This is a genomic window from Streptomyces sp. NPDC048442 (genome assembly GCF_040651475.1).
Classification (GTDB): domain Bacteria; phylum Actinomycetota; class Actinomycetes; order Streptomycetales; family Streptomycetaceae; genus Streptomyces.
In genome coordinates this window covers 57,326-113,228 of the sequence record NZ_JBEZKB010000009.1, presented here as the reverse complement: position 1 = coordinate 113,228, position 55,903 = coordinate 57,326, and the positions used below count along the sequence as shown (strand labels likewise).

57 protein-coding genes and 1 tRNA gene (2 of these 58 cut by a window edge) are annotated in these 55,903 nt (G+C 70.6%); 26 read left to right on the top strand and 32 right to left on the bottom strand.

Annotated elements, in window-relative coordinates; genetic code table 11:
• A protein-coding gene (locus AB0D18_RS16370) for a hypothetical protein (RefSeq protein ID WP_362417858.1) crosses the window boundary here: on the bottom strand, positions 1-129 show its start. Its footprint begins 747 nt before the window's first position; only the first 129 of its 876 coding nucleotides appear in the window; it begins with the start codon at positions 127-129; its stop codon lies beyond the left edge, outside the window.
• Between the two features lie 192 nt (positions 130-321).
• Between AB0D18_RS16370 and AB0D18_RS16365 the strand changes: the two genes are divergently transcribed.
• Positions 322-822: an FBP domain-containing protein gene (locus AB0D18_RS16365; RefSeq protein WP_362417855.1), complete on the top strand. Its 501-nt coding sequence runs from the start codon at positions 322-324 to the stop codon at positions 820-822.
• Between the two features lie 26 nt (positions 823-848).
• Here AB0D18_RS16365 and AB0D18_RS16360 read toward each other — a convergent pair whose 3' ends face one another.
• The 3 genes from AB0D18_RS16360 to AB0D18_RS16350 all read right to left on the bottom strand — a co-directional run bounded on the left by AB0D18_RS16360 (position 849) and on the right by AB0D18_RS16350 (position 4,596).
• Positions 849-1,751 (bottom strand): 4-(cytidine 5'-diphospho)-2-C-methyl-D-erythritol kinase, encoded by a 903-nt coding sequence (locus AB0D18_RS16360; RefSeq protein ID WP_362417852.1) that lies wholly within the window; start codon positions 1,749-1,751, stop codon positions 849-851.
• Positions 1,748-2,635 (bottom strand): 16S rRNA (adenine(1518)-N(6)/adenine(1519)-N(6))-dimethyltransferase RsmA, encoded by an 888-nt coding sequence (rsmA, locus tag AB0D18_RS16355; protein WP_362417849.1) that lies wholly within the window; start codon positions 2,633-2,635, stop codon positions 1,748-1,750. The genes AB0D18_RS16360 and rsmA overlap by 4 nt, the downstream gene beginning before the upstream one ends.
• Before the next feature lie 200 nt (positions 2,636-2,835).
• Entirely contained in the window at positions 2,836-4,596 is a 1,761-nt protein-coding gene (locus tag AB0D18_RS16350) for a phospholipid carrier-dependent glycosyltransferase (protein WP_362417847.1), read from the bottom strand.
• Positions 4,597-4,657: 61 nt separating this feature from the next.
• On the opposite strand from AB0D18_RS16350, the gene rsmI reads away from it, so the two are divergent.
• From rsmI to AB0D18_RS16315, 7 genes are all read left to right on the top strand, one after another.
• A complete protein-coding gene (gene rsmI / locus AB0D18_RS16345; RefSeq protein WP_362417844.1) occupies positions 4,658-5,599 on the top strand; it encodes a 16S rRNA (cytidine(1402)-2'-O)-methyltransferase in 942 nt (313 codons plus the stop codon).
• A 250-nt stretch (positions 5,600-5,849) separates the two neighbouring features.
• Entirely contained in the window at positions 5,850-6,173 is a 324-nt protein-coding gene (locus tag AB0D18_RS16340; protein ID WP_362418235.1) for a hypothetical protein, read from the top strand.
• Positions 6,174-6,235: 62 nt separating this feature from the next.
• Positions 6,236-7,114 carry a TatD family hydrolase gene (locus tag AB0D18_RS16335; RefSeq protein WP_362417841.1) on the top strand — a complete coding sequence of 293 codons (879 nt, stop codon included), beginning with the start codon at positions 6,236-6,238 and terminating at the stop codon, positions 7,112-7,114.
• Positions 7,115-7,420: 306 nt separating this feature from the next.
• Complete coding sequence (locus tag AB0D18_RS16330; protein ID WP_362418232.1) at positions 7,421-8,836, top strand: ubiquitin-like domain-containing protein; 1,416 nt, start codon at positions 7,421-7,423, stop codon at positions 8,834-8,836.
• A 150-nt stretch (positions 8,837-8,986) separates the two neighbouring features.
• Complete coding sequence (locus AB0D18_RS16325) at positions 8,987-10,633, top strand: penicillin-binding transpeptidase domain-containing protein (protein WP_362417838.1); 1,647 nt, start codon at positions 8,987-8,989, stop codon at positions 10,631-10,633.
• Positions 10,634-10,716: 83 nt separating this feature from the next.
• Positions 10,717-11,244 carry a YbaK/EbsC family protein gene (locus tag AB0D18_RS16320; RefSeq protein WP_362417835.1) on the top strand — a complete coding sequence of 176 codons (528 nt, stop codon included), beginning with the start codon at positions 10,717-10,719 and terminating at the stop codon, positions 11,242-11,244.
• 84 nt (positions 11,245-11,328) lie between these two features.
• Positions 11,329-12,180 (top strand): DMT family transporter, encoded by an 852-nt coding sequence (locus AB0D18_RS16315; protein ID WP_362417832.1) that lies wholly within the window; start codon positions 11,329-11,331, stop codon positions 12,178-12,180.
• 26 nt (positions 12,181-12,206) lie between these two features.
• Here AB0D18_RS16315 and AB0D18_RS16310 read toward each other — a convergent pair whose 3' ends face one another.
• Positions 12,207-12,896 carry a molybdopterin-dependent oxidoreductase gene (locus AB0D18_RS16310; protein ID WP_362417829.1) on the bottom strand — a complete coding sequence of 230 codons (690 nt, stop codon included), beginning with the start codon at positions 12,894-12,896 and terminating at the stop codon, positions 12,207-12,209.
• 223 nt (positions 12,897-13,119) lie between these two features.
• On the opposite strand from AB0D18_RS16310, the gene AB0D18_RS16305 reads away from it, so the two are divergent.
• Together AB0D18_RS16305 and AB0D18_RS16300 are read left to right on the top strand one after the other, a co-directional pair.
• The gene (locus AB0D18_RS16305) at positions 13,120-13,686 is read left to right on the top strand and encodes a sigma-70 family RNA polymerase sigma factor (protein ID WP_362417826.1); all 567 of its coding nucleotides are present in this window, start codon (positions 13,120-13,122) and stop codon (positions 13,684-13,686) included.
• Complete coding sequence (locus AB0D18_RS16300) at positions 13,683-14,726, top strand: CU044_5270 family protein (protein WP_362417823.1); 1,044 nt, start codon at positions 13,683-13,685, stop codon at positions 14,724-14,726. Before AB0D18_RS16305 ends, AB0D18_RS16300 begins: the two co-directional genes overlap by 4 nt.
• Here the strand turns inward: AB0D18_RS16300 and AB0D18_RS16295 are convergent.
• From AB0D18_RS16295 to AB0D18_RS16280, 4 genes are all read right to left on the bottom strand, one after another.
• Complete coding sequence (locus tag AB0D18_RS16295; protein WP_362417820.1) at positions 14,689-15,063, bottom strand: hypothetical protein; 375 nt, start codon at positions 15,061-15,063, stop codon at positions 14,689-14,691. The two genes, AB0D18_RS16300 and AB0D18_RS16295, sit on opposite strands and share 38 nt — an antisense overlap.
• A gap of 26 nt (positions 15,064-15,089) precedes the next feature.
• Entirely contained in the window at positions 15,090-16,118 is a 1,029-nt protein-coding gene (locus AB0D18_RS16290; RefSeq protein WP_362417817.1) for a S66 peptidase family protein, read from the bottom strand.
• A gap of 162 nt (positions 16,119-16,280) precedes the next feature.
• The gene (locus AB0D18_RS16285) at positions 16,281-16,703 is read right to left on the bottom strand and encodes a peptidase inhibitor family I36 protein (protein ID WP_362417814.1); all 423 of its coding nucleotides are present in this window, start codon (positions 16,701-16,703) and stop codon (positions 16,281-16,283) included.
• Positions 16,704-16,813: 110 nt separating this feature from the next.
• Complete coding sequence (locus AB0D18_RS16280) at positions 16,814-17,848, bottom strand: helix-turn-helix domain-containing protein (RefSeq protein WP_362417811.1); 1,035 nt, start codon at positions 17,846-17,848, stop codon at positions 16,814-16,816.
• A 41-nt stretch (positions 17,849-17,889) separates the two neighbouring features.
• Between AB0D18_RS16280 and AB0D18_RS16275 the strand changes: the two genes are divergently transcribed.
• Positions 17,890-18,144: a hypothetical protein gene (locus AB0D18_RS16275; protein WP_362417808.1), complete on the top strand. Its 255-nt coding sequence runs from the start codon at positions 17,890-17,892 to the stop codon at positions 18,142-18,144.
• Between the two features lie 22 nt (positions 18,145-18,166).
• Here the strand turns inward: AB0D18_RS16275 and AB0D18_RS16270 are convergent, their stop codons facing one another.
• Both AB0D18_RS16270 and AB0D18_RS16265 read right to left on the bottom strand, forming a co-directional pair.
• The gene (locus AB0D18_RS16270) at positions 18,167-18,793 is read right to left on the bottom strand and encodes a peptidase inhibitor family I36 protein (RefSeq protein WP_362417805.1); all 627 of its coding nucleotides are present in this window, start codon (positions 18,791-18,793) and stop codon (positions 18,167-18,169) included.
• 145 nt (positions 18,794-18,938) lie between these two features.
• Positions 18,939-19,349: a PPOX class F420-dependent oxidoreductase gene (locus AB0D18_RS16265; RefSeq protein ID WP_362417802.1), complete on the bottom strand. Its 411-nt coding sequence runs from the start codon at positions 19,347-19,349 to the stop codon at positions 18,939-18,941.
• Between the two features lie 123 nt (positions 19,350-19,472).
• On the opposite strand from AB0D18_RS16265, the gene AB0D18_RS16260 reads away from it, so the two are divergent.
• A complete protein-coding gene (locus AB0D18_RS16260; RefSeq protein ID WP_362417800.1) occupies positions 19,473-19,946 on the top strand; it encodes a hypothetical protein in 474 nt (157 codons plus the stop codon).
• A gap of 145 nt (positions 19,947-20,091) precedes the next feature.
• Complete coding sequence (locus tag AB0D18_RS16255; RefSeq protein ID WP_362418229.1) at positions 20,092-20,991, top strand: serine hydrolase; 900 nt, start codon at positions 20,092-20,094, stop codon at positions 20,989-20,991.
• A gap of 152 nt (positions 20,992-21,143) precedes the next feature.
• Here the strand turns inward: AB0D18_RS16255 and AB0D18_RS16250 are convergent, their stop codons facing one another.
• From AB0D18_RS16250 to AB0D18_RS16235, 4 genes are all read right to left on the bottom strand, one after another.
• Complete coding sequence (locus tag AB0D18_RS16250; RefSeq protein ID WP_362417797.1) at positions 21,144-22,304, bottom strand: serine hydrolase domain-containing protein; 1,161 nt, start codon at positions 22,302-22,304, stop codon at positions 21,144-21,146.
• Positions 22,305-22,488: 184 nt separating this feature from the next.
• On the bottom strand, positions 22,489-23,265 hold the full coding sequence (locus AB0D18_RS16245) for an ABC transporter ATP-binding protein (protein WP_362417794.1): 777 nt from the start codon (positions 23,263-23,265) through the stop codon (positions 22,489-22,491).
• Positions 23,250-24,014, bottom strand: coding sequence for a cobalt ECF transporter T component CbiQ (cbiQ, locus tag AB0D18_RS16240; RefSeq protein WP_362417791.1), 765 nt, complete (start codon positions 24,012-24,014; stop codon positions 23,250-23,252). The genes AB0D18_RS16245 and cbiQ overlap by 16 nt, the downstream gene beginning before the upstream one ends.
• A gap of 1 nt (position 24,015) precedes the next feature.
• Positions 24,016-25,152, bottom strand: coding sequence for an energy-coupling factor ABC transporter permease (locus tag AB0D18_RS16235; RefSeq protein WP_362417788.1), 1,137 nt, complete (start codon positions 25,150-25,152; stop codon positions 24,016-24,018).
• Between the two features lie 261 nt (positions 25,153-25,413).
• Between AB0D18_RS16235 and AB0D18_RS16230 the strand changes: the two genes are divergently transcribed.
• Together AB0D18_RS16230 and AB0D18_RS16225 are read left to right on the top strand one after the other, a co-directional pair.
• Positions 25,414-25,743 carry an SsgA family sporulation/cell division regulator gene (locus AB0D18_RS16230; protein WP_362418226.1) on the top strand — a complete coding sequence of 110 codons (330 nt, stop codon included), beginning with the start codon at positions 25,414-25,416 and terminating at the stop codon, positions 25,741-25,743.
• 128 nt (positions 25,744-25,871) lie between these two features.
• A complete protein-coding gene (locus AB0D18_RS16225) occupies positions 25,872-29,174 on the top strand; it encodes a S41 family peptidase (protein WP_362417785.1) in 3,303 nt (1,100 codons plus the stop codon).
• Positions 29,175-29,310: 136 nt separating this feature from the next.
• Here AB0D18_RS16225 and AB0D18_RS16220 read toward each other — a convergent pair whose 3' ends face one another.
• From AB0D18_RS16220 to AB0D18_RS16210, 3 genes are read right to left on the bottom strand one after another with little or no spacing between them, the layout of a single operon-like run.
• Positions 29,311-30,180 carry an SDR family oxidoreductase gene (locus AB0D18_RS16220; protein WP_362417782.1) on the bottom strand — a complete coding sequence of 290 codons (870 nt, stop codon included), beginning with the start codon at positions 30,178-30,180 and terminating at the stop codon, positions 29,311-29,313.
• Positions 30,177-31,094: an alpha/beta hydrolase gene (locus AB0D18_RS16215; protein WP_362417779.1), complete on the bottom strand. Its 918-nt coding sequence runs from the start codon at positions 31,092-31,094 to the stop codon at positions 30,177-30,179. Before AB0D18_RS16215 ends, AB0D18_RS16220 begins: the two co-directional genes overlap by 4 nt.
• Complete coding sequence (locus tag AB0D18_RS16210; RefSeq protein WP_362417777.1) at positions 31,091-32,608, bottom strand: NAD(P)/FAD-dependent oxidoreductase; 1,518 nt, start codon at positions 32,606-32,608, stop codon at positions 31,091-31,093. The genes AB0D18_RS16215 and AB0D18_RS16210 overlap by 4 nt, the downstream gene beginning before the upstream one ends.
• 186 nt (positions 32,609-32,794) lie before the next feature.
• On the opposite strand from AB0D18_RS16210, the gene AB0D18_RS16205 reads away from it, so the two are divergent.
• Complete coding sequence (locus AB0D18_RS16205; protein ID WP_362418223.1) at positions 32,795-33,415, top strand: MerR family transcriptional regulator; 621 nt, start codon at positions 32,795-32,797, stop codon at positions 33,413-33,415.
• 137 nt (positions 33,416-33,552) lie between these two features.
• On the opposite strand, the gene AB0D18_RS16200 is transcribed toward AB0D18_RS16205, so the two are convergent.
• A complete protein-coding gene (locus tag AB0D18_RS16200; protein ID WP_362417774.1) occupies positions 33,553-34,350 on the bottom strand; it encodes an exodeoxyribonuclease III in 798 nt (265 codons plus the stop codon).
• A gap of 66 nt (positions 34,351-34,416) precedes the next feature.
• Between AB0D18_RS16200 and AB0D18_RS16195 the strand changes: the two genes are divergently transcribed.
• On the top strand, positions 34,417-34,893 hold the full coding sequence (locus tag AB0D18_RS16195) for a GNAT family N-acetyltransferase (RefSeq protein WP_362417771.1): 477 nt from the start codon (positions 34,417-34,419) through the stop codon (positions 34,891-34,893).
• A 62-nt stretch (positions 34,894-34,955) separates the two neighbouring features.
• On the opposite strand, the gene AB0D18_RS16190 is transcribed toward AB0D18_RS16195, so the two are convergent.
• Positions 34,956-35,594: a PadR family transcriptional regulator gene (locus AB0D18_RS16190; protein ID WP_362417768.1), complete on the bottom strand. Its 639-nt coding sequence runs from the start codon at positions 35,592-35,594 to the stop codon at positions 34,956-34,958.
• Between the two features lie 128 nt (positions 35,595-35,722).
• On the opposite strand from AB0D18_RS16190, the gene AB0D18_RS16185 reads away from it, so the two are divergent.
• Positions 35,723-36,661 (top strand): ATP-binding cassette domain-containing protein, encoded by a 939-nt coding sequence (locus AB0D18_RS16185; RefSeq protein ID WP_362417765.1) that lies wholly within the window; start codon positions 35,723-35,725, stop codon positions 36,659-36,661.
• Positions 36,662-36,762: 101 nt separating this feature from the next.
• Entirely contained in the window at positions 36,763-37,509 is a 747-nt protein-coding gene (locus AB0D18_RS16180) for an ABC transporter permease (protein ID WP_362418220.1), read from the top strand.
• Positions 37,510-37,818: 309 nt separating this feature from the next.
• Here AB0D18_RS16180 and AB0D18_RS16175 read toward each other — a convergent pair.
• The 7 genes from AB0D18_RS16175 to galU form a co-directional block, all read right to left on the bottom strand.
• Positions 37,819-37,892: transfer RNA gene (locus tag AB0D18_RS16175), tRNA-Ala, on the bottom strand.
• A gap of 111 nt (positions 37,893-38,003) precedes the next feature.
• Positions 38,004-39,386, bottom strand: coding sequence for a gephyrin-like molybdotransferase receptor GlpR (gene glpR, locus AB0D18_RS16170; RefSeq protein WP_362417762.1), 1,383 nt, complete (start codon positions 39,384-39,386; stop codon positions 38,004-38,006).
• Between the two features lie 184 nt (positions 39,387-39,570).
• The gene (locus AB0D18_RS16165; RefSeq protein WP_362417759.1) at positions 39,571-40,173 is read right to left on the bottom strand and encodes a GNAT family protein; all 603 of its coding nucleotides are present in this window, start codon (positions 40,171-40,173) and stop codon (positions 39,571-39,573) included.
• Positions 40,174-40,190: 17 nt separating this feature from the next.
• Positions 40,191-40,784 carry a MogA/MoaB family molybdenum cofactor biosynthesis protein gene (locus AB0D18_RS16160; RefSeq protein WP_362418217.1) on the bottom strand — a complete coding sequence of 198 codons (594 nt, stop codon included), beginning with the start codon at positions 40,782-40,784 and terminating at the stop codon, positions 40,191-40,193.
• 434 nt (positions 40,785-41,218) lie between these two features.
• A complete protein-coding gene (gene moaC, locus AB0D18_RS16155; RefSeq protein WP_362417757.1) occupies positions 41,219-41,704 on the bottom strand; it encodes a cyclic pyranopterin monophosphate synthase MoaC in 486 nt (161 codons plus the stop codon).
• A 153-nt stretch (positions 41,705-41,857) separates the two neighbouring features.
• Positions 41,858-43,213, bottom strand: a complete 1,356-nt coding sequence (glp, locus tag AB0D18_RS16150) for a gephyrin-like molybdotransferase Glp (RefSeq protein ID WP_362417754.1) — start codon at positions 43,211-43,213, stop codon at positions 41,858-41,860.
• Positions 43,214-43,216: 3 nt separating this feature from the next.
• Positions 43,217-44,119: a UTP--glucose-1-phosphate uridylyltransferase GalU gene (gene galU / locus AB0D18_RS16145; protein ID WP_362417751.1), complete on the bottom strand. Its 903-nt coding sequence runs from the start codon at positions 44,117-44,119 to the stop codon at positions 43,217-43,219.
• Between the two features lie 103 nt (positions 44,120-44,222).
• Here galU and AB0D18_RS16140 point away from each other — a divergent pair, with 103 nt between their 5' ends.
• Positions 44,223-44,843, top strand: a complete 621-nt coding sequence (locus tag AB0D18_RS16140; protein WP_362418214.1) for a 5-formyltetrahydrofolate cyclo-ligase — start codon at positions 44,223-44,225, stop codon at positions 44,841-44,843.
• Positions 44,844-44,867: 24 nt separating this feature from the next.
• Here AB0D18_RS16140 and AB0D18_RS16135 read toward each other — a convergent pair whose 3' ends face one another.
• Positions 44,868-47,738: a penicillin acylase family protein gene (locus AB0D18_RS16135; protein WP_362417748.1), complete on the bottom strand. Its 2,871-nt coding sequence runs from the start codon at positions 47,736-47,738 to the stop codon at positions 44,868-44,870.
• Positions 47,739-47,913: 175 nt separating this feature from the next.
• Between AB0D18_RS16135 and AB0D18_RS16130 the strand changes: the two genes are divergently transcribed.
• From AB0D18_RS16130 to mscL, 6 genes are all read left to right on the top strand, one after another.
• Positions 47,914-49,524 (top strand): potassium/proton antiporter, encoded by a 1,611-nt coding sequence (locus tag AB0D18_RS16130; RefSeq protein ID WP_362418211.1) that lies wholly within the window; start codon positions 47,914-47,916, stop codon positions 49,522-49,524.
• Positions 49,525-49,730: 206 nt separating this feature from the next.
• The gene (locus AB0D18_RS16125) at positions 49,731-51,035 is read left to right on the top strand and encodes an MFS transporter (protein ID WP_362417746.1); all 1,305 of its coding nucleotides are present in this window, start codon (positions 49,731-49,733) and stop codon (positions 51,033-51,035) included.
• A gap of 66 nt (positions 51,036-51,101) precedes the next feature.
• Positions 51,102-51,476, top strand: a complete 375-nt coding sequence (locus tag AB0D18_RS16120) for an FmdB family zinc ribbon protein (protein ID WP_362417743.1) — start codon at positions 51,102-51,104, stop codon at positions 51,474-51,476.
• Positions 51,477-51,597: 121 nt separating this feature from the next.
• Positions 51,598-52,452 (top strand): S-methyl-5'-thioadenosine phosphorylase, encoded by an 855-nt coding sequence (locus AB0D18_RS16115; protein WP_362417741.1) that lies wholly within the window; start codon positions 51,598-51,600, stop codon positions 52,450-52,452.
• A gap of 195 nt (positions 52,453-52,647) precedes the next feature.
• Positions 52,648-53,145 (top strand): RcpC/CpaB family pilus assembly protein, encoded by a 498-nt coding sequence (locus AB0D18_RS16110; protein WP_362417738.1) that lies wholly within the window; start codon positions 52,648-52,650, stop codon positions 53,143-53,145.
• Between the two features lie 138 nt (positions 53,146-53,283).
• Positions 53,284-53,751, top strand: coding sequence for a large conductance mechanosensitive channel protein MscL (mscL, locus tag AB0D18_RS16105; protein WP_362417735.1), 468 nt, complete (start codon positions 53,284-53,286; stop codon positions 53,749-53,751).
• 58 nt (positions 53,752-53,809) lie between these two features.
• Here the strand turns inward: mscL and AB0D18_RS16100 are convergent, their stop codons facing one another.
• Entirely contained in the window at positions 53,810-54,031 is a 222-nt protein-coding gene (locus AB0D18_RS16100) for a hypothetical protein (protein ID WP_362417732.1), read from the bottom strand.
• Between the two features lie 40 nt (positions 54,032-54,071).
• On the bottom strand, positions 54,072-55,499 hold the full coding sequence (locus AB0D18_RS16095) for an MFS transporter (protein ID WP_362417730.1): 1,428 nt from the start codon (positions 55,497-55,499) through the stop codon (positions 54,072-54,074).
• A 5-nt stretch (positions 55,500-55,504) separates the two neighbouring features.
• Complete coding sequence (locus AB0D18_RS16090; protein WP_362417727.1) at positions 55,505-55,903, bottom strand: hypothetical protein; 399 nt, start codon at positions 55,901-55,903, stop codon at positions 55,505-55,507.
• Positions 55,900-55,903: the final stretch of a Rieske (2Fe-2S) protein gene (locus tag AB0D18_RS16085; protein ID WP_362417724.1), read on the bottom strand. Its footprint extends 743 nt past the window's final position; the window shows 4 of its 747 coding nt (coding positions 744-747); its start codon lies off the right edge, out of view; its stop codon occupies positions 55,900-55,902. Before AB0D18_RS16085 ends, AB0D18_RS16090 begins: the two co-directional genes overlap by 4 nt.

Genomic DNA, 55,903 nt, shown 5'->3' with positions numbered 1-55,903 from the left:
GGTGTCGAGCGCGAAGGCGACGTCGCTGCCCAGGGCGAGCAGCAGGGCGGTGGCCGCGGCAGCGGTGGATATTCGGGAAACGGATGCGGATGTGGATCTGGATGCGGATGCGGATGCGGATGCGTGCATGACGTCCTGCCTCAGGTCGGCGGTACCTCTGGTACGAGATCCAGCAGATCGCCGACGCGGGGGTTCGGCCCGCCGGGAGGACCGCGATACGGCCGTACGGGTGGGTGCCGTGCCGCCCGAAGGGACACGAGCTTCCGCCTATGCCATTTAATCTTTTGCCTAAAGGTACTAGGCAGACTTACCGTCGACCTCATGAGGGAAGCCACCGAAAACGACATCAGGTCGTCGTTCATCAACTGCTCGAAGGGCGAGGCCAAGCGTCTCCCCATGCCCCGTGACCTGGCCGAACGCCCGTGGGCCGATCTGGACTTCATGGGCTGGCGGGATCTGTCGGCGCCGGACCGCAGCTATCTGGTGACGGAGGACCCGGCGGACGGCCGCCTGTTCGGCGTGACCTTCCGCTTCCCGTCCCGTCAGCGCGGCTTCCTGCACCGCAGCATGTGCGCGATCTGCATGACGACGCACTCCGGCAGCGGGGTGTCCCTGATGACCGCGCCCAAGGCGGGCCCGGCGGGCCGCCAGGGGAACTCGGTCGGCATCTACATCTGCACCGACATGGCCTGTTCGCTGTACGTGCGCGGGAAGAAGGCGGCGCAGCCGGGCGGCCGGTTCGAGGAGTCGCTGACCGTCGACGAGCAGATCGACCGCACCCGCACCAACCTCTTCGCCTTCCTGGCGAAGCTGACCGACTGACCCGCCTCCGACCGGCCGACCAACCTCTAAAGGACGGTCGCTCCCGGTGCCGGTGACACCGCCGGGCGGGCCGCCACGCAGGTCCCGGACGCCAGCAGCGCGTCCGCGACCCGCTTCGCGGCTTCCGCGTCCTTGACCAGGTAGGCCGTCGTCGGGCCCGAGCCGGAGACCAGTGCGGCCAGGGCTCCCGCGTCCGTGCCCACCGCCAGGGTGGCAGCGAGGGAGGGGCGCAGCGAGAGCGCGGCGGCCTGGAGGTCGTTGGTCAGGGCCGCCGCGAGGGCGGTCGCGTCTCCGGTACGGAGCGCGGCGAGGAGGTTCTCGGAGGCTTCGGGCTCCGGGACCTCCGCGCCGGCCGTGAGCCGGTCGAACTCTCCGTAGACGGCCGGCGTCGACAGCCCGCCGTCCGCGACCGCGAAGACCCAGTGGAACCCGCCGCCGACGGCCAGCGGCGTGAGCTGCTCGCCCCGCCCGACCCCGAGGGCCGCCCCGCCCACCAGGGAGAAGGGCACATCGCTCCCCAACTCCGCGCAGATCGCCAGGAGTTGATCGGTCGATGTCTTCGTCCCCCACAACTCGTCGCACGCCAGCAGCGCACCGGCCGCGTCCGCGCTGCCGCCCGCCATGCCGCCCGCGACGGGGATGTCCTTGGCGATGTGCAGATGGACGTCGGGGGCCAGGCCGTGGAGCTCGGCGAGGGCGATCGCGGCGCGCGCCGCCAGGTTCGTACGGTCCAGGGGCACACGGTCCGCGCCCGGTCCCGTGCAGGTGATGCGGAGCTCAGGGGCGGGGGTGGCCGTCACCTCGTCGTACAGGCCGACGGCGAGAAACACATTGGCGAGGGGGTGGAAGCCGTCGGGGCGTACCCCGCCCACCGCGAGCTGAACGTTGACCTTGGCGGGGACGCGGACGGTCACCGGGGTGGCGCTCATGCCGTGGCCTCGGCGCTCGCCTTGGCTTCCGCGATCCTCGCGAACTCCTCCACCGTCAGGGCCTCGCCGCGCGCCTGCGGGGAGATCCCGGCGGCGACGAGTGCGGCCTCGGCCGCCGGGGCGGAGCCCGCCCAGCCTGCGAGCGCGGCGCGCAGCGTCTTGCGGCGCTGGGCGAAGGCGGCGTCGACGACCGCGAAGACTTCCCGCCGGGTGGCGGTGGTCTCGACCGGCTTCTCCCGGCGCACGAGGGACACGAGCCCCGAGTCGACGTTCGGCGCGGGCCAGAAGACATTGCGGCCGATGGAACCGGCGCGCTTGACGTCCGCGTACCAGTTGGCCTTGACCGAAGGCACTCCGTACACCTTGTTGCCGGGCTTCGCGGCGAGCCGGTCGGCGACCTCCGCCTGGACCATGACGAGGGTGCGCTCGATGGTCGGGAAGTGCTCCAGCATGTGCAGGAGTACGGGGACGGCGACGTTGTACGGAAGATTCGCGACCAGCGCGGTCGGCTCCGCGGGGAGCTCCTCGACCAGCATCGCGTCCGAGTGCACGAGGTCGAACCGGTCGGCCTTGCCCGGCATCCGCGCCTGCACGGTGGCCGGAAGCGCCGCCGCGAGCACGTCGTCGATCTCGACGGCGACGACGCGGTCCGCGGTGTCGAGCAGGGCGAGCGTCAGCGAACCGAGGCCGGGCCCGACCTCCACCACGACGTCGTCGGGGCGCACCTGGGCCGTGCGCACGATGCGGCGGACGGTGTTGGCGTCGATGACGAAGTTCTGACCGCGCTGCTTGGTCGGACGTACGCCGAGGGCGGCGGCCAGCTCCCGGATGTCGGCGGGACCGAGAAGGGAGTCGGAGGCGGAGGAGGGCTCAGGGGTACTCACCGCTCAAGCGTACGGGGTCCTCTCAGCCCGCTGGGTGCGGTGCGGGTGAGTGGGCCGCTTCGCGGATTCGGCCCCTCCCCACCCTTCCCGAAACTGCTCGCCGCAGGCGGTTCATGGCTGGCGCCGGTGGGGGCGGGGGTCCCGGGCTGCGCCCGGTGCACGGCTGCGCCGCGCGTCCTCAAACGCCGGACGGGCTGGAGTCAGATCCACGTGTCCAGCCACATCCGATGCCGCCACTCCCCGATCGGCATCGTCGTCCCCGTGTAGATCGGCCAGAAGTAGATGAAGTTCCAGACGATCAGCAGCACCAGCACCCCCGCCCCGATCGCCCCCACCGCCCTGCGCCTCTCGTCCGACCCCGGTGGGCCGAGGATCGCGCCGGCCATCATCGCGACCGCCAGGCACAGGAACGGCACGAAGACGACCGCGTAGAAGTAGAAGATCGTCCGTTCCTGGTAGAGGAACCACGGCAGCCATCCCGCCACCACGCCCGCCAGAATCGCCCCCGCCCGCCAGTCCCTGCGGAAGAACCAGCGCCACAGCACGTACAGCAGGGCGAACGCCGCCGCCCACCACAGCAGCGGTGTGCCCAGTGCCAGCACCTCGCTCGCGCACTTCTCCTTCTCACTCGAAGGGCAGCCGCCGATGCCCGGCTTCGGGGACTCGTAGTAGTACGAGACGGGACGGCCGAGGACGATCCACGACCACGGGTTCGACTGGTAGGTGTGCCCGGAGGTCAGCCCGATGTGGAACGAGTAGACCTCGCTCTCGTAGTGCCACAGGCTGCGCAGCCACTCCGGCACCCACGTCATGTCGAACTGGGGCAGCGAAATGCCCCCCACGCGGTCCGGCGAGAGCCCCGCCCGCCCCTTCGCCCAGTCGCGGAAGTACCCCTTGTCGGTGAGCAGCCAGCCGGTCCAGGAGACGACGTAGGTGCCGATCGCGACGGGGACGGTGGACACGAAGGCCGGCAGCACATCGCGCTTCAGCACCGCCAGGTACGGCCGCTTCGCACCGGCAGTGCGCCTGGCGGCCACGTCCCAGAAGACGGTCAGCAGGCCGAAGACGACCAGTGTGTAGAGGCCGCTCCACTTGGTGGCGAAGGCCAGCCCGAGGCAGAGCCCGGCGGCCAGCCGCCACGGCCGCCACCCCAGCCGCAGTCCTTCCGCGGTCTTCGCGTCCGGCCGCAGCAACCCGTCCTCGTCCACAGGCAGCGCGTCGGCGAGTGTGCGGCGCGCCCGGTCCCGGTCGACGACCAGACATCCGAAGGCCGCGAGCACGAAGAACATCAGCACCTGGTCGAGCAGCGCCGTCCTGCTCATCACGAAGTGCAGGCCGTCCACGGTGAGCAGCAGCCCGGCCAGGCAGCCGAGGAAGGTGGAGCGGAACATCCGCCGCCCGATGCGGCACAGCAGCAGCACCGAGAGCGTGCCGAGCACGGCCACCGTGAAGCGCCAGCCGAACGGCGAGAAGTCGAAGAGCTGCTCGCCCCAGCCGATCAGCCACTTCCCGGCCGGCGGGTGCACGACGTACCCGGGGTCGGTGGGGATCGGGACGGAGCCCGGGTCCGCCAGGATGCTCCTGTCGACGTCCTTGGGCCAGCTGCCCTCGTAGCCCTGGTTGACCAGCGCCCACGCGTCCTTCGCGTAGTACGTCTCGTCGAATATGACCGCGTCGGGCTTGCCCAGGTTCCAGAACCGGATGAGCCCCGCGACCAGCGTGACGAGGAGCGGCCCGCCCCAGGGGGCGAGCCGCATCAGGCGGTCGGCACCGGCCGGGGAGATCCGCAGCAGGGACCACAGATACGGTCCGGGCGGGCGTACGTACGGGGGCACGAGGCGTTCCCGCAGCCCGACCGTGCGGCGGGGCGCATAGCCGAATCTGCGCAGCCGCTGCTGCCAGGTGGGCGGTTCCTCTTCGGGGGCCCGTCCGTGCTGGGCGTGGGGCGCAGTACTCGTCACCGCGCCATCGTAGGGAACGCGGCTGTGCGCGTCGCCCGGCCACCCTGGGAGGATGGGCCGTGTGACTGGATCGACTGCACCCGCATCTGCCTCTGCCGCTTCCACCGCCGCACCCGGCGCCGGGGTCCTCGTCCTCGCCGGGACGCCCATCGGGGACGTCTCCGACGCCCCGCCGCGCCTGGCGAAGGAGCTGGAGACGGCGGACGTGATCGCCGCCGAGGACACCCGTCGGCTGCGCCGTCTGACACAGGCGCTCGGGGTGCACACGTCGGGGCGTGTCGTGTCGTACTTCGAGGGCAACGAGTCCGCGCGCACGCCCGAGCTGGTCGAGGCGCTGGAGGGCGGGGCGCGGGTGCTGCTGGTGACGGACGCCGGCATGCCGTCCGTCTCCGACCCCGGATACCGGCTGGTCGCCGCGGCCGTCGAGAAGAACCTCAGGGTGACGGCCGTACCGGGCCCGTCCGCGGTCCTCACCGCGCTCGCGCTGTCCGGGCTGCCCGTCGACCGGTTCTGCTTCGAGGGGTTCCTGCCGCGCAAGGCGGGCGAGCGCCTCGGCAAGCTGCGCGAGGTCGCCGATGAGCGCCGCACCCTCGTCTACTTCGAGGCTCCGCACCGGCTGGACGACACCCTCGCCGCGATGGCCGAGGTGTTCGGCGACGAGCGGCGGGCCGCCGTCTGCCGCGAACTGACGAAGACGTACGAGGAGGTCAAGCGCGGTCCGCTGAAGGCGCTTGCCGAGTGGGCCGCCGAGGGCGTACGGGGTGAGATCACGGTCGTCGTCGAGGGTGCGCCCCAGGCCGGTCCCGCCGAGCTGGACGCCGACGAGCTGGTGCGCAGGGTGCAGGTGCGCGAGGAGGCGGGCGAGCGCCGCAAGGAGGCGATCGCCGCTGTCGCGCTCGACGCGGGGCTTCCCAAGCGGGAGGTGTTCGATGCTGTGGTGGCGGCAAAGAATGCGGCTCGGACGGGGGCCGCGAAGGGCGGCGAAGGTAAAGGAGTGTCTTGAAATGCAAAGCGAATCCCGTGCATAAGCCAGCTTTCTCAGGCACTCGTCAAATACTCCCCACGTTTTGACAGCTCTGTCGCATTTCGGCCGGATCAGGCGTCCACTGGATGGTGAGTGGAAAGGAGCTGGCATGAGCGAGATCGCGCAGAGCACAGCCGGCAGCATCACCGCACTGGGCACGGCACGGACCACGGCAGAGACGCAGGCGACGGCACAGGCCACAGCACAGGAGGCGTACGCCTTCGCGTGCATGAAATGCGGCCACGGCTGGGAGCAGGCGTACGAGATAGAGCACCACACCGACGGCTCCGGTCACCCCTTCGTCGTGTACCGCGCGGACGGCCAGCGCGTCCCGTCCCCCCTGTCCCGCCCCTCCTGCCTCAATTGCGGCGGCACCGTCGTCCGCATCATGCGTTCCGGCCAGGTGTCGTCCATCCAGGAGCTCCAGCAGCGCGCCGCGGAGACGGCCCCCCTGGCCGGTCCGCCGCTCGCCGAGTCGGACGCCGACGTTCCGCAGCCGCGCGAACCGCACCACTGGCACCTGTCCGACCTGCTGCACCCTTTCCGGAAGTGATCCGGCTGTTCCGCGAGTAATCCGCTGGGGGCCGGGCCTGCGGCTTTCGTAGGATCGACCGCATGAGCCCGAGCCCCGACAAGAACGCCGCGCCGCCCGCACCCGAACCCCTCCGGGTGCCGGTGGCCGACTCGCACACCCACCTGGACATGCAGGACACCACCGTCGAGCAGGCCCTCGCCACGGCCGCCTCGGTCGGGGTGACGACCCTGGTGCAGGTGGGCTGTGATGTGAAGGGCTCCCGGTGGGCGGCCGAGACCGCGGCCGCCCACGAGCACGTCCACGCGGCCGTCGCCCTGCACCCCAACGAGGCCCCCCGCATCGTCCTCGGCGACCCCGACGGCTGGTCGCGGCAGGGCGCCCGCCCCGGCGGCGGAGACGCCGCCCTCGACGACGCACTCTCCGAGATCGACCGGCTCGCCGCCCTCCCGCACGTCCACGGCGTCGGCGAGAGCGGACTCGACTTCTTCCGTACGGGACCCGAAGGCATGGCCGCGCAGGAGCGGTCGTTCCGCGCGCACATCGAGATCGCCAAGCGGCACGGCAAGGCGCTGGTCATCCACGACCGCGACGCGCACGCCGACGTCCTGCGCGTCCTGGAGGAGGAAGGCGCACCCGAGCGGACCGTCTTCCACTGCTACTCCGGCGACGCCGACATGGCCCAAGTGTGCGCGGACCGGGGCTACTTCATGTCCTTCGCCGGGACGGTCACCTTCAAGAACGCCCAGCCGCTGCGCGACGCGCTCGCCGTGGCTCCGCTGGAGCTTGTCCTGGTCGAGACCGACGCCCCCTTCCTCACCCCCGCCCCGTACCGCGGTCGGCCCAACGCCCCGTATCTGATTCCGATCACGGTGCGGGCGATGGCCGCGGTGAAGGGGATCGACGAGGACGCCATGGCGACCGCGATCTCGGCGAACACGGCCCGCGCGTTCGGCTACTAGGTCCGGCCCGGCGCGCGCACGGAAGCTCGCACTGGGGAGCTCGCACTGGGGTTCGTCGCGCAACCCTGCGTAGTCGCGTCGCTTTGGAGAGTGACGACTCCTCCGCTAGTGTCCCGGGCCGCAGCACGTGGCGGCCCGGCATCCGGTCCGCCTGTCGGGCGGACCGGGAGCGACGTGAGCAATACGCAGGGTGGCGCGCTGTCGTACGACGCGCAGTACGGGTCGTACGAGCCGCAGCAGCCGTACGGCGGTGCGGGGGCCTACGAGGAGACGGTTGCCCCGTACGGGGGAGGTGTGACGTACGAGGTGCCCCCGCCGGCGCCCTCGTACGACACCTACCAGCCGGCCTACGGGACGCAGGCGCCCTACGAGCCGTACGAGCCGTACGAGCCCGAGGAGCCGTACGAACCGTATTCGTACGGGAGTTACGCCCCGGCCGCCCCCGCCACCCCGGCCACCCCTGCCGCCCCCTCCACCGTCCCGGACCCTTCCGCCCCGGACGGCGGCCCTCTCCTCCCCCACCAGAACCAGGCCTCGTGGCCGACGGTCGCCGTGGCGGCCGCGGCACCCGACACCCGGCGTGCGGCCCGCCGCCGCAAGGGCGGCACGGGCGCGGCGTCCGGCGGCGACCACAAGCCGGACACTCTCCGGAAGCTGGTGCCGCAGGCCCTGGTGGTCGCGTTCCTGGCGGGCGGCACCTCGGCGTTCGTCGCCAACGACAAGTCGATCGAGCTGAGCGTCGACGGCGCCCCCCGCACCCTGCACACCTTCGCCGACGACGTCGGCGAACTCCTGAAGAGGGAGGGCGTCCCGGTCGGCGAGCACGACCTGGTGGCGCCCGGCCGGGGCCAGACGCTGGCCAGTGGTGACGAGGTCGTCGTCCGGTACGGCCGCCCGATCGTGCTCACGCTCGACGGCGAGCGCCGCCAGGTGTGGACGACGGCGCAGACCGTCGACGGCGCGCTGCGCCAGTTCGGAGTGCGGGCGGAGGGCGCGTACCTGTCGGCGTCCCGGTCCTCCGCGATCTCGCGCAGGGGCCTGTCCCTGGACGTACGTACGGAACGCACGCTGACGGTGATGGCCGACGGCCGCGAGCGCACCATCCGGACGAACGCGGCGACGGTGGAGGAGGCGGTCCAGGAGGCCGGCATCTCCCTCGGCAACCAGGACACCACCTCCGTACCGCTGGACAGCTTCCCGCGCGACGGGCAGACGGTGACGGTCATGCGGATCACCGGTTCGCGGGAGGTCCGGGAGGAGCCGATCCCCTTCAAGGTGATCCGCAAGGAGGACCCGTCGGTCTTCAAGGGCACGGAGGAGGTCGTACGGGCCGGGGAGCCGGGCTCGCGGAAGGTCACGTACGTCCTGCGGACCGTCAACGGGGTGAAGGAGAAGCCGAAGAGGTTCTCGGAGGAGATCGCCCGGCAGCCGGTGGACCGGATCGTCAAGGTCGGAACGAAGCCGATGCCGACGGCGGTGGCCGGGGCGGACGGACTGAACTGGGAGGGTCTGGCGCAGTGCGAGTCCGGCGGCAGGCCGGGCGCGACGGACCCGTCCGGGACGTACGGCGGCCTGTACCAGTTCGACCGGCAGACCTGGCAGGCGCTGGGCGGCTCGGGCGCCGCCCACGAGGCCCCGGCGTCGGAACAGACCTTCCGGGCGAAGAAGTTGTACGTGCAGCGGGGGGCGAGCCCCTGGCCGCACTGCGGGCGGAAGCTGTAGGGCCGCCGGTCAGGCCCGGCCCGGCTGTGTCCCACCCCACGTACCAGTCACATAACGCCCGTCGCTCCTGTCACCCCTCACCCCGTAGAGTCACTCCCCGATAACTCCCCGGCATCAATGCCGGGGAGCTCCTGGGGAGGGGACTGCGGCATGCGCGGTGGGGTCAGGATCGCGATAGTGGGCGGGGCGTTCGTCATCGTGGCCGGGGGTGTGGGGTACGGGGGCTACAACCTCTACACCGGCATCACGGGCGGCAGCGGCAGCAGCACCGCTTCCGCCAAGGGCGGGGCCGGCACCGAGGTCGAGACGAAGGACGTCACGTCCGGTCCGCCCTCCGCCGACGAGGTCACGGAGACCTCGAACGCGTTCTTCGCCGCCTGGGCCCAGGCGGACGCCGCCACGGCGGCCCAGCGCACCAACAACTCCGCCGTCGCCTCCCATGTCCTCACCACGTACTTCGACGAGGCCCACATCTCGGGCCTGAAGATCGTCCCGGGGACTGCACAGGGTACGAAGGTGCCGTTCACGCTCACCGGCAAGGTCGCGGCGGGCGGGCAGGAGAAGCCGATCGCCTACGCCTCCTCCCTCACCGTCGTCCGCGGAAAGAGCAGCGGCAAGGCCCTGGTCGACTGGCAGCCGACGGTCGTCCACCCGGGGCTGAAGCGGGGCGAGACGCTGAAGACGGGCACGGCGACCGCGCCGCCCATCAAGGCCGTCGACCACAACGGCAAGGAGCTGACGAAGGAGAAGTACCCCTCGCTCGGCCCGGTCCTGGACCAGCTCCGCAAGAAGTACGGCGAGAAGACGGACGGCAGGCCGGGCGTCGAGCTGTACATCGAGCCTGCCGAGGGCACGACGGCCCCTGCCCGCACACTCCTCACCCTTGCCAAGGGTGTCCCCGGTGAGCTGAGGACGACGTTCGACGCGGGGGTCCAGGCGGCGGCGGAGAAGGCGGTGAAGCAGCGGGGCGGGTCGGTCGTCGCGCTCCAGCGCAGGACCGGTGCGGTCCGGGCCATCGCCAACGGCTCCGGCAACCAGGCCATCGGCGGCGTCACCGCCCCCGGCTCCACCCTCAAGATCGTCACGGCGGCGATGCTGATGGAGAAGGGCCTGGTCAGCCCCGAAAAGCCGACCGAGTGCCCGAAGGAGGCCGTCTACCAGGGCCGTACCTTCCACAACCTGAAGAACTTCGAGCTGGGCATGGCGCCCTTCTCGCTCAGCTTCGCCCAGTCCTGCAACACCGCCTTCATCAAGCTGATCGACGACGTCGGCGACGATTCCGCGCTGCCGAAGTTCGCCCGGGACGTCTTCGGCGTCGGCCTGGACTGGCAGACGGGCATCGGCACCTTCGACGGCAGGATCCCCGAGGGCACCGGTGGCGAGGCGGCCGCCCAGTACATCGGCCAGGGCCAGGTCCAGATGAACCCGCTGAACATGGCGTCGGTCATCTCCACCGCCACCACCGGCACCTTCCACCAGCCCTACCTGGTGGCCCAGGACCTCGACGACCGGGAGTTCGCCACCACGGGCCGCTCGCTCTCCCCCGAGGTCGCCGCGAACATGCGGGCCCTGCTCTCCCGCACCGCCAGCGACGGCACGGCCGCGAAGGCCATGTCGTCGGTCAGCGGTCCCAAGGGCGGCAAGACCGGCTCTGCCGAGATGGGCGGCCAGGAGAAGTCCGACAGCTGGTTCACCGGTTACGCGGGCGACCTCGCCGCAGCGGCCACCGTCCCGGCCGGAGGACACGGCGGCGACTCCGCCGGACCCGTCGTCGCGGAAGTCCTCAACGCCCGCTGAGGCGCCGGCCGCCCCGCTGAGGCACCCGCCGCCCCTCGGAACACACTCGCATGGCCCGTACAGCTACCAGTAGCGTGCGGGCCATGAGCACCTCCGAACCCACCGCTGTCCACCCGCTGTTCTCCGGGGCACTCCACGAGATGGGGCTGAAGTCCCTCGAAGCGGATGTACGCCGCTTCCCGGACGCCACCCGCACCGCGGCCGAGGCCGCCGCCGCGCTCGGCTGCGACGTCAGCGAGATCGTCAAGTCGCTGATCTTCGAGGCGGTCTACGAGAAGCAGTCCAACGCGCCGGTCCTGGTGCTGATGGACGGCTCCTCGCGCGTCGACGTCGAGCTGGTGCGCCAGGTGCTGGGCGCGCAGAAGGTCAGGCGGGCGAACGCGGATCTCGTACGGGGGACCACCGGTTACGCGATCGGCGGTGTGCCGCCGTTCGGCCACGTCACCAAGACCCGTGTGCTCGCCGACCGGGGCCTGCTCACCCACCCGGTCGTCTGGGCCGCCGCCGGCACCCCGCACACGGTCTTCCCGATGGCCCCGGACACGCTCATCGGGCACGCGGGCGCCACCCTCGTCGACGTACGCGAGAGCACCGAGGGCGGCGCCGCGTGACCCCGCTCGTCGTACACGAGAGCACCGCGGGCGGCGCCGCATGACCCCGCTCGTCGTACGCGAGGGCACCGCGGGCGGTGCCGCGTGACCCCGCTCGTCATAGCCGCCGTCCTCGTCGCCGCCCTCACGCACGCCAGCTGGAACGCGATGGCGCACCACATCAAGGACCAACTGGTCTCCTTCACCCTCATCTCGGGCGGCGGACTGCTCATCGGCCTGGTGGGCGCGCTCTTCGTGCCGTTCCCTGCGGCGGCGGCCTGGCCCTGCCTGGCCCTGTCCGCAGCCCTCCACGTCGCGTACATGATGCTGCTCATGCGGTCGTTCACGCTCGGCGACTTCGGCCAGATGTATCCGATCGCCCGCGGTTCGGCCCCGCTGGCCGTGACCGCACTCGCGGCGGTCTTCGCCGACGAGATCCCCACCGGCTGGCAGCTGGCGGGGGTGGCGGTGGCCTGTACGGGCCTGGTCGGCGTGGCCCTGTGGGGCATCAAGGGCTCCGGCAGGAAGCCCCAGTGGGCGGCGATCGGCGCGGCACTCGCCACCGGTCTCACCATCGCGCTCTACACGACGGTCGACGGCCTCGGCGTGCGTGCGTCGGGCACGTCGCTCGGCTACCTCGCGTGGCTGATGGTCCTGGAGGGCCTCGCCATCCCGGCGTACGCGCTGTACCGGCGCAGGACCCAACTCCTCACCCAGGTACGCCCGTTCGCGGTACGCGGCCTCACCGGTGCGGCGCTCGCCGTCGTCGCGTACGGCCTGGTCCTGTGGGCGCAGACCCGCGCCCCGCTGGCACCCATCGCGGCGCTCCGCGAGTCGAGCATCATCGTGGGCGCGGCGATCGGCGCGATCTTCCTGAAGGAGCGCTTCGGCGGTCCGCGCATCGCGGCGGCGGGGCTGATGGTGGTGGGCATCGCTCTGATGCTGCACACGAGTTGAGCGGCGGGCGAGTCCGGTCGCGGGGGTTAAGGACCCTTCCCGCTCTTCGCACCCTTCGCACCCTTTGCGCTGAGCACCCTGATCACCACGACCACCCCCCGGTAGAACGGCCGCACCACCCACCCGGGCAACCGGCGGTGCCGTTCCTCCTTGCGGACCCGGGCCCGGGGGTGCGCCGCGAGGGGCGACCACCGGTCGGTGACGGCGGGCGCGGTGACGTGGAACTCGATCCGGCAGAGGTGCTTGATGTTGACGTACCCGTACTGCCAGGGGCTGACCAGCCGCACCGGAGCGCCGTGGTCCCCCGTGAGCGGTTCCCCGCCGAGTCGTTCGGCGACGAGCACGTCCTCGCCGAGCGCGTCCTCAAGGAGCACCATCGCCCGCACTCCGTCCGCCCCCGTGAACACGAGATGGCTCACCGCCGCTCCCGGCAGCAGGACCGGCTCCACCAGCACCCGGTAGAAGTCCTTGAACGCGACTCCCTCCCACACCAGCCCGGTCGCCGACCACCCCGCCACACAGTGGAAATCGGCCCGCACCTCGCGCCGGGGCAGCTTCCCCAGCTCCGACACGGCCACCGTGACATCCTCCGTCAGGACACCCGTTCCGGCCAGCTTGATCACCGGGTCGGCGGGGACGGGCGGCGGCGGGTTCTTCAGGTCCTTGCCGAAGCGCGGAAATCCATCGACGGCACGTTGCCCTGGAGGAAGCGTCATGACGGTCCTTTGGTCTACGGATACCCGAGCCCTGGCCCCGCCATCGTAGGCCTCACCCTCCCCCTTGGCCATGCACCCCGACTCGCCCTGCGGCAGGGCCACTTCACCCCTGGGGCTTGCCCAGCGGGCAGGCGGGCGGGCAGCGGAAGGGAAACTCCCGCCCCTCCCCCTGTAAGTCCCGCCCCGCCCCGGACATAGAGCAGGTGGAGGGGACAGGAGGACGATGAACGACGAGCAGTTGTTTACCGAGGCCTACCGTCGGCACTTCGCGGCCGTAGAGAGCTACGTGCGGCGACGTGCGAGCGCCGATTCCGTGCAGGACGTGGTGGCCGAGGTGTTCACGGTCGCCTGGCGGCGCTGGCACGAGGCGCCCCGGGACCGGTTGCTGCCCTGGCTGTACGGGGTGGCCCGGCTGACGCTGGCCAACACCTACCGCGACGCGAGACGCCGCGAGGCGCTCATGGACACCCTCGCCGGGAAGCCGGCCGCCGAGCGGATCGAGGAGGATCACGCGGCGGCCGTGTCCCAACGGCTGCTGGTCGCGGCGGTCTTCGACGCGTTGAGCCCCGCCGATCAGGAAGTGCTGCGCGTCGATGTCTGGGAAGGGCTGAGTGCGCGCGACGCGGCGGTGGCGGTGGGCTGTTCCACCGCCGCTTTCCATGTACGGCTGCACCGCGCACGCCGCCGGTTCCGGCAGGCCGTCGCCTCGACGGACGTACCACAGCAGCGCTCAACACCCTTCGTGGCAGCGGCAGACGGGCCGGGCGGAACAAAATGGGGGACGCGATGAAGGACGGGACGAAGGACAGCTCTCTGGAGACGCTGAAGGCGATCGACCCGGCCGCGGGCAACGCGGCACGGGACGACTGGCGGGCCACCGGGGACGACCGCGAGCAACTGCTGCGGAAGGTGCTGTGCGCGCGCCGGCCGATGCCGCCGCCCGTGTCGCGCGGCCTGCACAGGTGGCGGTGGCCGCTGGCCGGTCTGGCGGTGGCGACGTCGATGGCGGTGGCCGTGTCGGCGTACACCCTCTTCGGCCCCCACGCCCAGCCCGCACAGGCTGTGACTCCGCCCGCCCTCACCTACAGGGCCGACGGCGAGACGGCGAAGGAGGTACTGGGGCGGCTCGCGGCGGCCGCGCGGAAGGACACGTCGTCGGTTCCGGCGGGCAGCAACCTGTACTTCAAGCGCGAGAGTTGGGCGCTGTGGACGCAGGTGGACGGCCTGCAGGCCCGTTCCGCGGTCGTCCCGGAGGAGCGGGAGTCGTGGAAGAAGCCCGACGGCTCGCAGAAGTGGAAGGCACGGACGAAGCGCCCGCAGTTCCAGAACGCCCAGGACGAGGAGGTGTGGGCGGACTCCGGCTCGCTCGGCGACGACCCTGAACTCACCGAGGGCGAATCGGGGCCCGCGGCCAAGAGCGGCCCGCACGGCCGGCCCGCCCCGGAGGACGTACGCGGCATGGGCGGCTGGCTCCTCGCCCACTACGAGAAGTACGCGGGCTCAGGGGAGCTCTTCGACTCCGTGGCGGAACACCATCTGAGCGAACTCTGGAACGGACGGCAGCGCGCCGCCCTGCTCGACCTCCTCACCACGCGGCGCGACGTCAAATACCGGGGATCCGTCATCGACCGGGCAGGCCGTACCGGGCAGGCGTTCTACGTCGACTCGGACTACGGGGGGCTCCCGGCAAGGCACACCCTCATCTTCGACGCGTACACCGGCAAGCTGCTCGCCTACGAGGAGGAACTGACCGAGACCGCGGGTGCACTCAACGTCAAAATCCCGTCGGTGATCATGTACCTGTGCTACCTGGACGCGCGGGCGGAGTGACCCGGCGCGGGAGCCGGGTCACGGTCCCTGAGCCGACGGCGCGGCCGCGGTGCCGAAGGGCGAAGGACTGGCCTTCCTCCAGGGCGACGGGCTGTTCGAGCGTGACCGTCACCGCGCCCAGGTGCAGCGGCCGGAGCACGCCGCTGTCGTGGGGCAGTGCCACGACGCCCCACACCGCGGCGGTACGGATGTGGAACCGGAGGCGCTCACCCGTGCGTACCTCGACAGCGCCGTGCTCCTCGGCCAGCAGTGAGATGTCCGCCGCGAAGCCGACCTGCGCGTCGACCGAACCGGGCGCCACAAGCACCTGCCCCCGCTCGACCCGGCCGGTCGGCATGGCCAGCCCCTCCCCCCCCAAGTCCGTCAGACCAAGGTCTGAATGAGTTCGCTCCGCGTCGGTGTGTGGATCAGGCGGCCGTGTGCCCCGTTGACGAGCGGCATGTGGGGCGGGACGTGGCCGCATTCCATGTCGGCGATGATCGGCACGTTCAACGGGCCGAGCGCATCCAGCACGGCCTCGTGCTGGGACAGCGAGGGGGTGCCCGGTGCCGAGGTCCGTCCGACGAGCACCGCGTTCGCCGCGTCGAAGAAGCCGGCCAGCCGCATGCCGTGCAGGTTCCGGCCGATGGTGAAGGCGTCGTCGCCGCAGGCCTCCACATAGACCAGCAGCCCGTCCGGGGCCTCGGTGCGTGCGAAGTCGGACACATGGAGGTAGGCGGTCCCGGTGAGGTTGCACAGTGTCTCGATGCAGCCCCCGATCAGGCGGCCCTCCACGTCCACGTCTTCGCTTCCGTCCAGCCGCGTCCAGGTGCCGGGGGTGTCCAGCGTGTACTCCCGTACCTCTGGCCGGGTGGCGTAGTCGTCCCAGCCCGAGGTTCTGTGGCTGCCGGGCGGGATCTGTGCGAACCGGCTCCCCCGCGGTGCGCCGACGATGTCGAGCCAGGAGAGCAGCCCGTCGGGGGTTCGGTACGGGGTGTCCATGAGGTTGTTGCCGTGAACGGTCGCCGTCCCGGTGAGGAGGGTCAGCGGGGTGATGAGGGTCGACAGGTCGGAGTACCCCACGAGCCAGGTCGGTTCGGCGGCGCGCAGCCGGTCCCAGTCGAGCAGCGGCAGGAGGTCGATCGCCAACTCCCCGCCCCACGGCGGCACTACGGCCCTGATGCCGGGATCGGTCAGCATCGACATCAGTTCCTCCGCACGCGCGGCGGCGGGAGCGCTGACATGACCCGAGCCGTCCATGCACTGTCCGAGGACCACCTCGTATCCGCGTGCCTCCACCTCGCGGACAGCCACGTGAAGGCGCTCGCGGAGCCTCTCGTCGACTCCGCTGGACGGGGAGGTGACTCCGACGCGGTCACCGGGGCGCAAGGGGCTCGGGTATCGAACTGGCATGCGCTGGATTCTGACACGGCAACGGGTCGGCCGGGCAGCGGATTTCCGCGCATGGCGGCGTCGCGGCAGGCCCGGCCCGGGGATCGAACCGGGGGTGGTCGGCCCGCTGCCCCGGGGTGGCCGGCCACGACGCCGTTCTCTACTCCCTAGCAGCGCGACTCCTTAGCAGCGCACGTCCACAGAGCTGAGGCGGTCGTCGTGGCTGGCGGCGAGGTCACCCTGCCACCAGCGGGCAGTGGTGCCCAGGTATCCGGTGTAACCGTGGTTGTAGTAGAGGTCGACCGCGCCGCCGCCCTTGTTCCACACCGAGCTGGCCTTGTTGTCGAACGCGCCGGGCACCTCGTTCTTCCAGCAGGAGGGGACCACCCACAGCAGGCCCCCGCCGTTCTTGTACTGGAAGAAGCACGTCTGCCCGTCCGCGCAGTTGTTCCAGCCCAGGATCGCGGCGCCGGGTCCGCTCACCTCGTAGAGGCCGCTCTCGCCCGCGACCGGAACGATCCGGCTCTCGGCGTTGGCGGTCGACGTACCGGCCATGACCGCGGCCACCGCACCGATGACAGCCAGCGTGTTCAGCATCTTTCGCATGTGTTCGCCTTCTCCTTCGCGGGGGCCGCTTCAGCCCCTCCCGATGTGCCAGGCACCACGCTCGGGCATGGGAAGGGCCGTGTCGTTGCCGTGGCGCGCTGCGCTTCTTGTCATTGCGCGCAGGGCTCGGTACGTACGGGAGGGACTCCGGCCGTACCGGAATCGCGGGCGGGCAACGCGAGGCTCCGGTACTCCCCGGGAGCCATGCCGTACATGGCCCGGAAGGAGCGGCTGAACCCGGCGGCGCTCGTCAGGCCCCAGCGCGCGCCGACGGCGTGCACCGGCAAGGTGCCCAAGTGCGGCGACGCGAGGTCCTGGTGGCACCGCTCCAGCCGCCGACGCCGTATCCGGGCCGCGACGGTCTCCGGCAGGTGGCGGAAGAGCTGGTGCAGGTGCCGCACCGAGATGTGGTGGCGGGCCGCGACGGTCTCCGGGGTGAGGTGCGGGTCGGCGAGATTCTCGTCGATGAAGGTGTTGATGGCGCCCAGGAGGACCTGGCGGCGCGTCTCCGGCGGCAGCCGCTCCTGGATTCCTATCTGCTCGGCGAAGAATCCGCTGGCCAGGTCGAGACCGGTGGCGCCGAGCCGGGCGCCCGTACCTTCGTCCAGGGTCTCCGCTTCCTCCGCCACGGACTGCAGGTAGTGCGCCAGGACCCTGCTCATGCCGGAGTGGCCCCGCGGCAGCCCGTGGGCGAAGAGCGCGCGGACCCTGTCACGCGGAAGCGGGACCAACTCCTGCGGCAGGTGCAGGATGAGCGCACGCCCATCGCTGTCGCCCCGGCCGCCGGGAGCCTCATCGCCGTACGGCCGGGAGGAGGCGCCCCTTGCGGCGTCTCCGCGGTCGAGGTGGGCTCTTCGCTCCTCCTGGGCCGCCTTCATGGCCCCGTCGAACACCAGGGTCAGCTCGAAGGTGTCCGGATCCACGCTGCGTACGAGTTTGGCGCAACGGTCCGACCCCTGGGCGGGCAAGGGCATGGTGGTCAGCCGGACCGGCCCCAGGGCCACGCTCCGCGCCCGGCCGGAGAAGTCCGCCGCACAGCCGCCGGTGGCCCGATGGGGCGCGGCACCCTGCCCTACCGCCGCACATAAACATTCGAACCGGTATTCCGGCGGCAGGCTGGCAGTGTCGAACTCCTGAAAAGCCATGATTTCCCCCAGCCTCCACGGCAACGACAGATGCCCCTGCGATGCCTGAGCGTGGTGCGTGCTTCTTCCAGTACAAGAACGGCGGGGGCCTGCTGTGGGTGGTCCCCTCCTGCGGGAAGAACCCGGTGCCCGGCGTGCTCAGGCCCAGCTCGGTGTGGAACAAGGGTGGAAGCCTGGTCGATCTCTACTCCTCCGCCGGCCCCGCCGAATACCTGGGCACCGTGCCCCGCGGGTGGCAGGGCGACCTCTCCCTGGAGCAGCACCATCGCGTCGGCTCTGTGGACGTGCGCTGCTAGAGGTCGTGAACGGCCCTAGTCCCTAGTAGGGCCGCGCCCGGAAGCAGTCCGCCATGTTGTCGGCCGCGACGGACGCGGCATTGGAGTGCGGGTCTCCGTACCAGAGGAGGTTCGTGCAGGAGAGGTCCTCGCCGACTCTGGTGCGGGAGTAGACGAGGAGGGTCAGGTCACCCTTGTTCGACCACGACGAGGTCATGTCGTTGAAGCCGTAGGTACTGAAGTAGACGGCCGCGTTGTGCTGCGCGTTCCAGGACAGGCGCCACCCCTCGAAGCTCTTGTACTGGTAGAAGCAGTACCAGTCGTCGCCGAAGACTTCGGTGGGGCAGTTGTCCCCCGCCAGGGCGGACGACCCGGTCTCCTTCGTGGACTCGGGCAGACCCGCCGTCCTCGCCTGGAGTTTCTGCGCCGCGGGGCTGCTCACCGGGGCGCGGGCCTCCCCGGGGAGGGCGAAGGACATGAGGGCCTCGCCCCCGTTCCAGGCGATCTCGTTGCGGCTGATCTGCACGCCGCCTTCGGTGGTGGCCAGCACCTTGTCGATCTCCTGCTGCAGCCCGTCGACCGCCACGGCGGCGCTCGCCTGCGTCGAGCCGAAGACCATGGCTGCCGCCGCGGCGGCCGTAGCGACGACCCGAGCACTCCTGCTGAGCATGAAAAACCCTCCCTGGCCACGGGCCACGCACCCGACGGCCACGGAATGCTCACACGCGTGATCACTCAGCGTCTAGGCGAAATCACTCCCCCTCACATCTGGCTCGATTTCGCCAACCTGGCTGCAACGCACGGGGGTTGACCCGTCAGCGCGCCGCGCTGCCGACCACCCGTCCGGGCACGATGCGGACCGCCACCCGCACCGCATCGGCCGGCAGTCGCACATACTCCTCGCCCGCCCCCGGCCCCTCGTACTTCTCGGCCAGCGCGACGGCGACCCGGCGGTCCTCGTCCTCGGTGACCGTGGCCAGGCCTCGTACTTCGATGTAGCTCTCGGAGTCCGCCTGGTCGTACACGCTCAGGCTCACGCGCGGGTCGCGGAGCATGTTCGTCACCTTGCGGCGGCCGGCCTGCGAGGAGATGAGCAGGTCGTCGCCGTCGCGGCCCACCCAGACGACCGAAGTCTGCGGGCTGCCGTCGGGGTTGAGCGTGGCGAGGACGGCGGGGTTGCGGCCGTCGAGGAGCTTGCGGGCAGCGTCGCTGAATGAAGTGGGCATGATCAGGATCCTAGGTCCGGCCCTGTCAGGATCCCAGGTCCGGCCCTGCCCGCTCCGCCCGAAGGGGCGACCTGCACACGATTCCCCGTACCGGGACCCCGTACCGCCGTTACGCTCCGAGCCGTGAACCTCACCATGCCGCGCAGCCGCGCAACGGCCCCGCTGCTTCCCCTGCTCCTCGCCGCCGCCCTGCTGACCGGTGGCTGCAGTTCGCCGGACGAGTCCGCGGGGCCCGGCGCCCCCGGACCGGAGCAGCACTCCGCTCCCCCGTACTACGCGCAGACACTGACCATCGGCCCCGTACCACTGAAGGCCGCCCAGCGCGCCGAGCGCTACCGGAAGAGCGGTGGAGAGAAAGCCGTGCAGCCCGTGCAGGCCGTGCAGGGCGTGGACAGCGAGGCGGTCGCGGAGAAGCTGCCGCGGGTGATCGTCTGGTCGCAGGACACGGCGAGCGACGCGGCCGGCTTCGACAAGCTCCGGGCCACGCTCCTCGACTACCTGAGGCAACACGAGGGCTTCGAGGCCCCGAAGGGCTACTTCCTCGACATTTACGGATCGAACGGCAAGCTCCTGCATCGCTTCGACGCCCGCCCCTAGGCCCCGTAGCCGTCCGAGGTAGCGAAAAGGTAAAGACTGCGTCGGGCGTACATCCATTCGCCCTTCACATGTGTCACACGAGCAGGTGGCCCCCTCATGTGGCCTCCATATCAGGGCATTTGGAGCATCCGCGTTGAAAACTGGAATTAAGGCGATCTGTCGCACGGCAGCGACTCTCGTCGCGGCCGGATCCTTGCTCACCGCCGGAGCGGTCGTCGCACCTGCCGTGCAGGCCGCACCCGCCGCACCCGCCGCCAAGCCCAAGGCGCCTTCGATCGTCGCCAAGGGTGGCTTCCTGCTGGACGCCGCGTCGGGGCGTACGTACTACGGCAAGGCCGGTGACACCCGGCTCTCCACCGGCTCGACGACCAAGATCATGACGGCTCTGGTGGTGCTCAGCACCAAGGGGCTCAATCTGGACACCAAGGTCACGATCGACAAGGCGTACAGCGACTACATCGTGCGCAGGGGCGCGTCGTCGGCGCGGCTGATCGTCGGCGACAAGGTGCCGGTGCGGGCACTGCTGTACGGGCTGATGCTGCCGTCCGGCTGCGACGCCGCATACGCGCTGGCCGACAAGTTCGGTACGGGCAAGACGCGGGACGCGCGCGTGAAGTCGTTCATCGGGAAGATGAACGCGACCGCGAAGAGCCTCGGCATGACGAACAGCCGCTTCGACTCGTTCGACGGCATCGGCAACGGCGCCAACTACTCGACGCCGCGCGACCTTTCGAAGCTGGCCGCGCAGGCGCTCAAGAACAACAACTTCCGCGCGGTCGTGAAGACGAAGTCGACCACGCAGCGGGTCACCACCAAGAACGGTGGCTACCGCAACATGTCGTGGACCAACACCAACAAGCTGCTCGGCAGCTACTCGGGTGCCATCGGCGTGAAGACGGGCTCGGGCCCGCAGGCCAAGTACTGCCTGGTGTTCGCCGCGACGCGCGGCAAGCGCACGGTGGTCGGCGCGGTTCTCGCCTCGACGAACGAGGCCAACCGGACCTCCGACGCGAAGAAGATCATGGACTACGGCTTCAAGCTCTGATCCCCGCCCCTCGCGGGCACGGCCTTCGAACGATGTCCCGCTCACAGAGGTGAGCGGGACATCGTTCTTGAGCCCTGTTCTGGCCCCCGAGAAGGACCGGCAGGAGGCCCGATGTCCTAGGCCAAGACCAAGGCCAAGGCTTAGGACAAGGCTTAGGACAAGGCCGCCCGTACGCCCGCGACGAGGGCCAGTGCACGCGGGTCGGCGGTGACGCCCTTGCGCAGACCGTTCGTCACGTACCCGAGCGCGATGCCGGACTCCGGGTCGGCGAAGCCGAGCGATCCGCCGCGCCCCGGATGCCCGAACGATCCCGGCCCGAGCAGCGGCGAGGCCGAGCCGTGCAGCATGAAGCCAAGGCCGAAACGGGTGTTGACGACCAGGACCCGGTCGGGCCCTGAGGACTCCTCGGTACGGGCCAGGGTGAGCGTGGCAGGTGCGAACAGCCGTGCCCCGTTGTCGACTTGGCCGATCATCGCGGCGTAGCAGCGGGCCAGGGCGCGGGCGGTGGAGATGGCGCCGGACGCGGGGAGCTCGGCGGCCCGGTAGGCGGGGTCGTTCTCGTCGGGCAGCGGATCGATGGCACCGAAGGCACGGCGGGTGAGCGACGCCGGATCCGCGTACGCCTCGCTCACGGCCCGCTTGGGCCTGAGCTTCAGCCCGCCCTCCGAAGGGGGCTCCTCGACGGGCGCGATCCGCCCCACCCGATGGGCCTCCTCCTCCGGCAACCCGATCCAGAAGTCCAGCCCCAGCGGGCGCGCGATCTCCTCGGCGACCCAGCGCCCGATGGTCCGCCCGGTCACCCGGCGTACCAGTTCCGCGGTGAGGAAGCTGTACGTCTGTGCGTGATAGCCGTGGTCCGCCCCGGGCTCCCACGCGGGCGCCTGCGCGGCGACGGCCCGCGCCCCGGACACCCCGTCACACGCCTCGGCGGGCGTCAACGGCCGGTCGAGGGCGGGAACTCCGGCCCGGTGCGACAGCAGGTGCCGGACCAGTGCGCGCTCCTTGCCCGCCGCCTTGAACTCGGGCCAGTAGGTCCCCACCGGGGCGTCGAGATCGATCTGCCCGCGCTGGTGCAGGAGCAGCGGTACGGCGGCGGCTATCCCCTTCCCGGCGGACCGCACGACCTGGGCGGTGTCGAGGGCCCACGGCACGGTGCCGTCGACGTCACGGGTGCCGCCCCAGAGGTCGACGACCTTGTGCCCGTACCGGTAGACGGCGACGGCGGCGCCGCGCTCGCCACGCTGCTGGAAGTTGCGTACGAAGGCGTCCCTGACCGGCTCGAACCCGGCCGCCACCGTGCCTTGGACGTCCACGTGTGCACCACTTCCACTCGATCGGTGTTGTACGACTCCATGGTGCAGGGGGCACGCCAGGACACAGGGGGCGGGGCTCCGCACGGGGGCCGCCCCCTGCCCAAGGAGGCTCGGGGGTAAGGGGCAGGCATTTAGGGGCGCGGGGAACTGCGCACCCAGCCACGACGCACCCGCACGATGCCCCTCAGCCCACCCGGACCGACCCCGGGTCGAAGCCGAAGGGCAGCTCCAGACGGTGCGCCCGCATCAACTCCTCGTCCAGCAGCAGATCCTGCGTCCGCCCGTCCGCCACCACCGCCCCCTCACTCAGCACCACCGCCCGAGCGCACAGTTCCAGCGCATAGGGAAGGTCATGCGTGACCATCAGCACCGTCACGTCCAACCCCCGCAGAATGTCCGCGAGTTCACGCCGCGACGCCGGGTCGAGATTCGACGACGGCTCGTCTAGGACCAGAATCTCCGGCCGCATCGCCAGCACCGTCGCCACCGCGACCCGCCGCCGCTGCCCGAAGGACAGATGGTGCGGAGCCCGGTCCGCGAACTCCTCCATCCCGACCTGCTCCAACGCCCCCCGTACGCACGCCTCCAGCTCGGCACCCCGCATCCCGCCCGCCGCAGGGCCGAAGGCGACGTCCTCCCGGACCGTCGGCATGAAGAGCTGGTCGTCGGGGTCCTGGAACACGATCCCGACCCGCCGCCGGATCTCCGCCAGGTTCCGCTTGGTGACCGGCAGACCGGCCACCTCCACCGTTCCGGCCCCCGCCGGCAGGATCCCGTTCAGATGCAGGACGAGGGTCGTCTTCCCGGCCCCGTTGGGCCCGAGAAGCGCGACCCGCTCCCCCCGCCCGATCCTCAGGTCAACCCCGAACAGCGCCTGATGCCCATCCGGATAGGCGTACGCAAGACCCTTCACCTCAAGCGAAGCGGCCGCACCCACAGCAGTACTCACAACAACACCCATCCCGTCAGACACACCACCAGTGCCGCCCCCGGCAGCACCCCCGCCCAAACCCACTGCTCCCGCGACGCACGCACCTCGTCGATCACCGGCATCACTCCCGTGTACCCCCGGCTCATCATCGCCAGATGCACCCGCTCGCCCCGCTCGTACGACCTGATGAAGAGCGCCCCCGCCGTCTTCGCCAGCACGCCCCAGTGCCGTACGCCCCGCGCCTCGAACCCGCGTGAGCGCCGCGCGATCGACATCCGGCGCAGCTCCCCGGCGATCACGTCCCCGTACCGGATCATGAACGTCGCGATCTGTACGAGCAGCGGCGGCAGCTTCAGCTTGGCCAGTCCGTGCAGGAGTTCACGCAGTTCGGTCGTCGAGGCGAGCAGTACGGAAGCCGCGACGCCCAGTGTTCCCTTCGCCAGGATGTTGAACGCCCCCCACAGTCCGGACACGCTCAGCGAGAGCCCGGCGAACTCCACCCGCTCCCCCTCCGCCACGAACGGCATCAGGACGGCGAAGGCCACGAACGGCACCTCGACGAGCATCCGGCTGAGCAGGTGCCGCGCCGGTACGCGCGCCGCGTACGCGACACCCGCGAGCAGCACCGCGTACGCCGCGAACGCCCACACCGCCTCCCGGGGCGTGGACACGACGACGACCACGAAGGTGAAGACGGCGGCGAGCTTGCAGTGCGGCGGCAGGGCGTGCACGGGGCTGTGCCCGTGCCGGTAGAGCGCGTGGGCGTGACCGGCCCCCATGTCAGACCGCAGTCCTGTCCGAGGCACCGGACGCACCGGACGCACCGGACGCACCGGACGCACCGGACGCACCAGATGCACCGGACGCACCCGAGGACTCCTCGTCGCGCCGCTTGCGGACCGCCCAGAAGATGCCACTGCCGACCGCGACGGTCACTCCGACGCCGATGACGCCCGCGAGGCCCCCGGAGAGGCGGGCGTTGCCGATGTCCTTGACGCCGTAGTCGGCGAGCGGGGAGTTCGCGGCGGCGTGCTCGCGCACGTTCTTGTCGATGCCCTGGTCGGCGGCGACCTTCTCCAGGCCGTCGGGGCTGGCGGACGCGTAGAACGACACCACACCGGCGAGTACGAGCGCGGACAGCAGCCCCACACCCCAGACCTTCCGGACAGACCGCGCGGCAACCGGAACGCGCACGGTCCCCGAGGCCTTCTCCGGCGCCGGCGCATCCACCAGCTCCCCGCCCACCCGCAGCTTCAGCGGCGCCGCGAGACCCCGCGCCCCGTGCACCAGGTCGGGCCGCACCGCGAGCACGGCACTCACCGTGAGCGCGGTGATCGCGGCCTCGCCGATGCCGATCAGTACGTGCACGCCGACCATCGCGGTCAGCACCTTGCCGACGGGTACGTCCGTGGTGCCGCCGATCGCGTAGATCAGGGTGAAGAAGGCGGCGGCGGCCGGGACCGAGACGAGCGCCGCGACGAAGGCGGACACCGTCACCGAGCGGCGCCGCCCGCGCGGCAGCACCCGTACGAGACCGCGGAAGATCCCGTACGAGACGAGAACGGTGACGACGCCCATCACCGTGATGTTCACGCCGAGCGCGGTCAGGCCGCCGTCGGCGAACAGGACGCCCTGCATGAGCAGGACGACGGAAATGCAGAGGACACCGGTGTACGGGCCGACGAGTATCGCGGCGAGCGCGCCGCCGAGGAGATGTCCGCTGGTGCCGGCGGCGACCGGGAAGTTCAGCATCTGCACGGCGAAGACGAACGCGGCGACCAGTCCGGCGAGCGGCGCCGCCCGCTCGTCCGCCAGCTCGCGCCGGGCACCGCGCAGGCTGACGCCGACGGCGGCGGCTGCCACCACTCCGGCCGCCACCGACACGGGGGCGTTGATGAATCCGTCGGGCACATGCATGGCGGGGTACTCCCGGGGTCGAGCCGTCGCAGAGGGTTCAGGGGGTGGCAGCCGTTCGATGATAGGGAGTTATTGCAAAGCGGTTGCAAAAGCCCCCAGGGAACAAGTACCCACGCCAGGCCCGCGGCAAAATATGGGACATAAGATGGCAAATACTGCGAAGGTGAGTGTTGCGTACGTACGAGGTGAGGAGGCGGGCCCATGTCCCGCACGGTTGAGAGCCCGCAGAGCGCCGCTTCGGAGGCCTCGCCCACGACCGAGATGGAACTGCGCGCCGGCCTGATCACCGACGCACCGGCCCCCGTCTGCCTCCCGGTCACCCTGCGCCACGACCCGGCCCACGACGCACGGGCGGTGAGCGTCGTGCTCCCCGCGCCCGGCCCGAGCCCGGACCGGCACGTGTGGACGTTCCCGCGCGCCCTGCTGGAGGCGGGCCTGCGCGCGCCCGCCGAACAGGACGACGTACGCATCTGGCCGTGCGGGCGGGTGCAGGCGGTGCTGGAGCTGCACGCGGCGCAGGGGGTGGTGCTGCTCCAACTGGACTGCGCACCCCTGGTCCGCTTCCTGCGGCGCACCTACGCACCCCGATAGGGGCGCGAGGCTGTACGGGACATGCGGCTCCGCCGCGTGGGCGCGACCAGCCACGACGCACCCGCACCTGACAAAAAAGATCCGCCGCACAAGTTGCCGGGCCCCCCTGCCGCGGAAAGCATGAAGGCATGCGAGTGCCCACGAACGAGTCCCCCCAAGCCCCCGCCCCCGGCTACCTCCGCTTCCCGCACCTGCACGGCGACACCCTCGCCTTCGTGGCGGAGGACGACCTGTGGGTGGCGCCGATCGCCGAGGCCGGGCACGTCCCGGGGCGGGCCTGGCGGCTCACCGTGGACCGGACCCGGGTCGGGCACCCGCGCTTCTCGCCGGACGGCACCCAGATCGCGTACACGACGTGGCGCAGCCTCGACCCGGAGGTGCACATCGCCCCGGTGGACGGCGGGCCCTCCCGGCGGCTGTCGCACTGGGGGGCGGTCGACGCCCGGGTCTGCGGCTGGACCCCGGAGGGGCACGTCCTGGCCGTGTCGTCGCACAACCAGCCCTTCTCGTACTTCTCGTGGGCGTACTCGCTGCCCACCGACGGCAGTCCCGGCGGCAGGCTGCCCTGGGGCCCGGTCTCCGACATCGCCGTCTCGGACTCGCTCCCCGGCTGCGAGGGCGAACGCCGCACGCTCCTCCTCACCGGAAAGCCGCCGCACGAACCGGCCGCCTGGAAGCGCTACCGGGGCGGTGCGACCGGCCGCCTCTGGCTGCACGGGGAGCGGCTGCTCCCCGACCTGCACGGGCACCTGGACTCCCCGATGTTCGTGGGCGACGACCGGATCGCCTTCCTCTCGGACCACGAGGGCATCGGCAACCTCTACTCCTGCCGCACCAACGGCTCCGACCTGCGCCGCCACACCGACCACGACGCCTTCTACGCCCGGCACGCCTCGTCGGACGGCACCCGGGTCGTCTACCAGTGCGCGGGCGACCTGTGGCTGGTCGACGACTTCTCGCCGGCCGGGGTGCCGCGCAAGCTCGACGTACGCCTGGGCGGCCCGCGCACCGGCCGGCGCGGCTACCAGGTCCCGGCGGCCAGCCACGTCGGCGGACTCGCGGTCGACACGACGGGGCGGGCCAGCGCGGTGTCGGTGCGCGGCAGCCTCTACTGGCTGACCCACCGCGACGGCCCGGCCCGTACGATCGCGGACACTCCGGGCGTACGGGTACGCATGCCCGAGATGCTGGGCTCCAGCGGGCAGGTCGCGTTCGTGACGGACGCCGAGGGCGAGGACGCCGTCGAGATCGCCTACCTGCCGAGGGCCGCGGGCACCCGGGCACCCCGCCGGCTCGCCTCCGGCCAACTGGGCCGCGTACACGAGCTGTTGTCGGATCCGGAGGGCGGCCGGATCGCCGTCGCCTCCCACGACGGCCGCCTCCTCCTGCTGACCGTGACGGAGGGCGAGGAGAACCTCACCGAGCTCATCCGCTCCATCAACGGCCCGGTCCGCGACCTCGCCTTCTCCCCGGACGGGGCCTGGCTCACCTGGTCCCACCCCGGCATCGGCCGCTCGCTGCGCCAGATCAAGATGGCCCGCATCAACGACCCGGCCCACCCCCTCATCATCGACGTCACCAACGGCCGCTTCGAGGACGAGAACCCGGCCTTCACGAGCGACGGCCGCTACCTCGCCTTCCTCTCCTGGCGCGGCTTCGACCCGGTGTACGACGTACACACCGGAGACCTCTCCTTCCCCCTGGGCTGCCGCCCCTACCTGGTCCCCCTCTCCTCGGCCACCCCGTCCCCCTTCGCCCTCTCCCCCGACGGGCGCCCGGCGGCGGGCGGCCTCGACCCGGACGAGGCGGCCGAGGGCGACGGCACGGTGACGGTCGAAGTGGAAGGCCTGGCGAACCGAGTCACCCCCTTCCCCGTCTCCGCCTCCAAGTACTCCTCCCTCTCCGCGGTCAGCGGCGGCGGACTGGTCTGGCTGCGCTGGCCGATCTCCGGCGCACTCGGCGAAACCTTCGTCAACCCCGCCGACACCTCCGGCCGCCCCACCCTCGAACACTTCGACCTGGCGAAGGCCCGCAAGACCGAACTCGCCGACGACCTGGAGTGGTTCGCGATCAGCGGCGACGGCACGCGCCTCGTCGTCATGGAGGACGGCGAACTGCGCGCCGTCCCCTCGACGGAACGCGGCGACAACGACTCGACCGTCCAGCTGGACCTGCGCCGCATCCTGCACGAAGTGGACCCGGGGGCGGAATGGCGGCAGGCGTACGCGGAGGCGGGCCGCATCACCAAGGCGTACTTCTGGGAACCGCACATGGGCGGCATCGACTGGCAGGCCGTCCTCGACCAGTACCGCCCGCTGGTCGAACGGGTCGCCTCCCCTGACGAGTTCGCCGACCTGCTGCGTGAGGTACTCGGCGAACTGGGCACGTCGCACGCGTACGTGGCGGCGGCCCGCCGAAACGAAGGACCGCCCCACTACCAGCGCGCGATGGGACTCCTGGGCGCCAACTTCTACGTGAAGGACGGCAATTGGACCGTCTCGCGAATCCTGCCTGGCGACTCCTCCGACTCCAAGGCCCGCTCCCCCCTCGCAGGCACGGGAATCCGGGTCGGAGCGGTCCTCACCCACGTGGACGGCCGCCCGGTCGACCCGGTGGCAGGACCCTTCCCCCTCCTCTCGGCCGCAGGCGGCACCACCGTCGAACTGACCTTCCTCCCAGAAGTAGCGGAGGGCACACAAGCCCGTCCGCGCCGGGTGGCCGTGGTCCCCCTGGTCGACGAACGCCCGCTCCGCTACCAGGACTGGGTGGCCAAGCGCCGCGAAGTCGTACGCGATCTCAGCGGCGGCAAGTGCGGCTACCTCCACATCCCCGACATGGGCGGCTCCGGCTGGGCCCAGTTCAACCGCGACCTGCGACTGGAGGTGTCCCGACCCGCCCTCATCGTCGACGTACGGGGCAACGCGGGCGGCAACATCAGCGAACTCGTCATCGAGAACCTGACCCGCCGCATCCTGGGCTGGGACCTGACCCGAGACGCACAACCCATCTCGTACGCCTCAAACGCCCCTCGCGGCCCGGTAGTTGCCCTCGCCGACGAGGCAACCTCCTCCGACGGCGACATGATCACCGCAGCCTTCCGCCTCCTGTCCCTCGGCCCGGTGGTCGGCCAGCGGACCTGGGGCGGCGTCGTCGGCATGACGGGCCGCCACCCCCTGGGCGACGGCACCGTCATCACCGTGCCGATGAACGCGGCATGGTTCGACGAGTACGGCTGGACGGTCGAGAACCACGGCGTCACCCCCGACATCGAAGCACTCCGCACCCCACTGGACTGGGCGGAGGGCAGGTACGCGGTACTGGACGACGCGGTACGAGTAGCCCTGGAACTCCTGGCGGAGACCCCGGCGGCAGCCCCACCGGACTACTCCGCAGTCCCGGACAAGAGGCGGCCGGAGCTGCCGCCGAGGTGAACGGGCGGGGGCGTCAGCCGCCCAAGGAGCTCGGGGCTGAGGGGCAATCTTTTAGGGGCGCGGGGAACTGCGCGACCAGCCACGACGCACCCGCACCACGCCCACCACCCAGCCCCTCCTCCTCCCCCCCGGCCCCTCAGCCCCGCGCCAACTCGTCCGCCGCACCCCCGGCCCCGACCAACCCCTTCCCCACCCCCTCCAGCCTCGGCTCGAACCTCCTCATCTCCCTCTGCCCCACCGTCCCAATGACCCCCGGCAGATACCCCCGCACCGACTGCATCCCCCGCAGCCACCACTGCGCGTACACATGCGCCGAGCGCCGCTCGATCCCGGCGACGATCCGGTCGACGGCCGGCCCCAGCGGATACGTCCGGTTGGCCGGCCACGGCAGCCGCTGCCGCAACTCCCGCATCACGTCGTCCTGATCCGCCCCCCGCACCATGTCGGTGTCGGTCCACGACAGATAGCCGACCCCCACCCGCACGCCCTTGTACCCGACCTCGGCCCGCAGGCAGTGCGCGAACGCCTCGACGCCCGACTTCGACGCGCAGTACGCGCTCATCATCGGCGCCGGCGTGATCGCCGCCAGCGACGCGATCTGCAGGAAGTACCCCCGGCTCTCCATCAGCACCGGCAGGAAAGCGCGCGCGGTAACGGCACCCCCCACCAGATTCACCTCGATCACCCGCCGCCACGCCTCCGGATCGGAATCCACGAACGGCCCCCCGGACGCCACACCGGCATTGGCGACGACGACGTCCACCTTCCCGAAGCGCTCCTTGACCTCACGCGCGACCCGCGCCATCGCCTCGTGGTCGGTGACGTCCGCGTACCACCAGTCGCTCTCGGTGTGCAGCCGCCCCGTCACGTCCTTCAACAGCTCGGGCTCCAGCCCGATCAGGGCAACGTTCGCGCCCCGTGCCGACAGCTTCCGCGCCAGCAGCTCACCCACACCCCGCGCCGCACCCGTGACGACGGCGACCTGACCCTCAAGGCTGTAGCTCACGCGACTTCCTCCCCCACTGCCGCCCCAGCGGCAACGTACGTACCCACAAGCTCACGGATCTTCCCCGTGACGACCTCCGGCGCCTCGACCGGCGTCATGTGCCCGACCCCGGTGAGCAACGTCAGCCCCAGCGACTGGGGCAACATGGCCTCCATCCCCCGAGCGTGCACAGCCGGCGTGAGCCGGTCGTCGGCCCCCGCGACCACCGCGACCGGAACACTCAACCCACGTATGCCCGCGCCCAGTTCAAGCTCGTCCAGTACATGCGACCACCCCACCCGCGCCCGCCTCGGACACGCGTGAACGATCCGCGCGCACTCCGCGACCCGCTCCGGCGCCGTCCCGCGCGCCATCGTCGCGTACTTGAGTACGGCCTTGGAGACCGGAGTGACGGGACCCAGCGGCGCCCTCGCCCCCAGCACGGACCTGGTCAGCCTGGTCCGCAGGCCGCCCGCCCGTATCGGCAGCACCAGCGCCTCGGCGACCAGCCGCGTGCTTCCCGTGCTGCACAGCAGCACCGCGGCCGCGTGCTCCGCGAAACCGGGCCGCCCGGCCGCCGCCATGATCGTCATGCCGCCCATGGAGTGCCCAACCAGCACGGCCCTCTCGCCGGGGGCGAGCGTCGCGGCGAGCACCGCTTCGAGGTCGTCGGCAAGCCCGTCCGTCGAGTACGCACCGGAGTCGGGCGAGCGCCCGTGCCCCCGCTGGTCGTACGCGATGACCCTGAAGTCCCGTGCCAGTTCCCGTATTTGGGCCGCCCAGAAGGCGATCGAACAGGTCCACCCGTGCGCCAGCACCACCGCGGGCGCACTGTCGTCGCCGTACACCTCGACGTGGATCAGCGCTCCGTCGGCGGAGGTGACGCTCAACTCCCTTACGTCACCACCGATTTCACTCCGCGTGCGGCGGATCATGCGGCAACCTCCTCGACCTTGGCGGGCGCACTCACTTCGGCCCGCACCACTTGGTACTCCGCAAGGTTGACCTCCCGGGTCGCCCGACGGAACTCCGAGGTGGTCCCCGGCCAGACCGTCGTGTTGCGGCCGTTCGCGTCCAGGTACCAGCTGTCGCAGCCGCCGGTGTTCCACACCGTCCGCTTCATGCGGTCCTGCACTCGCCGGTTCCACGCCCCGACGGCGGACGGCCGTGCCGTCAGCGCGACCCGCCCGCCCAGCACGTCCAACTGCCGTAGGTAGTCGGCCATGTAGCTGAGCTGGGCCTCGATCATCAGGATCATCGAGGAGTTCCCCAGACCCGTGTTCGGGCCGATGATCGTCATCCAGTTGGGGAAGCCGACCGCGCTCGCACCGCGCAGCGCCTCCATGCCGCCCTTCCAGGCCTCCGCGAGGGTGATGCCGTCGGCGCCCACCACGCGGTCCGCGATCGGCATGTCCGTGACGTGGAATCCCGTACCGAAGATGATCGCGTCGACGTCGGTCTCCGTACCGTCGGAGGCGACGACCGTCGAGCCGCGCACCTCGCTCAGTCCGGACGCGACGACGTCGACATTCTTCTCGGCCAGCGCCGGGTAGTACGTGCTCGACAGCAGGATCCGCTTGCAGCCGATGCGGTACGAGGGGGTCAACCTGGCGCGCAGAGCAGGGTCCTTGATGGCCTTGGCCATGTTCGCCCTGGCGATGTTCTCGACGAAGCCCAGCTCGCCCGGCCGCTTGGTGAACGCCTGGACCTGAAGCTCCCTGATCCCCCACAGCATCCTGCGCCGCACCGCACCGGTGACGGGCACCTGGCGGTGCAGCCAGCGCTCGGCCCCGCTGATCTCGCGGTCCATGCGCGGCATCACCCACGGCGGCGTCCGCTGGAACAGCGTCAGCTTCCCGACCTCGGGCTGGATCGCGGGCACGATCTGGATGGCGGAGGCGCCGGTCCCGACCATCGCGACGCGCTTGCCCCGAAGGTCGTAGTCGTGGTCCCACTTCGCCGAGTGGAAGACCTTGCCGGGGAAGGTGGCGAGACCGGGAATGTCAGGGGTCTTCGGGTCGGACAACGGCCCGGTCGCGGACACCACGACATCCGCGACGAGCGTCTTCCCGTTCGCCGTCTCGATCTTCCACCACAGCTTGCCGGCGTCCCAGGTCATCATCGTGACCTCGTGGTTCAGCCGAATGTGCGGGCGCAGACCGAAGGTGTCGGTGACGTGCTCCAGGTACGCGCGGATGTGCTCCTGGCCCGAGAAGGTGCGCGGCCACTCGGGGTTGGGCGCGAAGGAGAAGGAGTAGAGATGCGACGGCACGTCGCACGCACACCCCGGATAACTGTTGTCGCGCCAGGTCCCGCCGACGGAGCCTGCCCGCTCCAGCACGACGAAGTCGGTGATCCCTTCCCTGCGCAGCCGGACGGCGGCCCCCAGGCCACCGAACCCGGACCCGATCACCGCCACTCGTACATGCTCGTGCTCGAACTCGGCCATGCCCGACGCCTCCCGCACTCAACACACCACAACCCTGCCAGCAATCACTGGCACGATTCGGAGCGTAGAGCAGTAACGTACTGATCGGTAGGGGCACGGCACGACAAGTTACCGGTGGTACGCCATAGGCTTCCCCGCGTGGAAGAAGCACCCGGCACCGAGACGCAGCCCTACCGCGAGTACCGCATGGAAGAACTGGCCCGCGCGGCCGGCATCCCCGTGCGCACCCTGCGCTTCTACCGCGAACGCAAGCTGATCCCGCCTCCGCGCCGCGAAGGCCGCATCGCCTGGTACAACGACCACCACCTGGCCCGCCTGCGCACCATCGCCGCCCTCCTGGAACGCGGCCACACCCTCACCGGCATCGCCGACCTCGCCTCCACCTTCGACAGCGGCCGCGACATGGGCGAACTGCTCACCCTGGGCACCCCCGGCGAACCCACCGAGGAAACCCCGGTCCGCCTCACCCCGGAACAGCTCGCCGACTACTTCGAGGGCGAAGTCACCCCCGAGAACCTCGCCTCCGCGATGGCACTGGGCTACCTCGCCGTCGACGGCGACGAGGTGGTCCACATCAGCCGCCGCCTGCTGGACGTCTCGGCGGCCCTGGTCCGCGAGGGAGTCCCCCTGGCCGAAGTAATGGCCGCCGGCCTCCAGGTCCGCGAGCACGCGGACGTACTCGCCCAGATCTTCATCAACCTGGTCACCACCCACCACGCCGACCCACAACGCCTGCGCCCCCTGGCCAAGAGCGTCGTCGAAGCAGAACTCTCCATGGCCCTGGACCGGCACCTGCGCAAACCCTGACCGAGCCGGCGGGCCCCGGCCGACACCGGCCAACTACCCCCACCTCAGCACCAGTTCACCACCGAAGCGGCCGTTCGCGACCAGGCAGCCGCGCTCCCCACCCCGTACAGCACTCGACGACCGCGTGGACCCCCGCCCTATACCCCGTACTCCACCGTCACCGGCGCGTGGTCGCTCCACCGCTCCCCGTGGCTGGCCGCCCGCTCCACCCGCGCGTTCGTCGCACGGTCCGCGAGTCCGCCCGTCGCGATCTGGTAGTCGATCCTCCAACCTGAATCATTGTCGAAAGCCCGCCCCCGGTAGGACCACCACGAGTACGGCCCCTCCACCTCCGGGTGCAGCTTCCGTACGACGTCCACGTACCCGGCCTCCTCGAAGACCCGGCCGAGCCACTCCCGCTCCTCCGGCAGGAAGCCGGACGACTTCCGGTTCGCCTTCCAGTTCTTCAAGTCGGCCTCCTGGTGCGCGATGTTCCAGTCTCCGCACACCACGACCTCCCGCCCGGCCTCCGCCGCCCTGGCCTTCAGCCCCACCAGGTACATCAAGAACTCGTCCATGAAGCGGTACTTCTCGTCCTGCCGCTCGGTCCCGACGTCCCCCGACGGCAGATACAGGCTGGCGACGGTCACCCCCGCCACGTCCGCCTCCAGATACCGCCCGCTGCCGTCGAACTCCGTGCTCCCGAAGCCGACCTGCACCCGCTCCGGCTTCTCCCGCGTGTAGAGCGCGACCCCGGCCCGCCCCTTCGCGGCGGCCGGCGCGATCGTCACGTGCCACCCCTCGGGCGCCCGTACGTCCTCCGAGAGCTGCTCGACCTCGGCCCGTACCTCCTGCAGGCACACGACATCGGCGGCAGTCTCCGCCAGCCACGGCACGAAGCCCTTCTTGGCGGCGGCACGGAGGCCATTCACATTCACAGAGGTCACAGTCAGCATCCAGAAACCCTACCGACCCACGGACCCCACTCCTCGCGCCCGCACCCCACTCGTACTCTCGTACGCATGGACATCAGACCCGCCGCCTACGACCACCCCGACGCCGTCAAGCTCAACGACCAGGTGCAGCTCGAATACACCGAGCGCTACGGCGACGGCGACCTGACCCCGCTCGATCCCGCCATGTTCGCCCCGCCCCGCGGCCTCTACCTGATCGCGTACGACGACCAGGGCTTCCCCGTCGCCACCGGCGGCTGGCGCACCCAGGACGCGGGCGAGGAGAACTACGCGGACGGCGACGCCGAACTCAAGCGCATGTACGTCATACCGGAGGCCCGCGGCAAGGCCCTGGCCCGCCGCATCCTCGCCCTCCTGGAGGCAGACGCCCGCACGGCCGGCCGCACCCGCATGGTGCTGGAAACCGGCACCGAACAGCCCGAGGCGATCGCCCTCTACCTGTCGAGCGGCTACCTCCCCGTGGAGAAGTTCGGCCTCTACCGCCACACCGACGAGAGCCGCTGCTTCGCCAAACCGCTCGCCTGACCCACCCCACCGGACCCGCCTCACCGGACGGGCCCCACCGGACAGGCCCCGACGGAGACGCCCTACCGGCGGTCCTCCGGATGCGGCCCCGTCGCGAACGGATTCAGCTCGCCGTCCGCCAGCACCCCCACGAACGATTCGCCCTCACCGGCGAAGGTGTACGCACCGCCCTCGATCCGCCCGATCAGGCTGCGCGTCCATTCCGCGCCGCTGTCGGCCATGTGCACCCACATGTTCATGATCTCGCCGATGTGCCCGAGCTGTGCGGGCCCTTCCTCCGGCGTGTAGTACTCGGTGACTCCCGCTCTCCACTCCTCAAGCCCCTTGATCCGCTGCTTGAGGAGCGAGACGGCCTCCTCCCGCGGCAGGTCGACGATGAACCCGACACCGGCCGAGAGCACGTCGGTCTTCTGATCGTGCGAGGTCAGGGCCTCGCGCAGCAGGGTGAAGTATTCCTCGCTGCCCTTGTCGGTGATCTCGTACTCGACCCGGGGCGGGCCGCCCGCGGTGCTCGGCGCGATCTCGTGCGCGACGAGGAGTCCCTGCTTGGCCATCTGCTTGAGCGCGTGATAGATCGATCCCGGCTTCGCGTTGGACCACTCATGGGCGCCCCAGAACTCCAGGTCATTGCGTACCTGGTAGCCGTGCGCCCGCCCGTGCTGGCGGACCGCACCGAGGACCAGCAGCCGGATCGCTGACATGAGCGGCACCCTTTCTCGTCAACTTGGATCACCGTAGACCGTATCAGTAGTCAAGCTTGACTAATCAAGAGCCCGGGCGTATCTTTCCCGGCGTAGTCAAGTTTGACCACTGTTTTGAGGAGAGCGCTTTGTCTGACCACGATCTGGCGATCGTCGTCGAAGGACTGCGGAAGAAGTACGGGGACAAACAGGCCCTCGACGGCCTCGATCTCACTGTCCGGCGCGGAACCGTCCAGGCCGTCCTCGGGCCGAACGGCGCCGGCAAGACCACGGCCGTCCGCATCATGGCCACCCTTCTGCGCCCCGAGGAGGGCCGCGTCGAGGTGGCAGGCATCGACGTACGGACCCGGGCCGTCGACGTGCGCTCGCGAATCGGACTGCTCGGCCAGCACGCCGCCGTCGACGAGGAGCTCAGCGGCCGCCAGAACCTGGAGATGTTCGGGCGGCTCTACCACCTCGGCGCCCGCCGCGCGGGCACCAAGGCCGACGAGCTCCTCGAAAGGTTCGGGCTCACGGACACCGGCAAGAAGGCGGTCAAGCAGTACAGCGGCGGCATGCGGCGGCGGCTCGACCTCGCGGCCTCCCTCATCCCCGAACCGCAGGTGCTCTTCCTGGACGAGCCCACGACCGGGCTCGACCCGCGCGGCCGTACGGAGGTGTGGAACGCGGTCCGTTCCATGGTCGGCGACGGCACGACCGTACTGCTGACCACGCAGTACCTGGAGGAGGCCGACCAACTGGCCGACCAGATCTCGGTGATCAACCACGGGAAGGTCATCGCGGAGGGCACCGCGGACGAGCTGAAGTCCAAGACGGGCGGCGACCGCATCGACGTGGTCCTGCACAACACGTCCCAACTGGCGCTCGCCGCCTCGCTCCTGCCCGGCGGCACGGTCGTGGACGAGGACCGGCGGCTGGTCAGCGCCTCGGTCAGCGACCGGATGGCGGCGCTGACCGAGACCGTCCGGGCACTGGAGACGGCCGGCATCGAGGCGGAGGACATCGCGGTACGGCGGCCGACGCTCGACGAAGTCTTCCTGCACCTCACGAAGGAGGACGTGGCATGAGTACGGCACACGACGTGAGCGCGCCGCACCACACGAGCACCAACAGCACCACGGTCGGCACCGGTTCGAAGCTGAGCTGGGCTGCCGCCGACTGCTGGACAATGACCAGGCGCGAGCTGGCGCACTGGGCGCGGCAGCCCGTGCAGGTGGTCGTCGGGCTGGTCTTCCCGGTGATGATGCTGCTGATGTTCAGCTACCTGATCGGTGGCGGACGGAGCGTCGAGGGGGACTTCAAGGACTATCTGGTCCCCGGCATGCTCACCATGACCATGGCATTCGGCCTTGAGGCGACGATGCTCTCGGTCACCCAGGACCTCGGCAAGGGGGTCATCGACCGGTTCCGGGCCATGCCGATGACCTCGGGCGCGGTCCTGGTCGGACGGAGCGTCGCCGACATGCTGCAGTCGGTGGTCGGCCTGACCGTGATGATCGCGGTCGGCTACGCGATGGGCTGGCGCTGGCACACCGGATTCGCCTCCTTCCTGGGAGCGGTGGGCCTTCTCCTGCTGCTGCGGTTCGCGATGCTGTGGATCGGCATCCACCTGGCGATGGTCGCGGGCAAGCCCGAACTGGTGCAGGCGGTACAGATCCTGGTGTGGCCCGTCAGCTTCCTCTCCAACGCGATCGCCTCACCGGAATCGATGCCGTCCTGGCTGGGCACGGCGGTGGAGTGGAACCCGATGTCCGCGACGGCCACGGCGGTACGAGGCCTCTTCGGCAACCCGGGTGCCACAGGCGACTCCTGGGCCGCCACCCACGCCGAACTGCTCGCGGTGGCCTGGCCGTTGGCCCTGGTGGCAGTGTTCTTCCCGCTGGCGGTAAAGCGATTCAGGGACCTGAGCCGCTAACCGCACCCAATGACGACCGGGAGCCCCGCCCCCGACGGCCCCCGGACACGCAGAAGTCCCGCCCGATCCATCAGATCGGGCGGGACTTCTGCTTACTGCCTGACGGTCATGCCTGACGGTCATGCTCACCGTCACCAACCTGGCCGTCTGGGAAACCCCCTGGCCCACCGAACGGGCCGGCCCGAACGAACTCAGTGACCCGACCCCGTACGACAACTCCAGCCCGCCCGCGCATGCAGACCTCCCGACAAGCCCAGAAACGACGAAATCCCGCCCGATCAAAATGATCGGACGGGATTTCGGTTGTTGTGGACCTGTGGGGATTTGAACCCCAGACCCCCTCGATGCGAACGAGGTGCGCTACCAGACTGCGCCACAGGCCCTTGCAACGAGTAGAACTCTAGCACCTCTTCCGGGGTGCTCGGTAATCCGTTCCGGCCGCCCGCTCAGGCCCCCCACCTGCGGCGGGACTCCCGGTGGGCTCGTCGGGTGGGTCACTCGTTGGCGGCGCGGGGCCGCTCGTCCTCGTCGTACTGGTCGAAGAGCGGGGTACGTCCGTGGTCTCGCGAGCGGCGCCCCTGCTGCGGGCGCTGACGGCGCGGCGCCGAGTCGTCGGCCGCGGAGGCCGACGAGGGTGACGAGGGTGACGAGGCCGCGGGGCCCGCCGGGTCGGCGGTGCTTGAGCGGGCGGCGCTCCAGGTTCCGGGGGCGCCGAGGTCGAGGTCGCCGGTGGCGCGCGGTGCGACCGGGGCGGTCACGTACGTGGGGAGCGGGACCGGTACCGGCTCCCAGCTCTCGCCGCGGGCTCCGCCGCGCTCACGCTCGCGCTGCTGGTCGACCCACTCGGCGTGGTCGGTCTGCTCGACCAGGGCGCGGCGGCCGGCCTCCTGCGGGGAGACGGCGGGAGCGGGCTCCGGCTCGGGCCGCTCGTCGGCTTCGGTGCGCTGGTGCGAGTGGTGCGAGTGGTGCGAGTGGTGTGGGCGGTGTGGGCGGTTGCCCTGGTGCTGGTCGGGCGACTGCCCCTGCCCCTGCACTGCGGGGCCGCGGACCAGCTGGGTCCGCTGCTCACGCAGCCGCTGGGCGGCGAACTCGGCCCGGCGGCGGTCCATGGTGAAGGCGAACCGGCGCTTCTCGTGGCCGCGCAGATGCACGATGTACGCACTGAGGAGGACGGCCGGGATTCCGGGCGCCCACAGGTAACGGAGCCCGCTGACGGCGGCAACGATCGCACCGAGGGTGAAGGCGGCGAAGAGCAGCCCGGTGGTACGGCGGCGCCGGGCAAGGACCTTGGAGCGCCGGGCCCGCTCGGCAGAGGCCGGGGAGGGCTGCGCGGGCGCGGCGGCACGGGGGCGGCGGGACTGGTCGCGGGCGGGCTCGTCACGTACCGACTGGTCCCTGGCCGACTGGTCCCTGGCCGACTGATCCCTGGCCGACTGGTCGCGGGCCGACTGGTCGCGGGCCGACTGGTCCCTGGCTGACTGGTCCCTGGCTGGGGCCGACTGGTCCCTGGCGGGCTGATCGCGCACCGGCTCACGGACCTGTTCCCGCGACTGCTCGCGTGCTGCCGGACGTTCGGTCCGGGACGGGGGTGCCGCGAAGGCGCGGACGTCGACCGAGTCGGTCATCGGGTCCGCGTTGCCGGGGTCCTCGGGGTTGCCGTCCGCCGTACCGTCCTGGCCATCGGCCGGGCGCTGCTGGAGCTCCTTGGCGTACCGGCGCTCCATCGCCGCCCGTCCGGACAGGAGCCGGATGGCGGTGCTGAAGCGTTCCGTCGGACGGGCCTCGTTGAGTTCGTCCTGCCTGCGGAGCCACATCGGCACCAAGTAGGCGGCCCAGGCCCCGACAATGACTGCGTAGATCAGGCCGCTGCTGCTCACACCCCACACCGTAGAGGGGCCTGGAGGGGGCCATCGGCCAATTGGGCCGGTGTGTCGGACGTATCTGTCTGATATTCCGAACTTTTTTGACGTCCGGGATTGCGACCACGATCGAATTCGAACATTTATTTCATTCTTTAGGTGTCACCGTTTGGGTGTCATGACTGGATGGCATGGCTGGATGTCACGGCTGGGATGCGGAGCGCCGGCGCCACCGGCCGAGAACGCCGTCCGGGACGACCTCCTCCGAGGTCAGGGCGAAGACGAGGTGGTCGCGCCAGGCGCCGTCGATGTGCAGATAGCGCGGGCGCAGGCCCTCCTCTCGGAAGCCGAGCTTTTCGACGACGCGGCGGCTGGGGCCGTTCTCCGGGCGAATGCAGACCTCTATGCGGTGCAGTCCGACCGTACGGAAACAGTGGTCGACGGCGAGGGCGACGGACGTCGGCATGACGCCGCGGCCGGCCACGTCGCGGTCCACCCAGTAGCCGACGTGGCCCGAACACATCGAGCCCCAGGTGATCCCGGCGACCGTCAGCTGGCCGACCAGCCGGCCCTGGTACTCGATGACGAAGGGCAGCATCCGGCCGGCGTTGGCCTCCGCGCGCAGGTGGCGGACCATTTGGCGGTACGTCGGCCGATGGGCGACCGGGCCGGTGGGCAGGGGTGGCGGAACGGTCGCTTCCCAGGGGCGCAGCCACTCGCGGTTGCGCCGGTTGACCTCGCGCCAGGCCCGCTGGTCACGCAGTTTTATCGGGCGGAGGGTGACGTCCCCGTCCACCAGGTCCACGGGCCAGGCGGAGCCGTTCAGTTGATGCTCCCGGACGGCCCGGTGGGATCGGTCGGCCCGACCGGATCGGACGGGCCGGTGGGGCCGGTGGGGCCGCTGGGGCCGGTGGCCTTCGGGTGGTCGCCGCCGCGCAGCTGGTCGACGGCGTGCCGCAGGATCCGGCCGAGGACGGCGAGGCCGTCGCGGACCCCGCCGGTGGAACCGGGCAGGTTGACGATCAGCGTCGTGCCGCTGGCCACTCCCGCCAGTCCACGGGAGAGCGCGGCCGTCGCGACGTGCGGGCGGCCCTCGGCGCGGATGGACTCCGGGATGCCGGGGATCTCGTAGTCGATGACGCGACGGGTGGCATCGGGCGTGCGGTCGGTGGGCGAGATGCCGGTGCCGCCCGTCGTGACGATGACGTCGTACGCGAGGAGGACGCCGTCGTGCAGGGCCGCCTCGACGGGGTCTCCGTCGGGCACGACGCGGGGGCCGTCGACGATGAAGCCCATCCGGGTCAGGCCCTCGGCGACGAGCGGGCCGCCCTTGTCGGCGTAGACGCCCGCGGAGGCCCGGTTGGAGGCGGTGACGACGAGCGCGCGGTACGGGCGGAAGTCCGGCCCTGCGTGCATCGGCTCTCCCGGCCCCTGCGGCTGGTAGCCCGGCTCGGAGACCGGGCCCGGCACCATGCCCGGGTGCGCGTGCGCCTCGGAGGTGCGGCGCTCATCGGTGGCGGTGGGGGCTTCGGGGGCGAGGACGGTGACCCGGTCGGCGGAGCCGGTCGCCGAAGGCGGGGAGGCGACCGGCAGGCTGTCCGCCAACGGGGCGGCAGGCAGGCTCTCCGCGAACGAAGCGCCGGGCGGGCTGTCCGTGAGCGGGGCTCCGGGCAGGCTGTCCGCGAGCGAGGCTTCGGGCAAGCTGTCCGTGAGCGGGGCTCCGGGCGGGCTCTCCGCGAGCGGGGCTCCGGGCAAGCTGTCCGCGAACGAAACGCCGGGCAGGCTCTCCGCGAGCGGGGCTCCGGGCAGGCTGTCCTCGAGCGGGGGTGGGGTGCTCATGAGCGGGTTCGTCATGAGCGGTTCCAGTCGCCGGACTTGCCGCCGGTCTTCTCCTCGACGCGTACGTCCGTGATGACCGCGCCCTTGTCGACGGCCTTCACCATGTCGATGACGGTGAGGGCGGCGACGGCGACGGCGGTGAGGGCTTCCATCTCGACGCCCGTACGGTCCGTGGTCTTGACCGTGGCGAGGATCTCGACCGCGTCGTCCGCGACCGAGAGGTCGAGCTTGACGCCGGACACGGCGAGCGGGTGGCAGAGCGGGATCAGGTCGGGGGTGCGCTTGGCGCCCATGATGCCCGCGATGCGCGCGGTGGCGAGAGCGTCGCCCTTGGGGACTCCCTCGCCACGGAGGAGCTCGATCACGCGCGGCGCGACGAGAACGCGTCCGCTTGCGCGGGCGGTGCGGGTGGTGACGTTCTTCTCGGAGACGTCAACCATCCGGGCCGCGCCGGCCTCGTCGATGTGCGTCAGCCCGGTCGGGCCCGGAGGGCTCATGGGGCCGGGAGGGCTCGTCGGCCCGGGAGGGCTCGTCGGGCTGCCCTGGCTGCCTTGCGTACTCATTAACTCCGCCTCGCGTTCCGGCGCCGGTCGTTGCCTCGGCAGTCGTTGCCACGGCGCAGCGGCAGACACCGTACCGCCACCGGCCCATTACTGGGTGAGCAGGACCACCTCGACTTCCGTGCCCGGTGCCACCTCAATGGTGTCCTCGGGAACGATCAGCAGCGAATCGGCGTGCGCGAGGGCCGCGATCAGGTGGGAGCCGGAGCCGCCCACAGGCGTGACCGTGCCTGCCTCGGCGTCGTACACCGCGCGCAGGAACTGGCGCTTGCCAGCGGGTGAGCCGAGCGGTTCGTCCGCGGTGAGGGTGGCGCGGACGGTCGTGCGGTGGACGTCCTTCAGACCCATCAGGGCCCGGATCACCGGACGGACGAACAGCTCGAAGGAGACGTAGCTGGAGACCGGGTTGCCCGGGAGGGCGAGCAGCGGGGTGTGGTCGGGGCCGATGGAGCCGAAGCCCTGCGGCTTGCCCGGCTGCATGGCCAGCTTGCGGAAGTCGACACCGCTGCCCGGCTCGTCCTCGTCGGCGGCCGAGGAGAGGGCCTCCTTGACGACGTCGTACGCGCCGACGCTGACGCCGCCGGTGGTGACCAGGAGGTCGGCGCGGACGAGCTGGTCCTCGATGGTGGCGCGCAGTTCGTCGGCGTCGTCGGTGACGGCGCCCACGCGGTAGGCGATGGCGCCGGCGGCGCGGGCCGCGGCGGTCAGGGCGAAGCTGTTGGAGTCGTAGATCTGGCCCGCGGCCAACTTCTCGCCGGGCTGGACCAGTTCGGAGCCGGTCGACATGACGACCACCCGCGGGCGCGGGTGGACCAGGACCGTGGCCCGGCCGATCGCGGCCAGCAGGCCGATCTGGGGCGGGCCGAGCACCGTACCGGCTTCGAGGGCGGTGTCACCGGCCTTGACGTCGCTGCCCACCGCGCGGACGTGCGCGCGGTCCTTCGCGGGGCGGTGCACCCGGACCTCACCGGTGGAGTCCTCCGGATTGGCACCGGCCGCGCGCATGGTGGTGGCGGGGCCGCCGCCGCTGCCGCCGTCGGTCCACTCGACCGGAACCACAGCCTGTGCCCCGGGGGGCAGCGGGGCTCCGGTCATGATGCGGGCGGCCTCCCCCGGACCGACCGTGAGCACGTCGGCACCGCCGGAGCCCGCCGCCACGTCGCCGATGACGGTGAGCACGGCGGGGAACTCCGTACTCGCGCCGGCGACGTCGGCCACCCGGACCGCGTACCCGTCCATCGAGCTGTTGTCGAAGGGTGGGAGGGCCACGGGGACGGTGACGTCCTCGACGAGTACACAGCCCTGGGCGTCCGGGAGTTGGAGCTCGATGGGCTCCAAGGGGCGGACCGCGCCGAGGATGTCGTCGAGGTGCTCGTCCACCGACCAGACGTGGTCGGGGCCGTGGCCGCCGTCGGTGGTGGCGGGCTGTGCTTCGGTGGTGCTCACTTGCTACATCTCCTCGGTGACGTAACTGCGAAGCCAGGTCTGGAAGTCCGGGCCCAGGTCTTCACGTTCGCATGCGAGTCTGACAATCGCCCGAAGATAGTCCCCGCGGTCCCCGGTGTCATAGCGCCGGCCCTTGAAGACCACGCCGTGGACGGGGCCGCCGACCTTCTCGTCGACGGCGAGCTTCTGGAGGGCGTCGGTGAGCTGGATCTCGCCGCCGCGGCCCGGCTCGGTCTCCCGCAGTATCCCGAAGACGGCCGGGTCCAGGACGTACCGGCCGATGATCGCCAGGTTACTGGGCGCCTCGGCGGGCTCCGGCTTCTCGACGAGTCCTGTGACCCGTACGACGTCGCTCTCGGAGGTGGCCTCCACGGCCGCGCAGCCGTAGAGGTGGATCTGCTCCGGGTCGACCTCCATGAGGGCGACGACGCTGCCGCCGAACTGCTCCTGGATCTCCACCATGCGGGACAGCAGCGGGTCGCGCGGGTCGATCAGGTCGTCGCCGAGGAGGACGGCGAAGGGCTCCTCGCCGACGTGCGGGGCGGCGCACAGGACCGCGTGCCCGAGGCCCCTGGGGTCGCCCTGGCGGACGTAGTGCATGGTCGCCAGGTCGCTGGACTCCTGGACCTTCGCCAGGCGGCCCGCGTCGCCCTTCTTGGTGAGGGCGGACTCCAGCTCGTAGTTGCGGTCGAAGTGGTCCTCAAGAGGACGCTTGTTGCGGCCGGTGACCATCAGCACGTCGGACAGGCCGGCCGCGGCGGCCTCCTCGACCACGTACTGGATGGCGGGCTTGTCGACGACCGGCAGCATTTCCTTGGGCGTCGCCTTGGTGGCGGGCAGGAAGCGCGTGCCGAGCCCGGCGGCCGGGATGACAGCCTTACTGATCCTGGGGTGAACCTGAGTCATGCCGGAACGATATCGGCTGGCCACTGACGGAAGGTCGGCTTCCAGCCTTTTTGTTGATGTACGAGCGAATTGTGAAGGGCAAGTGACCGTGAGCGATGCCGAGATGACGGACCGGGCGGCGGCGAAGACCGCACTGCGGCGCGAACTCCTGGACCGGCGGCGCCTGTTGTCCGAGAGGGACGCACGGGAGGCCGCTGCGGTTCTCGCCGGACACGCACTGGAACTGCCCGAACTGACCGGGGCCGGCACCGTCGCCGCGTACGTCTCGATCGGCCGCGAGCCCGGCACGCGCGTACTGCTCGACGCACTGCACGCGCGCGGGGTGCGGGTGCTGCTGCCGGTACTGCTGCCCGACAACGACCTGGACTGGGCGGCGTACGAGGGCGAGAAGGGGCTTGTGAGGGCCGGGCGGGGGCTGCTTGAGCCGGCAGGGCCCCGGCTGGGCGTGGACGCCGTACGCGAGGCCGGAGCGGTGCTGCTGCCGGGACTCGCGGTGGACGGGCACGGGATGCGGCTGGGGCGCGGCGGCGGGTCGTACGACAGGGTGCTGGCCAGGCTGGAGAGCGCGGGCCCTTCGCCGTCGCCACGCGCGCGCGTGGCGACGGCCGCGCGGCTCGTGGTGCTGCTGTACGAGAACGAGGTGGTCGCGGAGGTTCCGGCGGAACCCCACGACCACCCCGTGCACGCGGTGGTGACGCCCGGCGGCGTCCGGCGCTTCGGCTGAAGCGCGCCCTGCGGACTACTGGGCCTACTGCTCGCCCGGTGTGACCTCCTGGCCCGGCTTGAGGACCAGGGTGTCGACGGTGCTCTTGTCGACGGCCGCCTTGCTGAAGGACCAGTCGAGCAGCTCGCCCTTGGCCCACTTGTCCGTCTGATCGGTGTAGTTCGGGCTGTACGCGTGGCCCGAGGCTCCCGTCAGGTTGATCCAGCGGGACTTGTCGAGGGCGCCCAGATTGACCACCATGCGCATCGACGGGACCCAGACGACCTCGTAGCCGCCCGCCGCGTTCCAGCCGGTGGCGTTGACGGCGGCCTCGCCGCCGCCCAGGTTCCACGGGCCGCGGTTGAGCAGGTACTGGATGAAGCCGGGGCCCTCGGTGCCGAGGGTCTGGTTCTTCAGCGTGAGCTGGTGCAGTCGGCCCCAGTTCCACGTCTTGATGTTCTTGCCGAGCTTGGCGGTGAGCTCCCAGCGGGCGTCCTCCATGGCCCGTGCGAACAGCTCGTCGCGGGTCGTGGTGGCCTTGTCCGTACGGGAGGCGGGCGAGGACCACCAGTCGTTCTTCTCGTCCTTGACCAGCTTGCGCACGACCTCGAACCAGCGGTCGCCGCCGTCGGGCTGCGCCGAGTCGCCGTCGCGCTCGCCGCACTCGCGGGTGGGCTTGGCGAGGTCGTCGACCGGGCCGGAACCATCGGCTCCGCGGACGTACAGGCACTGGCCCTTGACCCGGAGTTCCTTCGGCATCTTGTTGCCGAACGCCAGCTTCAGGATGTTGCGCCACACGCCGTTGAAGTAGGCGGCGGCGGCCGAGTCGGACTCCTGGGTGTAGTCCCAGCCCTCCAGCAGCTTCTGCGCCTCACGGATGTACGGGTCGGAGACGTCGATCTTCAGCAGGTAGGGCGTCAGCAGCTTGGCGATCTCGCTGCTGTTGTCCATCTGCATGGTCCGCATGTCGTCCGAGCTGATCTTGCCGCCGTCCTTGGTCTTGGACTCGATCAGGTCGTTGATGCGCTGGCTGCGGGCGCCGTAGCCCCAGTCCTCGGTGAGCAGGTACGGGTACTTCTTGGTGTCGATCACGGCCTGGTTGGCGGTGACGATGTAGCCGCGCCCGGGGTTGTACTCGTAGGGCATCTCGGACTGCCGGATGAAGCCCTGCCAGCCGTTCTTGGACTCCCAGCCCGCGGCGGGCAGGCGGCCGTCGCGGCCGCCCTTGCGGATCGGGATGGTGCCCGGCGCCTGGTAGCCGATGTTGCCCGCGGTGTCGGCGTAGATCAGGTTCTGCGACGGCACCTCGAAGTGGGCGGCGGCGGCCCGGAACTGGGTGAAGTTCTTGGCGCGGTTGAGCTCGAAGACGGCGTCCATGGACTTGCCCGGCAGCAGGGCGGTCCACTTCAGGGAGACCGCGTAGCCGTTGCCGCGGTCGGGGGCGGCATTGGTGACGGGCGCCTTCTGGCCGACCGACTCCAATTCGCTGTTGCGGTCGGAGACCAGTGGGCCGTTCTCGGTGGAGCGGACGGTGATCTTCTTGGGCTCGCCACCGGCGACCTTGATGGTCTCCTCGCGGGTCCTGAAGGGCTTCTCCCGGCCGTCGTACAGGTACGTGTTGTTGGCGCCGACCTTCTCCAGATAGAGGTCGGTGACGTCGGCGCCGAGGTTGGTCATGCCCCAGGCGATGTCCTGGTTGTGGCCGATGACCACGCCGGGCATGCCCGAGAAGGTGTAGCCCGCGGCGTCGTACTGGCACTGCGCGGAGACCTCGCGGCAGTGCAGGCCCATCTGGTACCAGAGGGACGGCATCTGCGGGGCGAGATGCGGGTCGTTGGCGAGGAGCGGCTTTCCGGTGGTGGTCTTCGATCCGGAGACGACCCAGGAGTTGGAGCCGATGCCGTTGCCGCTGGGGCCGAGCAGGGCGGGGACCTTGTCGAGGGCGTTGGAGACGCGGGAGAGCTGGGACTGGAGGCCCTGAGTGGCGCTACCGGCGGAATTGCTGGTTCCGACACTACTCTTGTGAGCACCCGCACCGACGCTGTTGCCACCGGACCCGACACTGTTGCCACCAGCGCCGACGCTGTTGGCGCCGCCGCTGTTGGTACGTGTGCCGCCGGTGCCGTTGCTCGTACCGTTGCCGCTGCTGCCGCCGCTCGTCCTGGCCAGGTTCTCCTCGACGATCGGCTTGTGCCGGTCGAAGGGGTACTGCGGGTACAGGTCGGCGATCTGCTTCTGGTCGAGGCGGCTCGTCATCAGCGAGCGGTCGATCTCGTCCTGCATGTTGCCGCGCAGGTCCCAGGCCATCGCCTTGAGCCACGCCACCGAGTCGACCGGGGTCCACTCCTCGGGCGTGTAGTCGTTGGTGAAGCCGAGGGCCGCGTACTCGACGGAGATGTCCTTGTTGGGCCGCCCCTTGAGGTACTGGTTGACGCCCGCCGCGTACGCCTGGAGGTACCTCTTCGTCTCCGGCGACAGCTTCTTGTCGTACTCCTCCTGCGCGACCTGGCGCCAGCCGAGCGTACGGAGGAAGGCGTCGGTCTCGACCTGTCCCGAGCCGAACATCTCGGAGAGACGGCCCGACGTCATGTGACGGCGGACGTCCATCTCCCAGAAGCGGTCCTGCGCCTGGACGAAGCCCTGGGCGCGGAAGAGGTCGGTGTCCGAGGAGGCGTAGATCTGCGGGATTCCGTTGGCGTCGCGCTTGACGTCGACCGGTCCCGCCAGACCGTCGAGCGTGAGCTCGCCGCTGGTCTGCGGGAACGAGGCTCGCACGGTACTGACGCTCCAGTACGTGCCGTAACCGACCCCCGCGACGAGTCCCAGCACCAGCACGATGACGAGCAGGCGGGCGCGGCGCCCCTTCTTTTTCTTCCCTTGCGGGGCAGCGGAAGGGGCGGGTGTGGTGGCGGGCATCGCTGTCCTTCGAGGGGCAGGGTGGTCCTGGAGTGCTGGAGCAACCATAGGCGCAGCCCCGTACCGCTCCTGACTCGGTCTCCGGATGCCCTCTATGAGGCAGTTGGGGAAAGGCGTTAAGGAAGCGTCAAAGATTAGGTAAGGTAATGAAACTACCTCGCCCACGGGCACGCCGCTGGAGGAACGATCCGGCAGGCCACACGGAAGGAACCGGCCCCTGACTGTCCACCAGCTCAATGAACTCCTGCTCATCTGCGCGGTCGTGCTCCTCGTCGCGGTCGCTGCGGTGCGCATCTCGTCGCGCAGCGGGCTCCCCAGCCTGCTGATCTACCTCGGGATCGGCATCGCACTGGGCCAGGACGGCATCGGCAACGTCGCATTCGACGACGTCGCGCTGACCCAGGTGATCGGCTATGCCGCACTTGTCGTGATCCTGGCCGAAGGCGGCCTGGGGACGAAGTGGAAGGAGGTCAAACCCGCGTTGCCCTCGGCGGTCGTCATGTCGACCTTCGGCGTCGCGGTGAGCGTGGGCATCACTGCCGCGGGTGCGCACTACCTGGTGGGCCTCGACTGGCGGCAGGCGCTGATCATCGGTGCGGTGGTGTCCTCGACGGACGCCGCGGCCGTCTTCTCCGTACTGCGCAGGGTGCCGCTTCCCTCGCGCCTGACGGGCATCCTGGAGGCCGAGTCGGGGTTCAACGACGCCCCGGTGGTCATCCTGGTCGTCGCGTTCTCCACGGCGGGCCCGGTGGACTCCTGGTACGTCCTGGTGGGCGAGATCGCCCTCGAACTCGCGATCGGCGCGGCGATAGGCCTCGCGGTGGGCTGGATCGGCTCGCTCGGCCTGCGCAGCGTCGCCCTGCCCGCCTCCGGCCTCTACCCGATCGCCGTGATGGCCATCGCGGTGACGGCGTACGCGGCGGGTGCCATGGCGCACGGCAGTGGCTTCCTCGCGGTCTACCTGGCCGCGATGATCATGGGCAATTCCAAGCTGCCGCACTGGCCCGCCACCCGCGGCTTCGCCGACGGGCTCGGCTGGATCGCCCAGATCGGCATGTTCGTCCTGCTCGGCCTGCTGGTCACCCCGCACGAGCTGCTCGACGACATCTGGCCCGCGATCGTCGTCGGCCTCGTCCTGACGATGGTGGCGCGCCCCGCGTCCGTACTGCTGAGCCTGCTGCCCTTCCGTACGTCGATGCGCGAACAGGTACTTCTGTCGTGGGCGGGACTGCGCGGGGCGGTGCCCATCGTGCTGGCCACCATTCCGATGGTGGGCGGCGTCGACGGCAGCGACCAGATCTTCAACATCGTCTTCGTGCTGGTCGTGCTCTACACGCTGGTCCAGGGGCCGACGCTGCCCTGGGTGGCGCGGCGGCTGAAGCTGGGCGACAGCGGCGAGACCGCCGACCTGGGCATCGAGTCGGCGCCGCTGGAGCGGCTGCGCGGACACCTGCTGTCGGTGGCGATCCCGGAGAAGTCCCTGATGCACGGGGTCGAGGTGGGCGAGCTGCGGATGCCGCCCGGTGCCGCCGTCACCCTGGTCGTACGGGACGGGACCAGCTTCGTGCCGCAGCCGATGACCGTGCTGCAGCGCGGGGACGAGCTGCTCGTGGTGGCGACCGATCCGGTACGGGACGCGGCCGAGCGGCGGCTGCGGGCGGTCGGCCAGGGCGGCAAGCTGGCGGACTGGCTGGGCACGGGCGGGGAGCCGGCGCCACGGCCGATTCCCACCAAAGCGCGATCGGTTCCAACGAAAGCAAGGACAACAACCACAAAGCCCCTGTAGCATGAAGGTGAATTGATCGACCAACTCTGCCTGATGCAGAGCTGGCGCGACCGCACGGCGGCCTGCCCCGGTATCGACCGGGCCCTGGTATCTACCGCCGGTCCTGCGCAAGAGGACAGCTCTCGGCGGTTTCCGCACGCACTGCGTGCCCACGTACGACGTACGTGCAAAGGGATGCGCTACCAGGCGGCAGAAAGGCAAGGGCCGTGACGAACACGGTCACGACCGACGCCACCACAGACACGTCCCCGACCGGCGGATCCAAGCGTCCCGGCTACGGGCAGCTGCTGCGTACCCCCGGGGTCTGGTCCTACCTGATCCCCGGCTTCCTGGCCCGGCAGCCCTTCGCGATGCTGACCATCGGCATCGTGCTGCTCGTGCAGCACACCACCGGGTCGTACGGCAGCGCGGGCATCGTCGCCGCCGTCACCGGTGTCTCGATGGCGCTGTTCGCGCCGCAGAGCGGCAAGCTCGCGGACCGCTTCGGACAGCGCGCGGTACTGCTGCCCGGCGTACTGGTGCACACGGCGTCCGTCGCCGCCCTGACCGCCCTCGCCCTCTCTGAGGCGCCGATGTGGGCACTGTTCGTGGCGGCCGTTCCCGCGGGTGCTTCGGTGCCGCAGATCGGGCCGATGGTCCGGGCGCGCTGGGCGGCCAAGCTGGACGGCTCGCCGCTGATGTCGACGGCCGCGGCCTTCGAGTCCGTGACGGACGAGTTCACCTTCGTGGTGGGCCCGGTGCTGGCAACCGCACTGTGCACGGGCGTGCACCCGGCTGCGGGCCTGATCGCCGAGGCGACGCTGACGCTGGCGGGCGGCCTGTTCTTCGCCGCGCAGAAGCGCACCCAGCCGGCCCCGAGCCGCACGGCGGGCGCCGAGCACGTCAAGCACGCCTCCGCGCTGTCCATTCCGGGCGTACGGGTGCTCGCGGTGGCGTTCCTGGGCATCGGCGCCGTCTTCGGCGGGATGCAGGTCTCGCTGACCGCGTTCGCCTCCGAGGCCGGCAACCCGGGCATGAACGGGCTGCTGTACGGAATCTTCGCGGGCGGCAACATGCTGGCGGGCATCGCCTGCGGCACCATCGCCTGGAAGGTCGGGCCGCGCCGCCGCCTGATGACCGGCTACATCGGTCTGACGCTCTTCGCGTCGGGCCTGTGGGCCGTGCACTCGGTGCCGCTGCTCGCGGGCCTGGGGCTGCTGGTGGGGCTGTGCATCGCGCCCGCACTGATCACCGGCTACACGATGGTCGAGACGCTCGTCCCGGCCACCGCCCGCACCGAAGCCTTCACGTGGCTGACCGGCGCCGTCGCGTTCGGCCAGGCCATGGCCGTGACAGTGGCCGGAAGGCTGACGGACGCACACGGCTCCAGCGCCGGATTCCTGGTGCCGCTGGGCGGTACCGCGCTGGCGCTGACCGTGCTGGTTGTGCTGCGCTCGCGCCTCGTACCGCAGTCGTCGGGACGGGTCGCGGCACGTGGTGTGGGTCACCGCGTGCCGGTCACGGTGGACTGATCCAGCGGAATACGTCACTATGGACCGTCGTTAGCACTCATCGAGTGAGAGTGCCAGGAGGAGCAAGTGCCGACCTACCAGTACCAGTGCACCGCGTGTAACGAAGGCCTTGAGGCCGTGCAGAAGTTCACCGACGACGCACTGACCGATTGCCCGAGCTGCCAGGGACGCCTGAAGAAGGTCTTCTCTGCGGTCGGCATTGTCTTCAAGGGCTCCGGTTTCTACCGGAACGACAGCCGCGGCTCCTCGTCGAGCAGCACGCCGTCTTCGTCCTCGGCCTCGAAGGCCGCTTCGTCCGCGTCGAGCGGCGGCTCGGACTCGAAGCCCGCGGCTTCGTCGTCGGCGTCGCCTTCATCGTCGTCCGCGTCTTCTTCGGCCTCGTCGTCGAAGTCTTCTTCGAGCTCGTCGAGCTCCTCCTCGGGGTCGTCCTCGGCCGCCTGAGAACCGTTTCCTTCCGAAGTCCCCGCCGTCGACGACAGCGGGGACTTCGGCGTTTGCGGCCCGGGGCCGGGGCCGCCCGCCCCGGGCCGGCGCGATCCGGCCCGGGGCTAGGGTGGCCGCCATGGCGAACTCAGCGCAGGCAGAGATACAGGCAGAGATCGGTGTCATCGGCGGCTCGGGCTTCTACTCCTTCCTGGAGGACGTGACCGAGGTACGGGTGGACACGCCTTACGGCAGTCCCAGCGACTCTCTGTTCCTGGGCGAGATCGCCGGGCGGAGGGTGGCGTTCCTCCCCCGGCACGGGCGCGGCCACCACCTGCCGCCGCACCGCATCAACTACCGCGCCAACCTGTGGGCGCTGCGCTCGGTGGGCGCCCGCCAGGTGCTCGGACCGTGCGCGGTGGGCGGGCTGCGGGCCGAGTACGGGCCCGGCACGCTGCTGGTGCCCGACCAGCTCGTCGACCGTACGAAGGCCAGGACGCAGACGTACTACGACGGCGAGACGGCGGTCGACGGGAGGCTGCCGGAGGTCGTGCACATGTCCTTCGCCGATCCGTACTGCCCGCAGGGCCGCAGGGCGGCGCTGGCCGCGGCACGCGGGCGGGAGTGGGAGCCGGTGGACGGCGGGACGCTGGTGGTCGTCGAGGGGCCGCGGTTCTCGACCCGGGCCGAGTCGCTGTGGCATGCGGCGATGGGCTGGTCGGTGGTCGGCATGACGGGGCACCCGGAGGCGGTGCTCGCACGTGAGCTGGGGCTCTGCTACACGTCGATGACGCTGGTCACGGACCTGGACGCGGGTGCGGAGACGGGTGAGGGCGTCAGTCACGAGGAGGTGCTGAAGGTGTTCGGCGCGAACGTGGACCGGCTGCGCGGGGTGCTGTTCGACGCGGTGGCGGGGCTGCCCTCGAACGCTTCGCGGGACTGCTTGTGCGCGCATGCGCTGGACGGGGTGGCGACCGGGATCATGCTGCCCTGACAACCCTCAGGGGTGAGTGAGTTGTGCACAGGTCGGGGGCCGTCCACAGGCCTCGGCGGGATCTGCGCGGAACGGGGATCGTGAGGGGTGTTCAGAGCGAACGCCCTTCGTGACCTGGTGGTGATTTCCGTGTCGTCGATTACTGCTTCACTTCCCCTGCCCCTTCCTCCACCGTCCGCACCGGAGCCGTGCGGAGTGCCGGAATTCGCGCCGTTGCGGCTGCGAGGCGGCGGGGTCGGACATCGGTTGCGGCGGGCCGTGCGGCGCAGGCGGCGGGCGGTGGCGGTCGGGCTCGCGGTGACCGCCACCGCACTGGTGGCCTCGGCACCACGCGCCACAGAACGCACCGAAGCACCTGCGGAGGCGGCCGGCGCACCCGGGCAGGTGCGTCAACGAACAGTCCCACACGCCGAGTTGGTGTCCGCGCCGGTGCGGATCGCGGACGCGGCGACGGTCCGGCTGCTGCGGCGCGGGGACCGGGTGGATGTGATCGCCTCCGCAAACTCCCCTCACCATGGCGGGAGTTCACCGGCGAAGGTGGTGGCGGCCGGTGTGCGAGTGGTCGATGTGCCGAGGCCCGGGGAGGGTTCCTCGCAAGACGGGGCACTGGTGGTGCTGTCCGTTCCCCGGTCCGCCGCCGCCCAGTTGGCGGGCGCGGGAGCGACTTCGCGGCTGGCGGTGACGCTGTGGTGAATACCGGAGCGCCTAATCGCGCTGACGAACAGTGGGGTCACCGGTACGAGTTGCCGGATTGGACAGCGGCGGCCGGTGCTGTCGTAAGTTGCGGAGATATTTGCACACCCCCCTGCACATGCGAAAAGAGGCTCACTCGTGAGCGAGGAGAAGACCAGCCTGCTGGAAGGCTTCAAAGCCTTCCTGATGCGCGGCAACGTGATCGATCTCGCGGTCGCCGTCGTCATCGGTGCCGCGTTCACCAACATCGTGAACTCGATCGTCAAGGGCGTGATCAACCCCCTTGTCGGTGCCTTCGGAACGAAGGACCTGGAGCACTACAGCTCCTGCCTGAAGGACCCTTGCAAGGTCGTCGACGGCACCATGCAGGGCATCCCGATCATGTGGGGATCGGTACTCAGCGCGGTACTGAGCTTCCTGATCACCGCCGCCGTCGTCTACTTCCTGATGGTGCTGCCGATGGCGAAGTACCTCGCCAGGCGTGCGGCCAAGCTGAAGCTGAAGGAGGCGACCGACGAGGTCATGGAGGCCACCGAGATCGAGGTGCTGAAGGAGATCAGGGACGCGCTGATCGCTCAGCGCGGGTCGGGGCACGGCAACCCGTAGCCAGCGCCGCGCACGTACTGCGGTCCGTTCAGACGTGGTGGGGCGGCCTGCGGTCCGTTCAGACGTGGTGGGGCGGCTTCTCGTCGAGGAAGCGGGCGAGGTCCGCCGCGCCGCCGCCCCCGGCGGGCCGCTCGCCCCAGCCCCGGTCGGTGTCGTCCGAGGACTGCTGGTCCAGCGGGTCGTCGAAGACCAGCTTGGGCCTGGGGCGCTTGGCCGGCTCGGGGGCGGGGTCGGCGTCGGAAGTACCGGGGCCGGGGCCGGGGGTGCCGGGAGTGCTCATTCCTCCAGGGTACGGCGGCCGGACGGCGTGGGGGCGCCGGTCAGCTGGGGGCCTCGGCGCCCTTGCGGGCGTAGAACCACCAGCACACCGCCAGACACGTCACGTAGAACCCGATGAACACCCACAGCGAACTGACCACGGGGAAGTTCGCGAACATCGCGGGGATGAAGAAGAAGCCGTAGGCGGCGATGCCGGAGCTGAAGCCGGTGACCGCGCCCGCTTCCATCTCGGACTGCTTGAGCGCGGCGGCCTTCGTGTCCGCGCCCTTGCCCTCCGCCTCCTTCAGGTGCTGGTTGCGGAAGATCACCGGGATCTGCCGGAAGGTCGAGCCGTTGCCCAGGCCGCAGAAGAGGAAGGCGACAAGGAAGCCCGCGTAGAAGATCCAGAAGTTGCCGGTGTCGCCGTTGTGCGGAAGTGCGGTGATGACGACGACCAGGGCGGCTCCCATGCCGACGAAGGACAGCATGGTGACGCGGGCGCCGCCCATCTTGTCGGAGAGCCAGCCGCCGCCCCAGCGGGCGAGGGCACCGATGAACGGGCCGATCCAGGCGTACGTCGTCGCCGAGTAGGCCGGGTCGATCGGCGTGAACGTGGTGTTGATCAGGTTCGGCAGGGCTGCGGCGAAGCCGATGAAGGAGCCGAAGGTCCCGACGTACAGCCAGGTCATCAGCCAGTTGTGCTTGCGTTTGAAGATGATCTTCTGCTGGCTGAACGGGGCGGCGGCGACCTTCAGGTCGTTCATCAGGAACCAGGCCAGCAGCGTCATGATCACCAGCAGCGGCACCCAGAGGAACGCGCCGTTCTGGAGCCAGACGTCCTCGCCGGTCTTCTTGCTCTTCAGCGGCCCACCCGCCGGGGCGAAGAGCACGGCGGCGGTGATGACCAGCGGGGCCACCAGCTGGACGACGGAGACGCCCAGGTTGCCGAGGCCACCGTTCATGCCGTTGGCGTTGCCCTTCTCCCGCTTGGGGAAGAAGAAGCCGATGTTGGCCATGGAGGACGCGAAGTTCGCACCGCCGAGGCCGCAGACCGCGGCGATCAGCGCCATTTCCCAGTACGGGGTGGAGGTGTCCTGGAGCGCGAAGCCGAGCCACAGCATCGGGGCGATCAGGATGATCGTGGAGAACGCGGTGAACTTCCGCTCACCGAAGATCGGCCCGATGAAGGTGTACAGGATCCGGAAGGTGCCGCCGGTGATGCCGGGGATGGCGGTCAGCCAGAACAGCTGCGACTTGGAGTAGTCGAAGCCGACGTCGCCGAGCTTGACGACCGTCACCGACCAGACCTGCCAGACGACGAAGCCCAGCATCAGGGCGGGGACCGAGATCCACAGGTTGCGGCTCGCGACCTTGCGTCCCGTGGACTGCCAGAAGGACTCGTCCTCGGGGTGCCAGTCGGTGATCGTCGTGCCGGGTCTGTACGTGTCGCTCCCCTGTGCCGGGGAGCCGGTGGGGGTTGCCGTGGCCACGGGGGTCACCGGTCCTTGGGGTCGAGGAGCCAGAGGAGGAGGACCACCAGGAAGGAGAGGCAGAGGAAGCCGGCGCCCCACCAGGCGGTGCCGGTGTCGCCCTTCATCCACTCGTTGACGGTGATGGTCAGGGCCCAGAGCTGGCCGATGACCACGGACAGGGCGAGGACCAGGCGGGCGGTGAGCTTGGCGGAGCGTTCCGGCTCGTGCTCGGTGCCCGCGCCGGGGCCGGGTCCCGTGTTGCGGATCCGGGGGTCGCCGTAGCCGCTGGTGGGGCGGATCTGCGGGTAGCGCTCGCGGACCGGGCGGTTGAGGCGCGGGTCGGCGCTGCCGGGGCGGTAGTCGGGGCGGGACGGGACGCCGGGGCCGGAGGAGGTGCTGGGGGGCGGGTGCTGTTCGGTCAT

Bases quoted from the DNA above. Each gene is read 5' to 3' on its own strand.
- AB0D18_RS16280 (WP_362417811.1), bottom strand. From the start codon at position 17,848: ATGGCTTTTCAGGAGTTCGACACTGCCAGCCTGCCGCCGGAATACCGG.
- AB0D18_RS16215 (WP_362417779.1), bottom strand. From the start codon at position 31,094: ATGATCCGCCGCACGCGGAGTGAAATCGGTGGTGACGTAAGGGAGTTG.
- AB0D18_RS16270 (WP_362417805.1), bottom strand. From the start codon at position 18,793: ATGCTCAGCAGGAGTGCTCGGGTCGTCGCTACGGCCGCCGCGGCGGCA.
- AB0D18_RS16365 (WP_362417855.1), top strand. From the start codon at position 322: ATGAGGGAAGCCACCGAAAACGACATCAGGTCGTCGTTCATCAACTGC.
- AB0D18_RS16205 (WP_362418223.1), top strand. From the start codon at position 32,795: ATGGAAGAACTGGCCCGCGCGGCCGGCATCCCCGTGCGCACCCTGCGC.
- AB0D18_RS16230 (WP_362418226.1), top strand. From the start codon at position 25,414: ATGGAACTGCGCGCCGGCCTGATCACCGACGCACCGGCCCCCGTCTGC.
- AB0D18_RS16245 (WP_362417794.1), bottom strand. From the start codon at position 23,265: ATGGGTGTTGTTGTGAGTACTGCTGTGGGTGCGGCCGCTTCGCTTGAG.
- AB0D18_RS16340 (WP_362418235.1), top strand. From the start codon at position 5,850: ATGAAATGCGGCCACGGCTGGGAGCAGGCGTACGAGATAGAGCACCAC.
- AB0D18_RS16225 (WP_362417785.1), top strand. From the start codon at position 25,872: ATGCGAGTGCCCACGAACGAGTCCCCCCAAGCCCCCGCCCCCGGCTAC.
- AB0D18_RS16310 (WP_362417829.1), bottom strand. From the start codon at position 12,896: ATGACGCTTCCTCCAGGGCAACGTGCCGTCGATGGATTTCCGCGCTTC.
- AB0D18_RS16235 (WP_362417788.1), bottom strand. From the start codon at position 25,152: ATGCATGTGCCCGACGGATTCATCAACGCCCCCGTGTCGGTGGCGGCC.
- AB0D18_RS16320 (WP_362417835.1), top strand. From the start codon at position 10,717: ATGAGCACCTCCGAACCCACCGCTGTCCACCCGCTGTTCTCCGGGGCA.
- AB0D18_RS16295 (WP_362417820.1), bottom strand. From the start codon at position 15,063: ATGCCGACCGGCCGGGTCGAGCGGGGGCAGGTGCTTGTGGCGCCCGGT.
- AB0D18_RS16290 (WP_362417817.1), bottom strand. From the start codon at position 16,118: ATGCCAGTTCGATACCCGAGCCCCTTGCGCCCCGGTGACCGCGTCGGA.
- AB0D18_RS16115 (WP_362417741.1), top strand. From the start codon at position 51,598: ATGGCGAACTCAGCGCAGGCAGAGATACAGGCAGAGATCGGTGTCATC.
- AB0D18_RS16305 (WP_362417826.1), top strand. From the start codon at position 13,120: ATGAACGACGAGCAGTTGTTTACCGAGGCCTACCGTCGGCACTTCGCG.
- AB0D18_RS16190 (WP_362417768.1), bottom strand. From the start codon at position 35,594: ATGTCAGCGATCCGGCTGCTGGTCCTCGGTGCGGTCCGCCAGCACGGG.
- galU (WP_362417751.1), bottom strand. From the start codon at position 44,119: ATGACTCAGGTTCACCCCAGGATCAGTAAGGCTGTCATCCCGGCCGCC.
- moaC (WP_362417757.1), bottom strand. From the start codon at position 41,704: ATGAGCCCTCCGGGCCCGACCGGGCTGACGCACATCGACGAGGCCGGC.
- AB0D18_RS16285 (WP_362417814.1), bottom strand. From the start codon at position 16,703: ATGCGAAAGATGCTGAACACGCTGGCTGTCATCGGTGCGGTGGCCGCG.
- AB0D18_RS16160 (WP_362418217.1), bottom strand. From the start codon at position 40,784: ATGCACGCAGGGCCGGACTTCCGCCCGTACCGCGCGCTCGTCGTCACC.
- AB0D18_RS16100 (WP_362417732.1), bottom strand. From the start codon at position 54,031: ATGAGCACTCCCGGCACCCCCGGCCCCGGCCCCGGTACTTCCGACGCC.
- AB0D18_RS16265 (WP_362417802.1), bottom strand. From the start codon at position 19,349: ATGCCCACTTCATTCAGCGACGCTGCCCGCAAGCTCCTCGACGGCCGC.
- AB0D18_RS16180 (WP_362418220.1), top strand. From the start codon at position 36,763: ATGACCAGGCGCGAGCTGGCGCACTGGGCGCGGCAGCCCGTGCAGGTG.
- AB0D18_RS16275 (WP_362417808.1), top strand. From the start codon at position 17,890: ATGCCTGAGCGTGGTGCGTGCTTCTTCCAGTACAAGAACGGCGGGGGC.
- AB0D18_RS16140 (WP_362418214.1), top strand. From the start codon at position 44,223: ATGACGGACCGGGCGGCGGCGAAGACCGCACTGCGGCGCGAACTCCTG.
- AB0D18_RS16335 (WP_362417841.1), top strand. From the start codon at position 6,236: ATGAGCCCGAGCCCCGACAAGAACGCCGCGCCGCCCGCACCCGAACCC.
- AB0D18_RS16200 (WP_362417774.1), bottom strand. From the start codon at position 34,350: ATGCTGACTGTGACCTCTGTGAATGTGAATGGCCTCCGTGCCGCCGCC.
- AB0D18_RS16300 (WP_362417823.1), top strand. From the start codon at position 13,683: ATGAAGGACGGGACGAAGGACAGCTCTCTGGAGACGCTGAAGGCGATC.
- AB0D18_RS16325 (WP_362417838.1), top strand. From the start codon at position 8,987: ATGCGCGGTGGGGTCAGGATCGCGATAGTGGGCGGGGCGTTCGTCATC.
- AB0D18_RS16210 (WP_362417777.1), bottom strand. From the start codon at position 32,608: ATGGCCGAGTTCGAGCACGAGCATGTACGAGTGGCGGTGATCGGGTCC.
- AB0D18_RS16135 (WP_362417748.1), bottom strand. From the start codon at position 47,738: ATGCCCGCCACCACACCCGCCCCTTCCGCTGCCCCGCAAGGGAAGAAA.
- AB0D18_RS16195 (WP_362417771.1), top strand. From the start codon at position 34,417: ATGGACATCAGACCCGCCGCCTACGACCACCCCGACGCCGTCAAGCTC.
- AB0D18_RS16090 (WP_362417727.1), bottom strand. From the start codon at position 55,903: ATGACCGAACAGCACCCGCCCCCCAGCACCTCCTCCGGCCCCGGCGTC.
- cbiQ (WP_362417791.1), bottom strand. From the start codon at position 24,014: ATGGGGGCCGGTCACGCCCACGCGCTCTACCGGCACGGGCACAGCCCC.
- AB0D18_RS16360 (WP_362417852.1), bottom strand. From the start codon at position 1,751: ATGAGCGCCACCCCGGTGACCGTCCGCGTCCCCGCCAAGGTCAACGTT.